Origin of the sequence: Vibrio sp. Vb1018, assembly GCF_033338775.1 — a bacterium.
GTDB classification, from domain to species: domain Bacteria; phylum Pseudomonadota; class Gammaproteobacteria; order Enterobacterales; family Vibrionaceae; genus Vibrio; species Vibrio alginolyticus.
In genome coordinates this window covers 56,515-112,396 of record NZ_JAWOTI010000012.1, presented here as the reverse complement: position 1 = coordinate 112,396, position 55,882 = coordinate 56,515, and the positions used below count along the sequence as shown (strand labels likewise).

Sequence of the window (55,882 nt, the reverse complement as noted above, 5' to 3'; positions counted from 1 at the left end):
GCAACGTTTGGCTTTGTCGCGGTATCGCGAATCGTTGAGAAGTTGATTTCAAAATATAAGCAGTAAACTAGAAGAAGAGCGCATCATGACAGATTTTCCCGTTTCTCCATTTGGTACAGATATCACCAGCGAAGACATTGTAGCGACTATGCAGCAATTTAAAGGCTGGGAAAATCGTTACCGTCAGGTTATTCAGTGGGGTAAAAAGCTGCCAAAAATGCCAGAAGAGCTGAAATCAGAACAAGTTACCGTTTCGGGTTGTGAAAGCTTGGTGTGGTTAGTGAGCCAAGAGCAAGATGGCGTTTGGCATTTTTGTGCGGACTCCGATGCGCGTATCGTCCGTGGATTGATTGCCTTGGTAATGGCAGCTTATGACGGTAAAACGGCCGATCAAATTCAAGCATTTGATATTGATGCTTATTTTGATCAGCTGGGGCTTGTCTCCCATTTAAGCCCGTCACGTGGTAATGGCTTGAAAGCTATTGTAGAGCAGATTAAGCAAGTCGCCGTGTAACGAGTTATTTTTCCAACTCTTAAAAAACGCCGAATATCCTAGCTGTTTGGCGTTTTTTGTATCTGAGTTGAGATATTTTTTGCATATGGATAAAAAGTATGCAAATGGTCGACTATTTTAGCGTTAATTAACCATTCTATTGATCCTGGTTCATTATATTGCCCACTTGGTTTTTATAAACTCAATTGTATTTAAAATTTGTCTATATTAGATAATAGACATATGCCCCATCCGCTCCTATTCCCCAATGTGGAAACACACTTGGAAGCGATTGGGTTACTTAGATACAAATGCTAGGAACCTCCCTATATGCAATTCACCTTGGAACATGCGCAAGACGTGTTATCCGGAATGCCAGACCCCACTTTTATTCTGAGTGAAGATGGTATCTATATTGATGTTTTTGGAGGAACAGATAAAAAAGCCTATCACGATGGAAGCAATTTGATAGGTGAGACGCTGCACAGCGTACTCGAGAAAGATAAAGCTGACTGGTTTATCGAGCAGATCAATCGATCACTGAAACAAGACAGTATTGTGACGGTCGAGTACAAGATGTGCGCCGACAGCATTCAGGGAATAGATGCTAACAGTGGGCCAAGAGGCGACCTATACTACGAAGGCAAGATCTGCCCACTCGCTATAAAATACCGAGGTCGTCGCGTTGTCCTTATTCTTACACGCAACATCTCCAATCGCCACCGAGTTGAAACCCTTCTTCGCCATCAAAGCCAAATTGATGCTCTTACCAACATCTACAATCGACGTGTCTTTTTCGAAAAGCTCACAGAAGAGGTCATTAAAGCTCAAGAGCCGAACTATCACTCCGCGTTGTTATTGTTTGATTTGGACTTTTTTAAAGTCATCAATGATAAACGTGGTCATGATGCGGGGGATTATGTCTTAGAGACCTTAGCTGATTTGGTTTCTCACTTACTCGTCAAAGACGAAATTTTTGCAAGAGTCGGAGGGGAGGAGTTTGCGATTATTTTGCCAGAAACTTCTCTGTCGGCGGCGAAAGAGGTAGGAGAGGAAGTACGTTCCCACATTCAAAATTGTCAGTTCGAATTTGAAAAGATTGAAATTCCGGTCACGGTGAGTGTAGGCGTGGTGGAAATAGGCAGAAATGAAACCACCAAACGTTTGTATGCGCATGCAGATAAAGCGCTTTATGCTGCGAAAAGAAATGGCAGAAATTGCGTGGCGACTCTGGATAGGCCGATGGAGTAACCTTGTTGGTTACTCCAAATCAAACTGTTGGCGTTATAGCATGTCGACGGCTTTTTCTACGGCGGCGATGAGTCTATCCACATCTTCAGCCGTGTTATAAATACCAAAAGAAACGCGTACCGTGCCTTTAACGTTTAGCGCATCCATCAATGGGTGAGCGCAGTGGTGTCCTGCTCGTACCGCAATGCCTTGTTGATCGAGCAGCGTCGCCATGTCTTGGTGATGAACGCCGTCCATGACGAACGTCAGTACAGAGGCATTCGGTTGATAGCCTAGAATATGGATGTCATCCAAAGCGCTTAGTGCTTGGTAGGCCTTATCCTGAAGCACATGGAGATGAGTCTCTACTTCGTGATGGTCAAAACCTTGGTACCACTCAATGGCTTTCGCTAGAGCAATCGCGCCCGCAACGTTTGGTGTGCCCGCTTCAAATTTACCAGGAAGTGCAGAAAACGTCGTTTTCTCGAAAGAAACACGTTCAACCATTTTACCGCCGCCGTGCCATGGTGGCATGGCTTCCAAAAGTTCAAGCTTGCCGTATAAAACCCCAATGCCTGCTGGTGCATAAAGTTTGTGACCTGAGAAAACGTAGAAATCGATATCTGATGTCGATAAATCAAGTTGCTCATGTACGATGCCTTGCGCGCCATCAACTACAACAACTGCGCCAACGTTGTGCGCCAGTTCAGTGATTTTTTCGATAGGTTGGCGTGTGCCTGTTACGTTGGTTATTTGTGCGCAAGTAACAATTTTACAGCGGTCAGACAGAAGCGCCTCAAATGCACTGATGTCGAACTGACAATCTGATGTCATCGGAACTTTAATGACTTTAGCCCCCGTTTGCTCTGCCACGATTTGCCAGGGCACGATGTTGGCGTGGTGCTCCATCTCGCTAATCAAGATCTCATCACCTGGTTGTAACGTGCTACGGGCGTAGGTTTGAGCAATTAAGTTCAGTGCTTCGGTTGCGCCCCGTGTCCAAATGATCTCTTTAGAGCTGTTTGCACCAATAAAGCTTGCCACTCGTTCTCGTGCCGCTTCAAATTGGCTGGTGGCATTAGCCGTTAAACTGTGGCTGCCACGGTGAACATTGGCATTTTGCGCACTGTAGTAATGACTGATGACATCAATCACACATTGCGGTTTTTGCGTTGTCGCTGCGCTATCTAGATACACTAAGGGCGTATCGTTGACGGATTGATTTAGAGCGGGAAATTGCTCACGTACAGCATTTACGTCAAACATTATTCTTCACCAAGCTTGTGGTAGTGCAGAGTAGGCAGAGGGATCATTGGTTCAGCAACTGACCATGCGTGTTTTTTACCTGAGAGTTGAATGATTACTTCCATCGCGAACTCTAAAGCTGTACCCGGACCTTGACTAGTGATCAGGTTGTGGTTGATATCAAAGGTCACGCGTTTGCTGCGCCACTTCTCTTCCGGGATATGTGACTGAAAGCTCGGGTGACAGGTCATCAGTGATTGTGGGAAAAGATTATGGTGTTGCAATACCAACGCCGGTGATGCGCAGATAGCAGCAACCAATTTTCCCTCGTAGATGTGCTGCTTAAGGATTTCTATCATCACCGTACTATCACGGAAAATTTCTGCACCACCAACACCACCAGAAAGCGCTATGGCATCAAACTCATCATCAGCGATATCGACCAGCTTACAATCTGCCGTTAATGTGACTCCGCGAGAAGCTTTCATCGTCAATGAGCCATCAAAAGCAGCACTCGCTACTGTAACGTCATAACCCGCGCGAACCATCATGTCGATGACGGTGACGGCTTCCATTTCTTCGGTGCCTGGAGCGATTGGTACTAAGATTTTCTTACTCATTGTTCTGTCCAGCTTTGTTCTATTTGTTTGATGCGTTGGTAAAGTTTTAAATTCTCAGGCGTATTGATGCGATGTTTCTTGGCAGCCTTTAACAAGTATCCGGTTATAAAATCAATTTCCGTTCGACGCTGATGGAATACGTCTTGTCTCATTGAAGAATAGTTCTCAGCTGTGGCGTTCACCACTTGCATTACCGTATCGAAAAGAGAGCGAAACTCGATAGCAATACCTTCTTTACTCATTACTTCAACCAGTTCTTGAGTGATGCTTTCGAGTTGTATCTTAAACTCGGGCTTCGCAAGTTCACCATTCTTACACTGGAGAATCGCAGTCAGTGGGTTAATCGCGCAGTTGATCGCTAACTTAGTCCATAACGCAGATTGGATGTGTGGATTCCAAATGGCCTCTGGAAGGGCATTATGCATAACATCTTTCAGAAAAGTGCACTGCATTCCTTTGTCATTATAACCACCCGCTTGCGTTGTTCCGTGACCGGTATGCAATACGTGTTGGTTATCTGGTTTGTATGCGCCGTGCGTCGTTGTTGCGAGCACTATCGGATTGTTTGGCACAACCTTCTCCAAGGCAGAGGCAGTACCCATACCATTGTGCATCAGCATGATAATCGTGTCTGTATTGATATGAGGGAGCAAAGGCTGAATGGCGTCTTCCACTTGCCAAGCTTTTACCGTGATCAAAATGAGGTCCGCTTGATTTACGGAGGAAATATCTTGATTACTGAATACGATTGCGGGTGTGTCATCCAACTGAAGTGGTTGTTGTCTCTCTGAACTTCTTCCCCACAATGAAACATTGTGCCCGGCAAGCTTAAATTTTGTTGCCCAGAGTGAGCCCACCGCACCTGGACCGAGGATAAGGATATTCACCAAACGCTCTCATTAAAAAGGTTTGCTGCAAGGATAATGAGGGAAAAAAGGAAAGCAAATAAAAATGGCGCCGAAAGGCGCCATTTTTGAGCAAACTTAGTGGTTCAATTAGAACTTGTAAGTTACAGCTAGGTAGTGGCTTACACCAGTCGATTCTAGCTCAACACCTGGAGCAACTTGTAGACCGTCTTTTACGCCATATACTTCTTTGTATGCTTTCAGGCCGTAACCAACCGCGAAGCGATCTGAGTGCCAGTAAATGCCGTTGAACATTGCACCACCGTTTGACGCGGTAGTACCAAATTTGTTACCAGCATCATCATCCATACCGAATTGGTAATCAATGTAACCTTGGTAAGAAATGAATGAACCATTGTCGAAGAAGTAGAATGGTTTGAACCAGTTAGTCGAGATTTGGAAACCGTTCCAACCTTTGTTGTTGCCATCGTAAGTGCTGTACAGGTTTAGGCCGATTTTACCTAACCAAGGAACCATTACATCAGAACCTAAACCGATTTTCTGGTTGTTTACACCACCGTTGTTACCGCCCCATTCCATTAGAGATGCAATGTATAGCTCTTGAACTGGACCGAAAGATAGGTCTTTACCAGTTACGGCATCTAGAGACATACGTGGTGCAAATTTCATGAACATCTTGTCAGGAGCGCCGTTCTCAATTGACTTATCTTGGTTATCTTTAGTCGCTAGGTTAAATACGTCTACGTAACCGTATAGGTCGAAAATACCAGAGCGACCGCCAAATTCCATTTCTAGGTAATCGTGAGCGTTGTCGTCAGCGCCTTTAACTCGTGGCATTTCATCAATTGAGTACATGTAGTTGAACTGCATCCACTTGTAATCGTTTTTGTGGATATCGCCGTCAGAGTAATCTGCCGCCATAACTGGAGCTGAAGTAGCCGCTAGAAGGCTAAGAGCTAAAAGTGATTTACGCATAAGGGGACTCTCTATGTTTGTAATGATTCAGAACACGCAATCTATGCTGCGCTTTCCAATTGGCGGGAATAATAGCGATAAAAATCCCAAATGAAAGTGATAAAGGGTGCAAAACTGAACGTTTTTGGTGAGTTGTGTCACGAAATTATCTTTATTTACGGAACTTTTTGTTTGTTGCATTTGATTGCAATAAATGTGTGATTTGGATCGTTTGCGTAAGCGATTTTATGACTTTTTAAGCCAGTCGATTAACCAACATAAATCGTTAGTGATCGGAGTGATAAGGGATTCGTATGTATCCGTGAATCAAAGAGGACGTTTGAATGAAAGAAGTCATGTTATTCCCACTCACTTCAGTTGTACTCCCTGAGGGTAAAATGAATCTGCGCATTTTTGAGCCACGATATAAGCGAATGGTAAAGGAATGCAGCCTACAAAATGTGGGCTTTGGAGTTTGCCTGGTAGGAAGTGAAGGTGACCCTAAAGACGTGGGTAACGTTTCATCTATCGGAACTTTGGTCAGGATCGTTGATTTTGAAACACTCAGTGATGGCCTTCTTGGTATTACAGTTGCTGGTGAGAAACGCTTTGTTGTTAAACGTGTTCGTGCAGATGCGGATGGCTTACGTCATGCAGAGGTTGAATGGTTAGACAATTGGCAACATCTAGACAACTCACCAGATTTCTTCTTTTTAAGCCAGCAGTTATCCCATGTTTATGAAGAGTTTCCTCAACTTGGAAGCCTCTACCAGCATCGTTTTTACGATGACTCTGCTTGGGTTACTCAGCGTTGGCTTGAGTTACTACCCCTAGACTGCAATCTGTTCGAACAGCTAGTCGGCGCAGAGGACTGTATTCCTGCGTTGCAATTTCTGACAGAAGCCATAGAAGCCCCGACTAACAAAGAGGCAAGGATATGAAAGGATTTAATAAAGCTGCGCTAACTATTGTTGCGACATTAGGACTGGCGGCGTGTGGCTCCGACAGTGACACTATCGAGTATTCCAATTTACAAGCAGTGCACGCTTCTTCTGATGCGCCGCTTGCAAATGTGTGGATCAACGATAAACCATCTTTAACGAATGTTGATTATGGTGTGGGATCTGGCTACGTTAAATTGCGAGAGGGGATGAATTCGATTCAGGTCGATGTACAGCTCCCAGGTAATGAAACCGCGACCGTAGTACCTAAAACAGAACTAGATCTTGATTCCGACCTCAATTATAACGTGTTCGTTGTTGGCGATGCCGATGGTTCGCCAAACCCAGTTGAGCCTTTAGTTGTGACTCGCAGCGCCGATTCAATGGCTGATGCCAATAGTCTAGATGTTCAAGTTGTTCATGCAGCTTCAGGCGTTCCTGCTGTTGATCTTTATGTCACTGAGCCAGGTGTTGCTCTTGCTAGCGCGACTCCAATAACTAACCTTGCTTACAAAGCTTCTACCGACGTATTGAACATCCCAGCTGGTGAGTATCAAGTTCGACTTGCCGTAGGAGACAGCGTTGCTTTTGACTCGGGCAAAGTATCTCTTGCGGCTAACTCCAACTTGACGATTGCCGCTATCGGCACAGGAGATTCGAATAGCACGTCACCTGTCAAACTCTTGGTGTTGGACGGTTCGGGCTCTTCTATAATTGAAGATATGGGCAGCCAAGCTGAAGTAAGAGTCGGACACCTTGTCGATGGAGCGCCAGTCGTCGATGTTAACGTTAACGGGGCGGCCTTCGCTCCTCTTGCCGACTTAGCGTTCAAAGAGATTCGTGGTTATTTGGATCTTGCTGCTAGCGCTTACGATATTGACGTTTACGTGGATGGCACAACAACCAATCCGATCATAGATGTTGACGGGTTAATGGTTGCAGGTGGAATGGATTACAGTGTTTATGCAGTCGGTGTTGTTAGCCCAGCGATTGATATCGAAGCTCTGGTTGTTGAAGATATGAGACGCGCTGTGGCGACTAGCGCGACATTGAATGTGACACACGCGGCGGCTAATCCTATAGCGGAAATGGTGGATATTTACCTCACTACGAGTGCAGGAATAGATGGAAGTGATCCAACTATTGCTAATTTTGCGTATAAAAATAGCGTACAAGGATTATATGTCGCTGAAGGTACATATTATGTAACGGTAACAGTGGCTGGTAACCCAAGTATTGTTGCGGTTGACTCAGCACCAGTCAATGTAATGAACGGTGTTGTGTACCAAGTCGTTGCCATTGATGATGGGAACAACGGTGGTTTCAACTTGTTGGTCGATGACGTGACCGATTAGGACGAATGGGAGGAGGAGACTCCTCCCACAAATTAAGGCCGATTATGATGAGTGATAGCCCGAAAAAACTGGGGCGCAGTGATTGGAACGATTACATGGATAAAGTGAAGGATCGAGACAAAGATGCGTTCGCTTTTGTATTCCGTTTTTACGCACCCAAGCTGAAGCAATTCGCTTACAAACATGTTGGTAATGAGCAAGTTGCTATGGAGATGGTGCAAGAGACCATGGCGACAGTTTGGCAGAAAGCGCACCTCTATGATGGTGAAAAGAGCGCGTTATCGACTTGGATATATACCATAATCCGAAACCTTTGTTTTGATCTGCTGAGAAAACAGAAAGGTAAGGAATTACACATTCATTCTGATGACATTTGGCCGTCAGAGTATTATCCACCTGATCTTGTTGATCACTATTCACCAGAACAAGATATGTTGAAAGAACAGGTGGTTAAGTTTTTAGATATATTACCGAAAAACCAGAGAGATGTTTTACAAGCGGTATATCTTGAAGAGTTACCTCATCAACAGGTCGCGGAATTATTTGATATACCCCTCGGTACCGTAAAATCCAGGCTGAGGCTTGCAGTAGAAAAGCTAAGGCATTCAATGCATACGGAGCAACTATGAACAAACACCCAGATAACAGCTTGTTAGAAGCATACGCTTCGGGAAGCATTGATGCAGTTTCTGGTCTTGTGGTCGCAACCCATTTAGAAACATGCACCAAGTGCCGAGCTTATGTGAACCAAGTCGAAGCAAGTCAAGCGAACATCGTAAGTGACATACCTTCTGAGTATGTTTCTGAATTTGACGACATGTTTAATGACATCATCAATGCGGAGCCAGCGACTGATAATATCGTGATCCGCGACTCTGCTGCTGTTAATGTGGCAGGAAAAAGTTTCGCTCTTCCTAAAACTCTAGCGCGTTTCTCTGACCTCGTAGGGTCATGGAGAAGTTACGGAGGCAAGGTTTTCAGTGCTCAGATTGACCTAGGGGAAGACGCTCGTGTCAGCTTAATGTACATCGGGGAAGATGTGCAAATTCCTCAACATACGCACAAAGGCCTGGAGTCTACATTGATCCTACATGGTGGATTTAGTGACGAGGATGGCCAATATGAAGAAGGCGATTTGATGATTAGAGACGCATCAGTGAAGCACAGCCCTTACACTAAGGCCGGAGAAGACTGCTTGTGTTTAACCGTATTGACTGAGCCGATGATCTTTACTCAAGGCGTGGCACGTATATTTAATATGTTTGGTAAAGGGTTATACCCATAGACCTCTTATCTTATATCTCGCAAAACAAAAACCACCGAATTCGGTGGTTTTTTATATGTTTCGTTAATGTTTGTGACGTGCTTTTTCCAATAGAGCATCAAAGTAATGTCGTAGCGAGTACAACATAATCAAGCTTGGCACGACCATGACAGCGGTAAGCACGAAGAATGTGCTCCAATCATTAAGATAATCCACTAGCTCGCCACTGAAAGAAGCAAGAGTCGTCCGTCCGAAGTTTCCTAGAGAGGCAAGCAACGCATACTGAGTTGCCGAAAATGCTTGCCCGGTTAGAATCGTCAAAAATGAAACAAAAGCGACAGTTGAGAAAGCAGTCGTAAAGTTATCGACAATAATCGTGGCTAAGTACAAGTGCTCGTTTGGGCCTACCGAAGCAATCCAAGCAAACATCAAGTTACTGGCAGACATAGCAATACCGCCGATCATTAATCCACGTACAATACCAAACCTAACGTTGAACATGCTTCCGACAAAAGTAAAGAAGATGGTGGCTCCCCAACCGATCAGTTTGGAGTAATAGCCAATTTGTTCATTGCTAAAACCAATATCTTTATAGAACGCGATCGACATCCTGCCCAAAAACGCTTCGCCAATTTTAAATAGGAAAACGAACAGCAACAGAGTAATCGCGACACGGACGCCATTGCGATTAAAGAAATCAAGGAAAGGTTCTACAACAGTCACGGTAAACCAAGCTACGACTTTTGAACCAACCACTTCTTTGTGGCGTTGTTCAGCGGCAGACTGAAGTTGTTCGCGTTGAGTCTTCGGTTCACTGACTAAAATCGTAAAGACCATTAGAATGCCGACTATCACCGCCATCCCGTAGTACACACCATTCCAACCGACACTGTCAGCATTAACAAACGCTAAATAACCCGGTAGTGAATAACCTGTCCACCAGCCAATGACCGCCATTGCAGAAGCTTGAGGCAGTTTAGACTCTTCTGACTTTGGGAAAGTATCAATACGAAAAGCATCAATTGCGATGTCTTGTGTCGCTGAAGCCGTTGCAATGCACAAGGCGAGTAGTGACGCAAACACCAAGTTTTCCGCTGGATTAACACCGGCAATAAATAGGGTAGCGACGAGTACGATACTTTGACAAAAGAAAATCCAGCTACGTCTTTGCCCCAGCAGTCTAAAGAGGACTGGCAGCTTCACGCGGTCAACCAGAGGTGCCCACAGAAAGTTGATCGCATAGACCGCAAAAACGCTACCAAAATAGCCAATTGCGGAGAGGGTCAAGCCGGCATCTTTTAGCCAACCTGACATGTTTGAACCGATAAGAACCCACGGAAAGCCGCTAGAGCAGCCCAGCATGAAAACCCACATGAGTCGTTTATCGAGGTAACTTTTTACCGTTTCCAACCAAGTGATGGAAGGTAATGAAGACATAAATCAATCCAATAAAATGAAGCCGTTGAAAGAGAAAGCCCTTCGATTATTCAAAGGGCTTATCGTTTTGGCTATTTAAGTAGTGTAGCTTTGGTGATGACGATTTGCGTCTCTGGTACATCACGCATTCGGCCTACCGTCGTGGTCGGCTGCTGAGCCATTTTCTGGATAACGTAGAACCCCTCAGTAACCTCACCAAATACAGCATAACCTGGTGGTCGAGCGCCATAGTTGAGAAAGTCATTGTCGACTAAGTTGACGAAAAACTGACGAGTTGCAGAGTTTGGTGCATTGGTTCGTGCCATGGCGATGGTAGCACGGTCATTGTTTAGACCATTATTTCCTTCGTTTTTGATTGGCGCGTATGTTTTCACCATCTGCATATCTTGGTTAAAGCCGCCACCTTGTGCCATGAAGCCTGGGATAATACGATGAAAAATAGTACCCTCGTAGCTCCCATCTTCTACATATTTTAGAAAATTAGCGACAGTGATAGGTGCTTTCTCTTCGTTTAACTCAACCGTAAATGAACCAAGTGTCGTTTCAAACGCTACTTTTGGTCCAGCCCAAACGCTGCAGCTGAGTAGTGCTAAGGACAGAATCGCTTTGCGTAACATTAGAAACGCTCCTGCATGTATTGACGAAGCTCAGGATCATTGGCAATTTCTTTAAGTGTTAATGTCACTACATCATTCAGTGTCTCTTCAATATCGGCATCAGAAGCACTCAATGTGCCAGATCGCTTTGCTGTACCTGTATAAGTTTTGACTAGCTTGCCCTCAGGTGTCTCTGCTGTGATTTCCAGCACAACTTTAGCATCCATCTCGTTTTCCATCACCGAATGCTTCACGTTGACCAACGCTTCTTGAACGCTCAATTCAATCGCGTTGTTGCTGTTTAGATCCGCATGGAAACCTTGAGATGAGAATTGCTTCTCTAATGCTTCTTCTAACGCAATACGTAAATTCTGTTTAGCATGAAGAGGAAGAATGTTCGAACGGCCGTTATCCACCAACGCCACGTACTGCGCTGCACGTACATCTTTGCTGGTCAAACTGTAAGTCTTGCCTTGAACAATTGGATTGGTGCTCAATGTGCTTTCTGGCATCAGGTTCAGCTGAGGTTGTTGAGGGGCTGAACACGCAGCAAGCAACGCAACCGAAGCCGCAAGTACCAATTTTCTCATTTTATTATTCCTTTTAACTATTTTGCTAAAGCTTATATTGCGCTTAATTTAGCAGGATTTTTTGTAGCCTGTAAAATCACAAACTTATTGTTGGAAGCGATAAGTTTCACATTTTTATCGCCAAACAGACGTTTGAGTTTTGCGTCGTACCCGAGGTGACGATTTCCGATAACCAGTAAACGGCCATTTTCACTTAATACTTGTTTAGCATCGCAGAACATTTGCCAAGCAATATGATCGGTGATTGCCTGTTGTTGATGAAACGGTGGATTACACATAACCATAGAGCTGCTGCTGTGTTTAAAACCGTCCAAGCAATTGTTCGCTATGCACTGTATGTCTCTATTTTCACCAAGGTTGTCGCGTAGGTTCTGTTTTGCTGATTCAAGCGCCATAAAACTTTCATCAACACATGTTAGCCGAGCATTTGGATTCAACTGACCAAATTTAACAGACAGAACACCATTGCCGCAGCCGAGGTCGATGACATTGTCTATCGAAGGGTCTTGAGGCAGGTGCTGCAGCATAAAGCGTGCACCTAAATCTAAACTTTCTCCTGAATAGACATTTGGCATGTTCTTGAGTTCGATATCTTCGCCATCAACGCGCCAAGTCGTGAAAGGCATTACTTCAATCGGAGGCTCAACTGTTGCTTGAGAAAACACCAATCTGTGCTTTTTCCAGGCCAAAGATGTTTTTGTTTCGCCTAAGTATTTTTCAAACAGTTTTAGCGTCGAAGTATGAATGTCTTTCGCTTTATTGACTGCAATGACGGGGCAGGAAGCCGGTAGCGCCTTTCTTAATTGGCTTAGTATCCACACTAGATGGCGGTTACTTTTGGGCAGTTGCAGCAAGACGAGATCAATATTGGCAGGAACGAGGTCCATCGTGGTGGCAAACGCTACTTTATTGCACTGGTTTTGCTCGAGATTTTGCTGTGCACCTTTATGTGAGATGAATGAATCACTCATTAGCGTTACATGGTGCTTTTCCGAAAACCAGCAGGAGAGGGCACCAAAGCTGTCATTAATCACGAGGATGTTTTGATTGTCTGGCAAAGCAAGCTCTTCAACATGATTAATAAGATACTCATCACCGGCATCCCACGCTTGTAGCGTTTCGTTACTACGTTTTGGGAAACGATGAAGTGTTAAGCTTCGCTCGTGAAGGTTCAGTTCGGTTTTCATAGCTAAATGTAAGTTGATTTAGAAATTAAGTGTTATTGTCGCAAATGATGACGTGTCGAGATACAAAAAGCTGTCAAATTTTACGAGTTCAGTGATGGCTGCTCTTTAGACATGTTCGTGGAGTCAAGCGCCTTGAGACAATATGTCTACAAAGTGCGTCAATAATGAGAGTGACGTTTGAGTGATGCATGTCTGCTTTACTTAGGTATATACTTATGGAATTCGCATCAATGAGGAACGAATATGATCCAAGAAATCATAGAGAAGAAACTACACAGTGAGCTGCAACCCAGCTATCTCAAAGTCATTAATGAGAGCTACATGCATAATGTGCCACCAGGCTCAGAGAGTCATTTCAAAGTGATTGTTGTGAGTGATTCGTTCGCGGGACAGCGTTTGATTGGGCGCCATCGTCAAGTTCATCAAATTTTGGCAGATGAACTGGACAACCACATTCATGCATTAGCTATTCATACATACACTGATGAAGAGTGGAAGCGTGAACAAGATGGCGCCCCTGATAGCCCGATGTGTATGGGTGGTGGTCACTAAAAACGCAAGATATAAAGGTGCAGAGAAAAGGTGGCTTAAGGCCATCTTTTTTCGTTTTACATTCTTTAGGGACGTTAACGTGGCACAAATTCTGGTTAAAAAATGTGTTAACAGTGTTTCAACAAATGAATGGAAATTGCAGAATATTTCAGGCGATGAATATCACTTTTCCATAAGATATGTATGGAATATGGCATTTGTGCGATGGGTCAAAGTTATGACTATTCTTTGACCTTTTAGACCTGATTCTACCGAAATAACCCCTCTATTCTAATGATTGATCATGGCATCAAGTTCCTAAAAAATGCTAGACTACGGCACCTGATAAATCTCGCGTATTCCTTGTGACGAGATTTTTAATAGGATGTTGCGATTTTGATGTTTAAAACAACATCAAAACCGGACACTGATGTCGTGTCTAAAAGTTACGCAATCAAAAGAATCTTTTTCCCGATAAAAGTAGTGCAAGTGCGTATGATTACAATAAAGAAGGGCTTGGATCTTCCTATCGCAGGAACTCCATCCCAGGTGATTAATGATGGTAAGACCATCAAAAAAGTCGCCTTGCTTGGCGAAGAGTACGTTGGCATGCGACCTACCATGCATGTCCGCGTTGGTGATGAAGTGAAAAAAGCGCAAGTTCTTTTTGAAGATAAAAAGAACCCAGGCGTGAAATTTACTGCACCAGCAGCCGGTAAAGTGATCGAAGTTAACCGTGGCGCTAAACGTGTCCTTCAATCTGTAGTGATTGAAGTGGCAGGTGAAGAGCAGGTGACATTTGATAAGTTCGAAGCCGCTCAACTTTCAGGTCTAGATCGTGAAGTGATCAAGACTCAGTTGGTTGACTCTGGCTTATGGACCGCTTTACGTACTCGTCCGTTTAGCAAGGTTCCTGCAATCGAGTCTTCTACTAAGGCTATTTTCGTAACTGCAATGGATACTAATCCACTAGCAGCTAAGCCTGAGTTGATCATTAATGAGCAACAAGAAGCATTCATTGCTGGTCTAGACATTCTTTCAGCCCTGACAGAAGGCAAGGTTTACGTATGTAAATCTGGCACTAGCTTGCCACGCTCTTCACAGTCTAACGTAGAAGAACACGTCTTCGATGGCCCTCACCCAGCAGGTCTTGCTGGCACCCACATGCATTTCCTATACCCAGTAAATGCAGAGAATGTGGCATGGAGCATCAACTACCAAGACGTTATCGCGTTCGGTAAGCTGTTCCTAACTGGTGAGCTATGCACAGATCGTGTTGTGTCTCTAGCTGGCCCAGTTGTGAATAACCCTCGTCTAGTTCGTACCGTAATGGGTGCAAGCTTAGATGACCTAACAGATAACGAGCTGATGCCTGGCGAAGTTCGTGTGATCTCTGGTTCAGTACTAACAGGTACACATGCAACTGGTCCACACGCATACCTTGGCCGTTACCATCAACAGGTTTCTGTATTACGTGAAGGCCGTGAAAAAGAACTATTTGGCTGGGCAATGCCTGGTAAGAATAAGTTCTCGGTAACTCGCTCTTTCCTTGGTCACGTATTCAAAGGTCAGTTGTTCAATATGACAACGACGACCAATGGTAGTGATCGTTCAATGGTTCCAATTGGCAACTACGAACGCGTAATGCCTCTAGATATGGAGCCTACTTTGCTGCTTCGTGATCTATGTGCCGGCGACACAGACAGTGCTCAAGCACTGGGTGCGCTTGAACTGGATGAAGAAGATCTAGCATTGTGTACCTTTGTATGTCCAGGTAAGTACGAGTACGGTACGTTACTCCGTGAATGCCTAGATACTATCGAGAAGGAAGGGTAATTTTCATGGCTCTTAAAAAGTTTCTTGAAGACATCGAGCATCATTTTGAGCCTGGTGGCAAACACGAAAAATGGTTTGCCCTGTACGAAGCTGTAGCAACAGTTTTTTACACGCCAGGTATCGTAACAAATAAAAGCTCGCACGTTCGTGATAGCGTTGACCTAAAACGTATCATGATCATGGTTTGGTTTGCGGTATTCCCAGCAATGTTCTGGGGTATGTACAACGCAGGTGGCCAAGCTATTGCAGCACTTAACCACATGTACGCTGGTGACCAACTAGCGACAGTTATCGCAGGTAACTGGCACTACTGGCTAACAGAAATGCTTGGCGGCACTATTGGTGCGGAAGCGGGTGTTGGCAGTAAGATGCTACTAGGTGCGACTTACTTCCTGCCAATCTACGCAACAGTATTTATTGTTGGTGGTTTCTGGGAAGTGTTGTTCTGTATGGTGCGTAAGCACGAAGTTAACGAAGGTTTCTTTGTAACTTCTATCTTATTCGCACTTATCGTTCCACCAACGCTACCTCTATGGCAAGCGGCGCTAGGTATCACATTTGGTGTTGTTGTAGCAAAAGAGATCTTCGGTGGTACAGGTCGTAACTTCCTTAACCCTGCACTTGCAGGTCGTGCATTTCTATTCTTCGCTTACCCAGCGCAAATTTCGGGTGACGTAGTATGGACTGCAGCTGACGGCTTCTCTGGTGCAACTGCTCTTAGCCAATGGGCTCAAGGTGGTAACGGTGCTCTAGTTAACACAGTAACTGGCGCTCCTATCACTTGGATGGATGCGTTCATCGGTAACATCCCTGGTTCAATTGGTGAAGTATCGACTCTAGCTCTAATGATCGGTGCAGCGATGATCGTTTACATGCGAATCGCTTCATGGCGCATCATTGCGGGTGTAATGATCGGTATGATCGCAGTATCGACTCTGTTTAACGTGATCGGTTCTGACACTAATCCAATGTTTAATATGCCATGGCACTGGCACCTAGTTCTAGGTGGTTTTGCATTCGGTATGTTCTTCATGGCAACGGACCCAGTATCAGCGTCATTTACTAGCAAAGGTAAATGGTGGTACGGCATCCTGATTGGTGCAATGTGTGTGATGATCCGTGTAGTTAACCCAGCGTACCCAGAAGGTATGATGCTGGCGATTCTATTCGCGAACCTATTCGCACCTCTGTTCGACCATGTAGTGATTGAGAAGAACATCAAGCGGAGACTAGCACGCTATGGCAAGTAATAACGACAGCATTAAAAAGACGCTGGGTGTTGTTATCGGGTTGAGCCTTGTTTGTTCAATCATCGTATCAACAGCAGCAGTAGGTCTGCGTGATAAGCAAAAAGCTAACGCTGTCCTAGATAAGCAATCAAAGATCGTTGAAGTTGCAGGCATTGACGCAAACGGTAAGAAAGTACCAGAGCTATTTGCTGAGTACATCGAACCTCGTCTAGTAGACCTTGAAACAGGTAACTTTACTGAGGGTAATGCATCTACGTACGATCAACGTGAAGCATCAAAAGATGCAGAACGTTCAATCGCATTGACACCAGAAGAAGACGTAGCTGATATCCGTCGTCGCGCGAATACAGCAGTAGTGTACCTTGTAAAAGATCAAGATGAAGTCCAAAAAGTTATCCTGCCTATGCACGGTAAAGGACTATGGTCGATGATGTATGCCTTTGTAGCCGTTGAAACTGATGGTAACACTGTGTCTGCTATTACTTACTACGAGCAAGGTGAAACTCCTGGACTTGGTGGTGAAGTAGAGAACCCTTCATGGCGCGATCAATTCATTGGCAAGAAATTGTACAATGAAGATCACCAGCCAGCGATTAAGGTCGTGAAAGGCGGCGCACCGCAAGGTTCTGAGCACGGTGTTGATGGCCTATCAGGAGCGACGCTCACTAGTAATGGTGTTCAACACACATTTGACTTCTGGTTAGGTGATATGGGCTTTGGTCCTTTCCTAGCAAAAGTTCGTGACGGAGAACTTAACTAATGTCTAGTGCACAAAACGTTAAAAAGAGCATTCTAGCGCCAGTATTGGATAACAACCCAATCGCGCTACAAGTTCTTGGTGTATGTTCTGCTCTTGCAGTAACAACTAAACTAGAAACAGCTTTTGTAATGACACTAGCGGTAACATTTGTAACTGCGTTGTCTAACTTCTCTGTTTCATTGATCCGTAACCACATTCCTAACAGTGTGCGTATCATCGTTCAGATGGCAATCATCGCATCGTTAGTAATCGTGGTAGACCAAGTGCTAAAAGCTTACCTATACGATATCTCTAAACAGCTATCTGTATTCGTTGGTCTGATTATCACTAACTGTATCGTAATGGGTCGTGCTGAAGCATTCGCAATGAAGTCTGCGCCAGTACCATCTCTTATTGACGGTATTGGTAACGGTCTAGGTTACGGCTTCGTTCTTATCACTGTAGGTTTCTTCCGTGAGCTATTTGGCTCAGGCAAACTATTTGGTCTAGAAGTTCTACCTCTAGTGAGCAACGGTGGTTGGTACCAGCCTAACGGCCTAATGCTACTAGCACCATCAGCATTCTTCCTAATCGGCTTCCTTATCTGGGTAATCCGTATTCTGAAACCAGAACAAGTAGAAGCGAAGGAGTAAGGACGTCATGGAACATTACATTAGTCTGTTAGTTAAATCGATTTTCATCGAAAACATGGCTCTGTCTTTCTTCCTAGGTATGTGTACTTTCCTTGCCGTATCTAAGAAGGTTAAGACCTCTTTCGGCCTAGGTGTTGCAGTTGTGGTAGTTCTGACTATCGCTGTTCCTGTGAACAACCTAGTATACAACCTAGTTCTGAGAGAGAACGCGTTAGTTGAGGGCGTGGACCTTAGCTTCCTAAACTTCATTACCTTTATCGGTGTAATTGCAGCACTTGTACAGATTCTAGAGATGGTCCTAGACCGTTTCTTCCCACCTTTGTACAACGCGCTAGGCATCTTCCTACCGCTGATCACAGTAAACTGTGCAATCTTCGGTGGTGTATCTTTCATGGTACAACGTGACTACAACTTTGCTGAATCGATCGTTTACGGTTTCGGCTCTGGTGTGGGCTGGATGCTAGCAATCGTTGCTCTTGCAGGTATCCGTGAGAAGATGAAGTATTCAGACGTACCTCCTGGTCTACGTGGTCTAGGCATCACGTTCATCACTGTAGGTCTAATGGCGTTAGGCTTCATGTCTTTCTCTGGTGTTCAACTGTAAGTCGGGTAAACCGCAACAATTAAGGAATAGTCAATGGACATTATTCTTGGTGTAGTGATGTTTACTCTGATCGTACTTGCGCTAGTACTAGTGATTCTTTTCGCTAAGTCTAAGCTTGTACCAACAGGTGACATTACAATTTCTGTGAACGATGACCCTTCACTGGCGATCGTTACACAACCAGGTGGTAAGCTACTATCTGCGTTAGCTGGTGCTGGCGTATTCGTATCTTCTGCTTGTGGTGGCGGTGGCTCTTGTGGTCAGTGTCGCGTAAAAGTTAAATCAGGTGGTGGTGACATCCTACCTACCGAGCTTGACCACATTACTAAAGGTGAAGCACGTGAAGGTGAGCGTCTAGCGTGTCAGGTTGCAATGAAAACTGACATGGATATCGAGCTTCCTGAAGAAATCTTCGGCGTTAAGAAGTGGGAATGTACTGTTATCTCTAACGATAACAAAGCGACATTCATCAAAGAGCTTAAGCTGCAAATTCCAGATGGCGAATCAGTACCTTTCCGTGCTGGTGGTTACATCCAGATTGAAGCTCCTGCTCACCACGTGAAATACGCAGACTACGATATTCCTGAGGAATACCGTGAAGACTGGGAGAAGTTCAACCTTTTCCGTTACGAGTCTAAAGTTAATGAAGAGACCATTCGTGCATACTCTATGGCTAACTACCCAGAAGAGCACGGTATCATCATGCTTAACGTTCGTATCGCAACTCCGCCGCCGAACAACCCAGACGTACCACCAGGCATCATGTCTTCGTACATCTGGTCTCTAAAAGAAGGCGACAAGTGTACTATTTCTGGTCCATTTGGTGAGTTCTTTGCGAAAGATACAGATGCAGAAATGGTATTCGTTGGTGGTGGTGCTGGTATGGCTCCAATGCGCTCACACATCTTCGACCAACTTAAGCGTCTGCACTCTAAGCGTAAGATGTCTTTCTGGTACGGCGCACGTTCTAAGCGTGAAATGTTCTACGTAGAAGACTTCGATATGCTACAAGCTGAGAATGACAACTTCGTATGGCACTGTGCACTGTCTGATCCACTTCCAGAAGATAACTGGGATGGTTACACTGGCTTTATTCACAACGTTCTTTACGAGAACTACCTACGTGATCACGAAGCGCCAGAAGACTGTGAATACTACATGTGTGGTCCACCTATGATGAACGCTGCTGTAATCGGCATGCTGAAAGATCTAGGTGTAGAGGATGAAAACATCCTACTAGATGACTTCGGTGGTTAATTCCTCCAAGTGATTGAATCTATGGCTAGCTCTCCAAGAGCTAGCCATTATTTTTTATAGACATAAAACTGATATTCAACAGTTGATATAGGTAATCGGATTGAAAGGATTGGTCCTATTTCCCATATCAATTCAACAACATTGGGAGTTAACAAGTGAAAAAGTGGCTTGTTGCATTCGCTTCTCTATTGATTTTGGCTGGCTGTGAGCAGCCTGCAGATCAAATTCATTTAAGTGGCCCTACCATGGGGACTTCTTACAACATCAAGTATATCGAGCAAGATGGTATTCCAACGCCAAAAGCGATGCAGACAGAAATTGATCGCTTATTGGAAGAGGTTAATGACCAAATGTCGACCTATCGTGACGACTCAGAGTTAAGTCGTTTTAACCAGCATCAAACGAGCGAGCCATTTACAGTTTCGACACAAACAGCAACGGTAGTGAAAGAAGCAATTCGTCTTAACGGTCTTACTTTAGGCGCGTTGGATGTGACGGTCGGCCCTCTAGTTAACCTGTGGGGGTTTGGTCCAGAAGCTCGTCCAGATGTAGTTCCAACCGACGAAGAACTCGCTGCTCGCAAAGCAAATACCGGTATTCACCACCTATCTGTTGATGGTAATAAACTGTCCAAAGATCTTCCTAACTTGTACGTCGACCTATCGACAATTGCGAAAGGTTGGGGGGTTGACGTGGTTGCTGACTACCTTCAATCTGAAGGGGTACAGAACTTTATGGTTGAAGTTGGCGGTGAAATGCGTCTCAAAGGTGTCAATCGTGAAGGTGTGCCTTGGCGTATCGCAATTGAAAAACCGACCGTTGATGAACGTTCAATTCAAGAAATTATTGAACCAGGCGACATGGCAATTGCAACAAGTGGTGACTATCGTAATTACTTTGAGAGTAATGGTGTGAGATACTCTCATATTATTAATCCACGAACAGGCAAACCAATTCATCATAAAGTGGTGTCTGTAACGGTATTAGATAAATCGTCGATGACTGCTGATGGTCTTGCAACTGGTCTTATGGTGCTAGGTGAAGACATAGGCATGGCAATTGCGAACGAAAATAATATTCCTGTTTTCATGATTGTGAAAACGGAAGATGGTTTTAAAGAGTTGGCTTCGGAAGCATACAAGCCATTCATGAAGAAATAACAACAGAAGTGAGCATGTTTTTATGAATACATTTCTAATTACCTTTGCTGTGTTTGTCGCGGTAATCACTGCAATGGCTGTCGGATACATTTTCCAAAAGAAAGTCGTGAAAGGTAGCTGTGGTGGCTTAGGGGCAGTTGGCATCGAAAAAGTGTGTAATTGCCCAGAACCCTGCGATGCGCGTAAAAAACGTGAAGCGCGCGAGGCTGCGCGTGCTGAGAAATTGGCGGCGTGGGAAAAAGATAGAATTGCTTAGTATTGGTTAATCGTACTAAGAAAGTGATAAAGCTCAGCGTTCTGCTGAGCTTTATTTTTAGGCAGCTAACCAAAGCTCAGATGTCCGAGAAAGAGCCCAATACCGTGTTTTGTTGTTTCTTTCTCTCATGTTACAGAGCAAGACCACACTGATAGTCATTAGGACGAAGAAATGATTTGGTTACGTCCGTTCTCTTTGGCCATGTAAAGTCGCTCATCCGCCACTTTTATTTGTTGTTCCAGCTCCCCCTCGATGTTGCTTACACCAATACTCGCGGTCACAAGAATGTTTTTGTCCAAATAAGTTATTGGCGTTTTTTCTATGCGCTGTCTCATTTGTTCTAAGCGTGTTAGAAAGCCGTCATAGTCGCCACTGGCTTGAATACAAAACTCCTCGCCACCAAGCCTAGCGACAATATCATTTGGAAAATAGATTTTTAGAATATTCGCTATCATGACTAACACTGCATCGCCGCCCTCATGTCCGTGTGTATCATTTACTTGCTTAAAGAAATCGATATCAAGCATCGCGATGTTTCTTTGAGCGTTTTCTACATGGGGTTGCTCAAACAGAAAGCGGCGGTTCCATAAGCCCGTTAGCGCATCTTGATTTGCCATTTTAAACAGTTCAGATGTTGCGTCTTTGATATCTAACAGTTGGTGAATACGGCAAAAAAATTCTTCTTGATTAAATGGCTTGTATAAAAAGTCATTGGCCCCTGCTTTTAGAAACCTAGCCGTCATGGTCTTAGAGTTACTACCCGACAAGCCGAGAATGGCTAATTGATTTTTATCCCACTTCCGACGTAATTCACGCACCATAGTAATGCCATCTTTAACGGGCATATCATGGTCGGTTAAAACGAGAGTGATATCTGGATTTTGCTCGACAAGCTCTAGGGCTTTTTGCCCATTGTCAGCTTCCAACGTCTGAATATATTGATGCTCCAAAAGTTGGGCAATGTGTCTTCTTACGGTGTGTGAATCATCAACGACTAAACATTTGTGTTGTTGATTGTTGGTTAGTCGCTTGAGGAGTGGTAATAGATAGGAAACGGACGCCATGCTGTCTTTCAAAATATAGTCGAGGACACCTTTTGCAAGCATCTTTTCGCGAGTGTCTTCTTGAAATCGAGCCGTTAAAACAATGACACGATGACCATGTTCCAAAACGAGGTCAATAATCTCGCCATCTTGAGCATCCGGTAAACAATAGTCTAAAACCGCACAGAAGAGGTCCTGTGCTGAAGATAACAAGTTCTTTGCCTCCGCGTAGCTTTCCGCTGCGATGACCTCATAACCAGCTTGGCTTATTGTTTGGCAAAGAAAGTTTTTAAATGCACGACTATCTTCAACAACCAGAATCTTATTACTCAAGCGCAGTCCCCAAAATTAATTGTTTAAAATCAATGATAACTAAAATTAAACTTATCGCCATCAAAAAACACATGTCAACCAAAAGTAGAACAACTACTCAAATGTTTGACACGCATCCGTTAACATCACATCATTATTCCTGTCTTAGTTATATAATTATGTTTAGCTAACGTAGGGAGAAAGTAGTATGGAAATGCATCAACATGGTATGGCTGAGCTATTTCAACAACTGGGCCTCGGTAGCTCTCCTCAAGAAATGAAAGATTTTATTAATCAACATCGACACAAAAGAGATTCTGCGCCTTTACATGAAGCTAGCTTTTGGACGATGTCACAGGCGAACTTTCTAAAACAAGCTATCGAAGAAGATGCAGATTGGGCCGAATTAGTCGATCAATTGGACGTAATGCTTCGAGATTGACGTTCGCTTAAACACGCCCATTTCTCTTCAGGTAGATTTGATTTATACTGTTTTTTTGAACAGTGCTTTGATGGCTATGTCAGATCGAATTAGAAAAATTATTCATGTCGATATGGATTGTTTTTATGCTGCCGTAGAGATGAGAGATAACCCCAGTTACCGTGGCATTGCACTCGCTGTTGGCGGACATGAAAAGCAGCGTGGAGTGATTAGCACCTGTAATTATGATGCGCGTAAATATGGTGTTCGCAGTGCAATGTCAACGGCGCGCGCGCTGCAACTCTGTCCTCATTTGTTGGTTGTGCCCGGTAGAATGCATGTATATAAGCAAGTCTCTCAGCAGATTCGTGCTATTTTTGAGCGTTATACGCCTATCATTGAACCTCTCTCATTGGATGAAGCATACCTCGATGTCACGGACTCGACAGCTTGCCGTGGCTCCGCTACGTTGATCGCAGAGTCAATTCGCCGCGATATCTGGAGTGAACTTGGGTTGACGGCATCGGCGGGCATTGCTCCGATAAAGTTTCTTGCCAAGGTCGCGTCAGACATGAACAAGCCCAACGGTCAGTTTGTGATTCCGCCAGAGAAAGTCCAAGAGGTTATCGATAGTCTTCCGCTAGAGAACATTCCTGGTGTGGGGAAGGTGAGTCTTGAGAAGCTCCACCAAGCCGGTTTTTATCGATGTGAGGACATTAAAAACAGTGACTATCGAGAGTTGTTGAGGCAGTTTGGTCGTCAGGGTGCCTCCTTATGGCAGCGAAGCCATGGAATTGATAATCGAGAAGTCGTTGTTGAGCGCGAGAGAAAGTCCGTCGGTGTGGAAAGGACATTCAGCCAGAACATCGCAACCTATGATGAATGTTGGCAAGTGATTGAGGAGAAACTTTATCCTGAACTCGAGAAACGTTTAGAGCGTGCAAGCCCAGATAAGTCGATTATTAAACAAGGTATTAAAGTCAAATTTGCCGACTTTCAACTGACAACAATTGAGCACATCCATCCGCAATTAGAGCTTGAGGACTTCAAGATCTTGCTAAGAGATATTCTTAAACGCCAAAATGGACGGGAAATTCGCCTTTTAGGCGTGAACGTGATGCTCAAGCCCGAAGACCAAGCGCGTCAATTGAGCTTTTTTTAGGCCCTTACCGTTTCTACCTGCGTTAATACCTGCTCAAAACTTACATTTGCCATTGCACCATAACCTGCTAGCTTTGAGGCTTTTAGCTGGCTAATCAAAGGAGTGCTGATTCCGCACAAGAAGCGAGCAACGGCATCATTACTGATGGCCGATGGGGAAAGCTGAATAAACTCCCGCGCCCATATCGATACTTGAGATTGTTCAATATCTTCAGGTTCTGGTGCTGTGAATGTGGCGACGTGACCACGACACACGGAGCAGTGACCACATTGCTTTGGTGCATCGTGATCCGCAAAGTAGTTCGCCAATTGTGAGCTCAAACAGTGCTCGGACTGGAACAAGTGCAGCATGGTGTGGATTCTTTCGATATCTTTGCTTTCTTTGGATTGGAACAGTTCATACAGTTGTTGGATTAAAACATCCGAGCTCTGTTTGGTTGGCATAACTGAGTACACGTCCGTCAGTTGTTTGCTCTCTAGTTCTATCCAGCCGTTCTGGTGAAAATAGTCGAGCGCTGCGACAACTCGGCTGCGTTCCGATTGATAGTTCATCCATAGCGCTTCTAGATCAACTTGGCACCACACTTTGGCTTTTTGTGAGCAGGAAAAAATAGCCTCCACAAATTGACGTCGCTCGCCTTGAAATTGATTCACAATAAATTGCTGATCGTGCAAAAACTTAAACCGATATTCCGCAAAGTAACTGTACTTTGCTTCAATGACGTTATGTAGCTCCAAATAAACCAACAAGGTTTTGAGTGGCAATTGGCGGATATTACTTTCACGCGACAAACGCAGTGGCACTACCTCCCATTGTGGAGCATGTTCTTTCGCTTGCTCGACTACATAGTTAATTGACGTAAATTCTGGTGTGTCACCATAGACAAAATTCTCCAACACCGTTAGGCCGGACGTATTGCCTAGCAGAATGCACTCCGAGCGTTGCCCGTCCCTGCCTGCACGTCCAATCTCTTGTGCGTAGTTCTCGATTGATTTGGGTAAGTCGAAGTGAATGACGCGTCGAATATCAGATTTATCGACCCCCATACCAAATGCAATCGTTGCAACAATACAGTCAATTTGGCCATCCATGAACTGCTGTTGGATTTGTTCACGAACGTCGCTTTTCATGCCAGCGTGGTATGCGTGAGCGTTAATGCCAATATGGATTAATGACTTTGCTACTCGTTCTGCTGTTTGCTGCTGCGTCACGTATACGATGGTCGGAAGCTTAGGTGAAGAGGCGATGATCTCACTGAGCTGTTCTTGTTTCTTTGTTTCCTCACACGGGATCACCGAGATATCCAGATTAGAGCGGTAGAAGCCTGTAACGGTAATATGTTCACTGGAAATATCGAACTTTTTTTGCATGTCTTCAATAACTGCAGGCGTTGCCGTTGCGGTGAGAAGTAAAGACTGTGGGATGTTCAGTTCACGTTGATATTGCGGTAGTTTGAGATAATCTGGACGAAAGTTATGCCCCCATTCGGAAATACAGTGCGCTTCATCAATGACCATCAAAGAAATCGGTACTTGGCGAATGAATTCACGAAAACGCTCATTTTTTAGTCGCTCAACAGAAATCATCAAGATTTTGATTTGTCCATTCTTCACGCCAGCCATGACCTGTTGTGCTTCTTCTCTACTTTGACTGCTATCGATAGAAGCGGCCGCGATTCCTTTACTTTGTAAAAAGCTCAGTTGATCCTTCATTAACGCCAACAACGGAGAGATCACCAACGTAAGGTTGGGTAATATGGTTGCAGGTAGTTGATAACAGAGTGACTTCCCCGAGCCTGTAGGAAAGATTGCCGCAGCAGAGTAACCATTCATAACGGCTTCAATAACGGGTTGCTGACCTTGGCGTAATGAGTCAAAACCAAATACAGATTGAAGTGTTTGATGCAGCGAGTCACTTTGCATAATAGGGAAACCTTTCTTTGATGGTAAACTTGGCTACATTAACACACCCCGAATACTAAACGCGCGTCCTAAAAGTATGAACAAAGCTGACTTAGTCCAAATTATCATCCAACATCTGGAAGAAAAACTTCAAGTTGCCCATTCATCGGCTCAGCGAGCTATCGATGCCGCCACAGATGAAGAAACTGTTCCCGAGCACAAGTACGATACATTGGCACTTGAAGCCGCGTATCTTGCTCATGGACAAGCCATGCGAATTCAAGATAGTGAAGAGGAGTTGCGTCAATATCGTTCTTTAGTGACTCGTAACTTTAAGAATGCGCCTGTTGGTGTTGGTGCTTACGTTGTTCTCGCAGATGAGAATTTGATCGAAAAGCACTTCTTTGTAGGCCCTTGCTCTGGTGGTTTGACTGTTCAATATCAGACTCTGGAAGTCTTTGTCTTAACAGCCAAATCTCCTCTGGGTCGAGCGTTGTTCGGGAAAGAAGAGGGTGATGAGGTTGACGTGAAAATAGGAGATAAAACAACTTGTTACGAAGTCGTGACGATTTGCTGACATCTCATGTATCACTCAGTGTTATGTTTAACACGAGTAATGTTAAATAAAAGAGAATGACATGAAAAAGCTTTTTACACTCTCATTGCTGATGGTCAGTGCTACTGGTTATGCAGCGCAGTGTCGTGTGGACATCAATAATGAAGTCCGTATGGATGGGCAAAGCTTGGAAATTCGCCAAACGACAGGTGATAAAGCTGTCGTGGATGAGGATAACAACCTCTTCATCAAAGGTGAGCTAATTGAACTCAATGCCGACCAAAAAGCGGCAATTGAAGACTATCGCGAAAAAATGAACGCGTATATTCCACAAGCAAAGCAATTGGCGAGTGATGGTTTAGCGCTTGCGAATGATATTATTGATGATGTTGCGGAAAGCCTCGATGCACCTGGTGCGTTTGATAATGTAAAAGTCGCAGTAAAGGACTTTTTCGCTGATGTTGAATCACGTTACTACAAAGATGGTGATTTCATCCTGCCTGCGGAGAGTTTTGAGTCTATGACACAAGGGTGGACTGAAGACTTTGCAAAAGCACAAGAGATCTTCAATAAAGAGTTTTTAGCCAGTTCGTTGGATGCTTTATCGAAAAAAATGAAGGAAGAGGGAGGGATAAACCTCACTGCATTATCAGAGAGTATGGCTGAACTCAGCGCGAAAGTAGAAGAGCGTTTAGCCGAGCATTCGAAAGAGGTAGAACAACAAGCAGAAGACTTGTGCGATTCGCTGGATGACATGGCAGGGCAAGAAAACGATCTGTTGAAGAAAATCCCTGAGCTAAAAGATTACCGAGTATTTACGATTTAATTACTCATTAAAAAGCAAAAACTCGATGAGATAAAGAAAGAGAGCACTATTGTGCTCTCTTTGCGTTTTACTCGCTTATTCTTTGATAGCTTATTGCGCATTCATCTCGGTGAGTTTATCGCCGACAGGTTTTGAGAAGTTAAAGCCATCATGCTGATCCCAGTTGATAGACCATGTCATTACTCCTGCATAATTCGGGTAATGGTACGCTGGTTTAACGGTGCCACATGAAGTGCCTTTGGTTAAACAATCTAGTGCGTTGATAATATTCTGTGTTGGAGCCTGCCCTGAATTTGCCGAGCTAGGACCTGAAGGTAAACCGATTGCGACTTGATCATCGCGCAATGGTGCAAATTGAGTGCCGTCGGCCAACTCAAAACCTTCGATAAGCATTTTAGATTGCGCTACCATCATATCCACAGAGCCTTCTGGTGCACTGCCTGGCAGGTATGGGTTTGGCAAACCGCCGTTGTTATATAACTGGACGTGAAGCAAGTCGAGCGTGCTGCGTGTCTCGTTTATCACAGGAATGTAAGCTCCCCAAATACCGCTGTAAGCCACATAGCCGCCTTGAACATAAGGGTGCTCAGGCGCCATGGTTAGGTACATATCTCCACCCATGTTTTGCTCTATTTGAAGCAAAGCACGACCAAGGCGAGCTTGAATTTGCGAGCCATGAACTAAGTTAGAACCACTCTCTAAATCCACATCTAGACCATCAAAGCCCCACTCAGCGATAAGACCTGTTAGGCTAGAGACAAAGTTGGCTTCATCTTGGTCGGTATTCAGCGTAATCGTGCCTTCTGCGCCGCCAAGAGAGAGAACAAACTTCTTACCTTTAGCTTGAAGCGCTGCCATGTCCTGCTTGAATTGTGTTGGATCGAGTGCTGGACAATCGCTGTAAATATCGCCTGAATATAGATTAAAGTGCACAGTGCCATCACTGTTGCGATCATTTTCAGCAAAGGCAATATCAATCACATCCCAAGCATCTGCCATATCTGCTAGACGAATTGGACAGCCCGCACCATTTACAAAATTGTGCCAGTAACCGATGAGTTTATGGCGTTTCTCTACTTGCTCAACCACCGTTATTGCTGCGGCGTCAGACAGTGCATTGCTTCCTGACAAATCCACAGCTTGGGCGCTAACTGTAAAGTTACCAAGTGCAGTTGGTGTCCAGTTGGCTGTGTAAGGTGCTGTGGTATCGGTTGCAACAATAGAGCCGTTGATCATGAAATCAACGTGTTTAATGCCTGAAGTTAAAGACGTTGCATCGGCGCTTAATGCGAGACTTTTGCCTAATCCGACGGTTTGACCGCTGCTTGGTGAAGTCAGAGAGACGACCAAATCTTTATCGCTGACTTCCACACCAACCAGGGACTCTGACGTGTTGTTATCATTATCGGTTGCGACGGCTTTAAGCTGGTTAGCGCCAATAAGTGTGGCGTTCCAAGTAACGGAATATGGCGCTTGAGTGGTGACCCCTAAGCTGGTGTTGTTCGCAAAAAACTCAACTTGCGTGACTGTGCCATCAGCATCGCTTGCGTTTGCCGTGATTTCGTTATTGCTGCCAGCGAGCACGACTTGTCCATCCGTTGGTGCCGTAATGGTAACTTGCGGTGGTGTCGAACAAGCACCTAGGCCACTCCAAGCATCTTGCCAGTATAGCCCTTCACCAGGCTCGTAAGCCCATGTCGCATCCGAGGAGCACCAACCAGCAACATCACAACGATATTTTTGGTTGAAGTGAGAAACCAGGTCGCCAGATTGATAACTTGTGCCTGCCACATAAGGTACTGCATCTGCACATCCGCCTGTTCCGGTTTCTGCATTACTAATAACCAGCGCTACTTCTTGGCTCATCGTTGCGAGGTTTGTATCATCAGTCGCTTGTGCTTTGAATGAGTATGTACCTGGACTCGCGGTCCATTGATATTCGTAAGGTGCACTAGTATCAATGGCGACAGATTGATTGTTTACGAAGAACTCAACTTGTGTGACCACACCATCAATATCGTCAGCTTGAGCGGCTACGGTTAGGTTATCGCCTACATTAAGCACTTCTGTGCCTACTGGGCTGGTCAATGAAATGCTTGGTGGTGGTAATTCGACTTGTGGTTGAATTTGGATAGAAATCGTCGTGGTGCTAACGGCTCCCTCATTATCGGTCGCAATTGCGGTCAATTGCGAGATCCCTTCAATAGCGGTCCAAGAAGCTTCGAATGGTGCTTGAGTTACCACAGCAACGGTTTGGTTGCCTGCAACAAACTCAACTTGTGTGATTTGGCCATCTTCGTCTGCCGCGTTGGCTAACAAAGTGATCGCACTGCCTTCGGGAATTTGTGCGTTGTTTATTGGAGAGGAGAACGACACCGTTGGTGATAAGTTGTTGCTTCCACCATCGCATTGCCCTAACGCTTTCCATGCTTCCCAAGATCCTGAGTTGGTCACGGGGTCATTGCCTTGCGTCCAATATGCAGCCTCATAAGCGGCTCCTTGCGTTTTTACTAAAGCGCCCGATGTATAAGTCGCAGTGCTGTCCCAGTCGGGTAGACTTTGACAGTTATAGGCTTGAGCTTGGTAGCTGGCGCTGAGTGCTACAATCATCGCTCCGTGAAGTAGAGTGACCTTCATTTTCCTCTCCTTGAATCATGGGTATAAATGAGAACAGAGTAATAACTAGCTGATAAATAGACATTAGGGGGAAAAAGCGAAGCACAATATTCTGCTTTTCGACACAGTATCACGAGGAACAGTTCGTCCCTTACACCAGAGCTCATTATTTTTCGGCTCACTTCACGGCAGAAGGATTGGTAAAATTCAGCCACGTGAAACGAGCAACAGTCACGAGGCTTTTGAGCGATGAATATGAGATGTACGTTAAAATTTACAAGCTGAATGACTATAAATTACTTCAACTGTCGAGGATTTAACCGAGGTACTCTTGTTGAATAGTGAATATTGCTATAGTGTACTAGTTAGCTAGTTCAATGATATTTTTGTGTGAGTAGTATGACACAGCAAACCTCTTCTCAGCCTCGCGAGCATTTTGGCTCTCGTCTCGGGTTCATCTTAGCTGCCGCAGGTGCCGCAGTTGGCCTTGGCAATATTTGGGGCTTCCCAACTCAAGCTGCCAGTAATGGTGGCGGTGCTTTCCTGTTAGTTTATTTGGTGATGATTCTTATCGTCGCATTTCCGATGCTGGTGGTTGAAATGGCGATTGGTCGCCATGGTCAAGCCAACCCTGTAGACAGTATGCGTGCAATCACAGATAACCCTACCGGTAAAAAACTCGGCGGCATTGTGGGTTGGATTGGTTTAAGCGTACCAAGCGTTGTCTTAGCGTTTTATTCAATTGTTGGTGGTTGGTTGATCTGCTTTTTACTGGGTGCAATCACAGATCTAATGGGGTTAGAAGCTGCAACTCAATGGCTAAAGGGCTTTAGTGTTGAACGTAACTTGTTCGGAACCATTACTTTTTATGTACTGACGATTCTCATCGTACAAGGTGGCGTAAAACAAGGTATTGAGAAGTGGTCCACACGTTTGATGCCAGCATTGTTTGTTCTGTTTGCTCTGCTATTTGCTTACATCATGACGCAAAACGGTGCGATGGAAGGTCTGAAACATTACCTAGTGCCGGATTTTGAAAAGGTATGGGACCGCAAGTTGATTCTTGCTGCAATGGGACAGGGCTTCTTCTCGCTTACGATCGGTGGCTGCTCAATGTTGATTTACGGGTCTTACTTGAGTAAGAAAGAAAACCTACCAAAGATGGCGATGAACGTGACCATGGTAGATACTGCCGTTGCTTTCATTGCAGGGTTAGTGGTGATGCCAGCGATGTTTGTAGCAATGCAAAAGGGCGTTCAAATCTATGCAGAAGATGGCTCTCTCTTAAGCTCAGATACGTTAGTGTTTACGGTATTGCCACTAATGTTTGATAGTTTAGGTTTGCTTGGTCAATTATTCTCTATTGTGTTCTTCTTATTGCTGACGATTGCGGCGCTAACGTCTTCCATTTCAATGTTAGAGTGTCCAGTGGCTTTAGTGAGTGAGCGCTTCAATACTAAGCGCAGCGCAACGAGCTGGGTTTTAGGTGGTCTCATTGCTTTGTTCAGTGTGGTGATTGTTTATAATTTTGGTGCTCTATTTGGTATGGTCGCGACGGTTGCTACTCAGTATCTACAACCAACCGCTGCGCTCTTATTCTGCTTATTTGGTGGTTGGGTATGGAATCGCAACTCAAAAATCAAAGAGCTTGAGCAAGGTTGCCCGGAGTTTACGCAAGGTTGGTTTGGTAAGTTATGGCCTGCGTATGTGAAGTTTGTATGTCCAATTCTTGTGGCGACAGTCATCTGGGCTTCATTTGGCTAACCGAGACGCCTATCGAATAAAAGAAAAGGGCTTGATGGTAACTCATCAAGCCCTTTTTCATATTGGTTATTCTCGTTTCGGTTATCCGCCAAGAATGGTGTTGATTAACGGAATTGTCCTGCTTCTGGAAGAAAGTCAAAACCAGCAGAAGCCAGTTTTGTCTCCAGTGCTGTGCGTTCGATATCGAAGAAAGCCACCAGTTTATCTAAGTCACCACCGAAGTCGTCGCGTAGCTTCATATTCACAATGCTCATCAGCATGACAGGATCCATGGATTCAAAGTTCGCTAGATTCATTACTTATCCTCAAAATCTGAAATCAGTAGGTTTGCCGCAGCAAATGCCGCTTTTTCACGCACTTCTTTAGGCAGGGACTCATCCGCTGCAACATCGTTCAGTGCTTTAACTGCACATGAAATTGCTTGGGGAATATAAGCTTGATCGCCACTACCAATCTGAGCATAAAGCTCACGAACCAGTTCACAACAGCCGTATACTTGCATGTTTTCTTTCCACTAAATGATAACTTATCTCAATATACACACAGCGGATTTGAAACTCAAAGTACAGAGTTGTTTTGGCTCAAGTTGAAGGTTTGCTTGAGCGAGATTTAATCACTGCATTTGTGCTTCTAACTGCTGAGTGACTTCTGGTGAAAGTTGAAGTTGTTTTGCTAGTTCTTGCAGATACGCTTTTTCCATAAAGTTTTGTTCATCAGCGAAGATCAAAGACGCCAGGTAAATTTCTGACGCTTGTTGAGGAGAGGTCGCCTGATTAGCAATTTCAGCAGGATCAAGCGGTTTGTTTAACTCTTGCTGAACGAGGTGACGAACGTGCTCATCTGCGCCCATATCCGCGAGAGCTTGTTCAATGCGAGCCATTTCCTCTTCATCAACGTGACCATCAGCTTTTGCAGCTCCAATCATTGCTTTTAAAATTAAGACACTGTGTTTACTGTCATCGGGGTCAAAGGTTTCTTGAACACCTTGACCGGATTGCTTGGCTTGCCAGTCGTTATACACTTTGTAGGCCAAGGCTCCAAGCGCAGCTGCGCCACCGACTTTTAATGCGCTTGACCCTATTTTTTTAGTCATTTTTTTACTTTTCTTTGAGCCCATCAGCATACCGATGAGGCCTCCGCCTACAGCACCTGCTCCTAGCGTTTTTAGGCTACTTGAATTTGATGAGGATTTGATGTTGTTGGTTTGTTTGCCCAATGCATCTGCACCTTGCTTAAGTAAGTCTGATTTGAGTGCTTGGTTTAGAAGACTTTTTAAATCCATAACTGACCTCCTTTAGATGATGAAATCAGTTTAATAGCAAGAAGCTGAACCAAAGATTAACAAAGTGAATAGTTCGAAAAAGGTGGAGGGGGGCGTTGAGCTGTAATAAAAAGGGCTGACCGAAGCCAACCCTTTTTAACTATTTGAAACTACTTCAAATGCGAACTCGTCTAGTGCTTACTTTAGTTGAGCTTTTACGTGCTCAACAATGTCAGTCATTGCGACTGCTGTTTTCTCACCAGTAGCACGGTTCTTGTATTCGAAGTTGCCTTCTTTCATTGAGCGGTCACCGATAATAATGGTATGCGGTACACCAATAAGCTCCATGTCAGAGAACATTACGCCTGGACGTTCTTTACGGTCGTCAAATAGCACTTCGATGCCCATTGCTGTTAGCTCAGCGTACAATTTCTCAGCGGCTTCTTTCACTTCTTCTGACTTGTGCATGTTCATTGGAACGATCGCTACCTGGAATGGTGCGATTGCATCTGGCCAGATGATGCCGTATTTGTCGTGGTTTTGTTCAATAGCAGCCGCTACTACGCGAGTGATACCGATACCGTAACAACCCATTTCTAGGATGACGTTCTTACCATCAGGACCCAGTACACCACAGTTCATCGCTGCGGAGTAAGCGTTACCTAGTTGGAAGATATGGCCAACTTCGATACCACGCTTAAGCTGGATAATGCCCTTGCCACATGGGCTTGGGTCACCTTCCACAACGTTACGTAGGTCTTCAACTTGGCCAAGCTCTACATCACGACCCCAGTTAATACCGAAGTAGTGTTTGCCATCGATGTTCGCGCCCGCACCGAAGTCGCTCATTACCGCAACGCTGCGGTCAACAATGAACGGCAGTTTAAGGCCAACAGGGCCAAGTGAACCTGGGCCTGCACCGATAAGCGCACGAATTTCTTCTTCAGATGCCATTTCCAGTGGAGCTGCAACCTGAGGAAGGTTTTCTGCTTTCACTTCGTTCAGTTCATGATCACCACGAATAATAAGCGCGATGATTGGCGCATCAACTTCGTCAGATGCTTTCACAAACAGTGTTTTCACTGTTTTTTCAATTGGTAGTTCGAACTGCTCAACCAATTCAGCGATTGTTTTCGCGTTTGGCGTATCAACCAACGTCATTTCTTGTGTTGGTGCCGCAGCCTCAGAGGCTGGAGCTAGTGCTTCTGCTTTTTCAATGTTTGCCGCGTAATCTGACTCGCTAGAAAATGCGATGATATCTTCGCCGCTTTCAGCCAGTACGTGGAACTCTTGAGAGCCGCTACCACCGATAGCACCGCTATCTGCAAGTACAGGACGGTAATCCAGACCCATGCGATCGAATGCTTTACAGTAAGCATCATGCATTGCGTCGTATGACTTTTGTAGTCCGTCTTTATCAATGTCAAAGCTGTATGCATCCATCATTGAGAATTCACGTGAACGCATTACGCCAAAACGTGGGCGTCGTTCGTCACGAAATTTAGTTTGGATTTGGTACAGGTTTAGCGGAAGCTGTTTGTAAGAGCTCACTTCATTGCGAACAAGGCTAGTGATCACTTCTTCAGCGGTTGGGCTAAGTACAAACGGACGAACATGACGGTCAGTAAAGCGAAGTAGCTCAGGGCCCATCTTTTCGCTGCGGCCTGTCTCTTCCCATAGTTCAAACGGCTGAACAACGGGCATCAAAGTTTCGACTGCGCCTGCATTGTCGATTTCTTGACGAACGATGTTTTCGACTTTACGCAGTACACGTAGACCAGTAGGTAGCCAGGTGTATAAACCTGAAGCCAGCTTACGGATCATACCTGCACGTAGCATGAGCTGGTGGCTCACTACTTCTGCGTCGTTTGGAGTCTCCTTCAGAGTAGAAAGAAGATAATTACTGGTACGCATTAAATTTATCCGTTTATTTAAGTTAGATACCCAAGCTTGAATAAGCAGGAGTATGGGAGTTCCCGAAAGGGAAATTTGTTAGCCGTCTATAATATCAGCCAATTGCGTTTGTCAAAAGCTTTCAATAGCGGTAACCGTTATTAAGTTGCTTGTTGCTGTGAACTTTACGTTCAAGTCGAACAAATTTACCGCATATTCTTTGTCGTCCGGCTTGTTTTTCTTATATGCAGGGCGAGGATCTTGTGCCAGAACTTGTTCAATGACTGATCTTACATAGTCAGTATCGGATCGATTTTCTATCGTTGCTAATGCTTGAGCAGAAAAGGTGACTTGTGACTTTTCTGGCTCTTGGTCTGCGTATCCGCCTTGTGCTTCCGAAATAGAATCCGAATAGGGGATATAAGGCTTAATATCCACAATCGGTGTCCCATCCACGAGATCTACACTGCCTAAATCAAGATAGATTTGATCGCCTTGCTTAGTGACTCCTTTCACTTCAACGGCTGACATTCCGATTCCGTTTGGACGGAAAGTCGAGCGCGAGGCAAAGACACCAATTCGTTCATTGCCGCCTAATCGTGGCGGACGTACAGTTGGTTTCCAACCAGCTTCCAGATTCTGATCAAATAGAAACAACAACCAAACGTGAGAGAACTGTTCTAGCCCACGCACTGCTTCAGGGCTATTTGCTGCACCTAACAGTTTTACGCGTGCTTTAGCCTCTGGTACTAAGCGTGGTTGGCGCGGAACTGCAAACTTTTCTTTGTACGGTGTCTCAATGACGCCGATGGGGTCGATGGAATACATGGTGGACATCTTTAAGAATTCATTGAGATGAAAAGTATCACAAATTTCTCTTGCTTTTCTTGTTGATAATGATTATTAATTAAAATGTTATAACATAACAATTTAATTGAAAGGAAAAGTATTATGAAACCAGGAATCCACCCTGAATATCGTCCTGTGGTGTTCCACGACACGAGTGTAGATAAGTACTTTGTCGTTGGTTCTACGTTGAAAACGGAGAGAACCATCGAATGGAAAGATGGCAAAACTTACCCTTACTTTACGTTAGATGTGTCGTCAGCTTCTCACCCGTACTACACCGGTAAACAGCGCGTTGTACAAACCGAAGGTCGCATTGCGAACTTCAACCGTCGTTTTGGTCAATTTAAGAGCGAAAAGGAATAAATCATGAAGGTAGTAAAATCATTAAAAAGTGCAAAAAGTCGTCATCCGGATTGCCAGATTGTAAAACGGAGAGGGCGTCTTTATGTCATTTGTAAAACGAACCCGAGATTCAAAGCTGTGCAAAAGTAATCAGCCTGCATATATCTAGCTTATGGTTTTGTTTAATTGATAATGTTGAGTTAATTATCTTACATGGATGAAATATCTACATTTTTATTCAATGTTGGTTATAAATGCCTCTGTTCGTCACAGTTTGTAACATTTAGGGCTTTTATTTGACCTTCTACTCAAGTACCCTTCGCACGCTTTTTGACATTTTTGTCACATTTGCATAGGAATAAAAACAAGGAGGGAACAGATGAGTTCATCTGATTCAATTAAACAAAACTCGCCTAAGAAGCCGCTGTTTACGCGCTTTTTGGATACTGTCGAATATTTGGGGAACTTATTACCCCACCCGATCACACTATTTGCCATTTTCTGTTTAGCCATTCTGGTGATGTCGGGTATTGCAGGATACTTCGAAGTTTCCGTAGTTGATCCTCGTCCTGAGGGTGCAAAAGGTCGTGCCGCGGATGGCATGATTCATGTCGTTAGCTTGCTTAACGCTGATGGCCTTGAACTAATCGTTACCAATCTAGTGAAAAACTTTGTCGGCTTTGCACCTTTGGGTACGGTATTGGTTGCGATGTTGGGTGTTGCTATTGCTGAATACTCAGGCTTGCTATCTGCAGCAATGCGTGGCTTAGTCATGGGTGCATCTCAACGCATGGTAACAGTGACGGTCGTTTTCGCGGGTATCATTTCAAATACGGCATCAGAGCTTGGCTATGTGGTACTTATTCCACTGGCTGCAATGCTGTTCCATTCTTTAGGTCGTCACCCACTTGCCGGTCTTGCTGCGGCGTTCGCTGGTGTATCTGGTGGTTACTCAGCAAACCTACTTATTGGTACGGTTGACCCGCTGTTGTCAGGCATTACTGAAACGGCGGCGCAAATGATCGACCCAACTTACACTGTTGGTCCAGAAGTTAACTGGTACTTCATGTTTGTGTCGACATTCTTCATTGCAATCACAGGTGCGTTTGTTACTGAAAAAATTGTTGAGCCAAAGCTTGGCAAATACAGTGAAGAAGAAGCCTCAGAAGATTTGTCGAACGACAAAATGGGTGGCTTAACAGACATTGAGAAGAAAGGCCTAAAACTAGCAGGTGTTGCTGTACTGGTTGTTTCAGCGCTGCTTGCTTGGACGGTTGTTCCAGAAGACGGCATCCTACGTTCTGATGCAGGTACAATTGCAGGTTCACCATTCCTGAAAAGTATCGTGGCATTCATCTTTGTGTTCTTTGCTATTCCAGGCTTTGTGTTTGGTAAAGTTGTGGGCACGATGAAGACGGATCGCGATGTAATTGATGCAATGGCGAAATCTATGTCTTCTATGGGCATGTACATTGTATTAGTTTTCTTTGCGGCTCAGTTCGTTGCTTTCTTTAAATGGACTAACTTCGGTCAGGTATTCGCGGTTGCTGGCGCTAGCTTCCTGCAAGAAATTGGCTTAACTGGCCCAATGTTGTTCTTTGCCTTCATCCTGATGTGTGGCTTTATCAACCTAATGATTGGTTCGGCATCGGCACAGTGGGCAGTAACGGCTCCGATTTTTGTTCCTATGTTGATGCTTGTTGGTTATGCACCGGAAACGATTCAGGCTGCTTACCGAATTGGTGACTCGACGACAAACATCATTACTCCAATGATGAGCTACTTTGGTTTGATTCTTGCCGTAGCGACTCGTTACATGAAGAACTTAGGTATCGGTACGCTGATCGCGACCATGCTACCTTACTCAATCTGCTTCATTGTAGGTTGGAGTGTGCTGTTCTACCTATGGGTATTCGTATTTGGTTTACCAGTAGGCCCTGGCGCAGCAACATACTACACACCGTAGAAAACGGTTACCTCACACAGCTCCATCATAAAAAGCCTGCGAACGTCGCAGGCTTTTTTATCGATTGAGACTGTGTACGCAGGCTTACCTGATTATAGATGTCGGTTTATAGCTGAAAACGCATCAACAAAGGGCGATAAAAGTGCTGAGTGAGCCAGCACAAGCTTTTCCAAATTATGCGTTTGTACCAAGGTAAGTGCGCAATATAAACATAGCTAAATTCAATTTCTGGCCGGGCTTTTCTGTTGCGTTTAAAAGCCGGAGCGCCTGAGCTCATATTAAAGCGACGCTGGTATATCATTGCATGGCGGATGGTATAGGCCGATATTCGACGATACAATGCGAGGCGTTGTGGCTTATTGGTATCGTAGCCAAAAATTGGGCAAGTCATATCATTATCAATTTCTACAATGCCTAACGTAGCCAGCATCTCTTCTTGATAAAACAGTCCCACTAAATGTACTAATTTGTTCTGGCTCACCTGTTTTAAATATTGGGTTGAAAACTGGATGTTATTGAGGCTGTATTTATCAAGGTAAAGCATGTCATATAACTCTTTGGCACGCTGAAACTCTTCATCAGTGGTCAGTGGCCTAAACTGCCAATCTTTATCATTAAGCAGTTTGAAGTCTTTCGTTAAATCTCGGTTGAAGCTGAACGCTTGCCAATCATCAAGTAAATACACTTGTCGTGTTACCAAGCTTTGCCATTTTGGCTGCTTCAATCGCTGAATTAAGTGTGAATGCTGACGCTGGTTGAGGGAGCGAAGCACCAAGGGAAAGGTGGGGTATTGATCGAGTGCGACGCGACGCAGTTCATCGAGATTTAAGGCTGCCCATTGTTCGCTATACATATTGGTGGACAAGCACTGATTGTTGAGCGTTTGGACTTGATCCAATCCAGCCAATGATAAGATTGGTTTAGTCATATTAATAAGTAACTTACATACCCATCGAACAGCCATATTTTTGACTTTGTGAAGCTCTTCTTCGGCGTAGCCACTAAGCAGTGTCATAGGGGAGACTGCATAACAGTTGTTTGGTATTTTTGGTGTTACGGAGTAAGGAATGGCAACATCATCGATATAGTAGCAACCAAAGCTTGCTGTGCATTCATCAATAGGATTTGACTGCATAAGAGTGATAAAGGTTTGATGCCATTCTTGAGAGGAAAGTGTCATGAGTTCAATGCCTCTCCATTCCACTCAATATCAACGGTAGAAGCGTCGCTCCACTTCGTCTTGTTCTGCCTAGCTAACCGGAGTAATTCAAACACACTCTGGATTTGGCTCCCTACCGGCAAGTTATGCTGTTGCATTACATTCACTCCAGACCACCAATCTTGCCAAGTTCGAGCCTTAAATAGGGATAATCCACCTTCCGCGATGAGTGTTATTGGACCTAAATGATGCAATCGCTGCTTGGAAGGACTGGTAAACTCCATATTAGGAAGCAGTTGGTTGCATCGAGACGAGAGTAGGTGCAAACCACTGGTGGCTCTTGGGTTACATTCAATCACGTAGAGTTCATCTTGTGATTTGATGAAGTCAAACGACACTTGCCCATGATAAGTATGACGTTTACCAAAAGCTGCGATAAATGTATCTAGTCGTTTGCATGAGATCGGCTGAAAAGCACTGGCGGCCGAGCCGTTTACACAGTATTTCGGCACATAAGCTTGGTGTGCCTTAAGGTCACCATGTTCAAAAATGGCATAGTTACACACCGGAGTCCCATGGATTTTTTGTTGCTGAACCCAAGGGTAAAGGGGCGATATCGTGGCGGCAGAAATAGACTGAGTCGTCACATCTCTTATGACTTGCCCGCCAAACCGAGAGTAAACGGGCTTTAGAACGGTTCTCTTATTAATTTCAATCTCACTTTTATCAGCGACCAAACGAGTTTTGGGAAGTGTAATTTCTGGCAAATCTTGAAGCTGTTCAAAGACGGTCAACTTGTTGTGCAGGGCATTGAGTAGTCCTACATTGGGCAGAAAAAAATCTACTTCTGGGCATTGTTTGGCAACATGAGCCAAGTAATACACTTCTTCACAAGTGGGTATCACCATATCAATACGCATCTGAGTAATGATTTTTAGGATCTGCTGTTGATAGGTGGGAAACGCAAATCGAGGCGAAGCGGTGGGTATATAAGACTCAATGCCTCGCAAAAACGATCCTAGAGGTTTTTTTAGCGAATCGGTGAGAATTACGTCATGTCCATGATGCATACACATAGTTGCCCACTCTAGTGCAACTGGTGCTCGGGCTCCGGTGATTAAGACCCGCATATGTTCACCACACGTCGTTGTTTATTCATTGGCGTCCAAATAGGCGCAGGGCGGTAACTAAATCTGACAGGATCAAGCCGCAATTGGTCAAACAACTTTATCAAGGCTTGATGTATAACCCGATGGTGGTGAACATCCGCTTCAATTTGAATGGCTTGTGACCCTGTTTGGGTGATTCGGTAATCCACGCGACTTTGGGCGGATAGTGTTATAGCGCGGTAGATGAGATCTGGTAACACCGTCACTGGGACCTGGTTTGCGTTTAGCGTGAGGCGATCACCACATCGTCCGGCAATCGCGCCAAGAGGTTCAAATACGCCATTATCCTGTTTATTCTCAATAATATCGTCGAGCTGATAACGAATAATTGGCTGAGTTTTACGACGAAAATCGGTAATGATTGGGCTGTAATGAGTACGTTCGGTATTCAGCCAATGTTTTTCGATGTAAACAACATCTTGATTCCAGCGCATTTGTCCATGCTGATCCGTACATGCAAGAAAACCTTCGGTACATTGATAGACTTCATGGAGTTCGCTGTCGAACCGTTGAGAAATAAAGTGACGGTCACTCTCAGTTAGGACTTCTGCACCAGAAATGATCCGCTGTGGTTGAATTTCGGGTTGACCAAATTGACCGCTGAACTGGGCACAGAGCTGAAGAGCTTGCGCACTACCAACCAAAAGCGTGGGTTGGAACTCATCTAGCTCTTTTATCCATTCTTGGTAAGGTTTGGTTAAATCGGCATAAGAGAATGTAACAGGCCCTTTCGCGACGGATTTATACAGTGGGCTGTTGGCCCGCAAGGCTAGTGTAATTCGGTGCTTTTGCCATAGGTTGGGCAAAAGGCGAGCCAATATATTGCCGGCCCACAGTTGTGTTTCCTGCTTGTCAGCAAGAAACAGCCCGCGCATGCCTGATGTGCCCGAAGAAAGCCCAACAGTAACATCGCCAACTTTCGAAGCGGCAAAGTTGCGTGACTGCTCTGCTTTGAGTGCCTGCTGCATTAACTGTTCAGCATCTAAGCCCTTCGTATTCAACTCTGAAAGGTTCTCCATCATGGTTTGCTTATTCATGATAGGGAAATCACTGAGTGGTGCACCTTGAAGTGAGCGGTAATACGGTGAATGGCGGCATACCCAATCCAAGTGTTGCGTTAAGTGTTGTTGCTGCCATGTTTCGACTTGTTCCCTTGAGCCGAAGGGGCGGTAGCGGGTTCGCCAGAATTCTGAGATAAGCGTTCTCACTTCATCCATCCTTCTTTGATTAGCTGCTGGATAGTTTCCTGACAATGTGAAGGCACGAAGCGAACAAAGTGGTGGGTTTGTTGGTAGCAACTTCTCAACTCGGAGAGGGTGTTTTTATAGGCTTTTGTATCATCGCAAAGCATGTTCGCCAGCCAATGTTGATCGATATTTTCACTCAAGCTCTCGATTAACCAGCATGCATCGGCGAGTAAGAACAGCCAACCTTGGTCTCTTTTAACCAGCAAGCCCACTTGGCCAGCTGCATGGCCTGGCAAGCTAACCATATAAATAAATCCATCGTCGAACATGTCTTTACAGAGCAAATTAACACCTTGGCACTGAGGAAGAATTTGGCTGATTGATACAGAAAAGTCACTATGAATGAATAAGTTAGATTCAAGTTGTGGAGGAAGTAGAGCTTTTAGGTATCCTTTTCTTACGCCTCCAATTCGACCACTTTTAGTAATTGCATCCACCCCTTTTTGTTGGCAATGCAATTGAGAGTGGGAAAACTCAGACACGGCAGCAATGTGATCAGCATGGAAGTGGGAAAGTACTAAGTGTTCAATATCATGAGGTTTGAGACTTTCTTTTGCTAACTGCGCAACAATTCCGTGTTCTTTTTTATAGCGACAAGGTGTTGTCCAAGCATAAAAACGTTCAGGGAAGGGGCGAGTCGCGCTAAAAAAATGCTCGTGATATCCCGTGTCAAACAGGATGTTGCCTTGTGTTGGGTGCTGAATTAACGCAACGGCTGCCGGAAATGCTCTAGGCTTGATACCAGAACCTGGTTTGACAACAAAGCCTGGGTGTACGCAGTGTCCAGCCTCAAAGATTTTTATTTTTAGACCAGTTTGCATACTGCTGTATTCCTTCTTGAATTGAAAAAAGCGGTTGGTAATTCAGTGTTTGTTTCGCCTTGCTGATATCCAGAGTTTGATGATAGTTAAACAATCCTGCGCTGTATGAGGTGAGCCTTGGTTCTGGCTGATGTGGTAAGTGCCTTCGTATTTGCTCACTGAGCTTTAATAATGGTGATACAACGCCGTATGGTAATGATTGTAACGTTACTTTTAGGTTTAACCCCTCACATAAAGCTTGCAGAACAGTCTCAATTGGCATTGGTTCGTTGTTGGAAATGTTGAACACATCACCATGCTGAAGTTGGCCTGCCTGAGTGCAAGCGAGCATCGCTGCATGGGCAACGTTGTCTACATAGGTCAGATCAACCACAGGATTTCTACCCGATGGCAGAAGCAGAGTGTTGTTTTTTATCGCCTTAAGCACTCTTGGGATAATCGCGCGATCATTGGGTCCAAAAATGCCACGCGGTCTTAAAATGATCGCTTTGCTTTGGCCTTTTACGGCTTCAATTTCCGATAGGTATTTTGTGTGTGCGTAATCATTACACCAGTATGAAGCTATGGCGTCGGTTTCTCGAATATTCCAACGGTCTTGATGGTCAAAGTAGACGCTGGTGGAGGAAATATGGATAAAACGCGAGATTTGATAGGTATTAGCCGCATTGACGAGGTTTTTGGTGGCATCTACATTGGCTTGATAAAACGCCTGCCACTTTCCCCATGGGCTTGAGAGAGCGGCACAATGGATGATTGCATCCATACCTTGGCATACCGCATGAACTGCTGAGTGGTCTCTTAAATCGACTATATGTGGGATAATATCGAATTGCTCGGCGAGTTGTTTAGCGATGACTGTATTTCGTGCTGTAAAGTGCAGTTCATGCTGCTGGTGAAACATTCTCAGAATTGCGCTACCCAACATCCCGCTGCCACCAGTGACCAATATCTTCATAGTTTTAGCACTCCCATCCCTAGTGACAACCCTGCGGCGGTACCAGCTAATAACACATGTTTTCCTGCGGCTTCTGGCTGATTACGCAGCCAGTGTAAGTTAATTGGGAGTGAGGCGGCGACTTGGTTTCCCAAAGTCGAAAAGTGATTAACGGTTTTCTCTGTTGGTAGCCCGGTGAGTGAAGGCAGTTTTTTTAATCCATGCGCGCTGGCTTGATGAGGAAGAAAATAATCAATATCGCCGAGTGTTACCGGAGAGGCGTCAAACCCTTTTTTTAGAAACGCTGGTAAGGCTTTACGCACATGTTTAAAGAGTGCTTTGCCCTCCATCTCAAACTGGCAACTTTTTAAATAGGCTTGATGCTCGGAGGTATGCGGATTGATATGACTACCTCCGCCCTTAATTTGACAAAATGAATACCCGGTATGATGCGTTTCAAAGTGACTGGTGAGCAATCCATCATCGTTGTGTTCTTCGAGCAAAAATGCGGCGGCACCGTCCGCGAATAAGGTTGCAACTTCTGGTTTGAGCGTAAAATTTCGATTCAGTGTGATGCCAGTGGCGAGTTCGCTGGTGACAATAAGAATCCGACGGTACCGTTTTGCTAAGAATAGACTCTGAGCAAGATCAAGCGCAGAGAGAAAGGATAAACAGGTGCTGTTCAAATCAAAGCTTTCTAGCCATGTTGGAGCGTCTAACGCGGCGAGAACCGCTGAAGCGTCGTAGGGTAGAGACTGGTGGTGTGTACCGCTAGCGTAGATAAGGAGATCAACGGAGCTTAAGGTATGTGTGTTTCCTAAACACTGCTCTATTGCCTGCACCGCCATGTAAATAGCGGTCTCTTTTGTATTGGCTACATGACGATATTCAACGTCGAATTTATTTCGGCAGGTCCCTGGCGCTAATTTTAGGAAGTGATCCATCTCTCGATCAGACCATTGATTCGTTGGCAGGTAGCTTCCACTGGAAACGATGTTAAAGCCCATTATTCTCTATACACTTATTAAAAACGTCGTTCAAAATAAACCACGTTGCATATTGAAGCTATGGTGAGCGAGATGAAAAATAAACAGAACAAAACAAATGGGAGTAAGAGCACGCTTTGGGTGCAATGCTGAGAATGAATTTTCAGGAATGAGCCAGGCTTTTATTTGCTGGCTCAATATGAATAGAGTGAGGGTTACTTCTTAAATTTCGCCAAAATACGATCCAAATGGTTTGCAAATTCGCGTCGATCGGTTTGAGAAAGCGCGGCGGGCCCACCTGTCTGAATTCCGCTTGAACGCATGGTTTCCATAAAGTCGCGGATATTTAGGCGAGCTTTGATGGTGTCTTTTGTATAGAGCTCGCCACGAGAACTGAGGGCTTGAGCGCCTTTAGAGATAACCTCATCTGCAAGCGGAATATCTGACGTGATCACCAAATCGTTGGCTTCTACACGCTTGACGATTTCGTTGTCTGCGATGTCAAATCCCGCAGGGACTTGTAGCGAGTGGATGTTGTCTCTTTTCGGCACAGGGACAACGTGGTTAGCGACAAACGTACATTCAATCCCCGTACGCTCGGCGGCACGCACAATGGTTTCGCGAATAACTTTCGGACACGCGTCTGCATCTACCCATAACTTCATGATGATTTCTCACTGAGTTTCGCTTCTAACTCTTCAATACGAATGGCTAGCATTTTTACGGTGTGTTCTAGGGCTTCAAGACGATCATTATCGGTGTGGTGTTGTGCTGCGATTTCAACCTTGGGTACGCGTTGAGCACTCTTCCAACTTTTTATTGCGGTGATTAACGCTGGCATTGGAACTGGCGTTTTCAATCGTGCTTTCACTAACGCTACGGTTGGCTCTTTTCCTTGTTGTTGCAACTGTTCCATTGCCGCTTCTAATTCTTTAGTAACGTCTTGAGTTAACATTTTTAATCCTTAACAACGATATATCTATCATCATACGTTGAGTGCGCTAATTTGGCGAATGGCATTTTGGAGAGTGTAGTGTGAGAGATCTCTTACATAGGTTGTGAGAGAAAACGATTTCGTAAGCGGAAAAAGAGAAGCTGAAGAGCTTAAGTTTCTGATAAATAATGATTTAACAACTTGTTAACCAATGTGAGAGCCAAATATTTATCTTAGATAGATTGTCTATTTTTGGAAAAGGCGTAAATTGAGAGTTGTCAGCAGGAAGCAGACATGGAACAGGAAAGCACCAAGGATTTGGTTATCGTCAGGAAGACGATTTGGTTGGTCAGGATGATTAATCAAGCATGGAGCGTAGGACATTGTAAGGATACGATCATCAATAGGATGTTGATGACTAAGGATAGACAATGGACCCCTCTAGGATTGAGGTTATGGACAGCATCAGGAAGATGCAAGGGACACCGCTCAAGGAACAAGTGACGTGTGCTAACGAGGAATGTTAGCAGTCAGGATGATAAGGACACCGCTAGGACGGCGACGTAAGGAATAAGCTGACGGAATCAGCCACTATTATGGATGATGCATGGAGCACTTTTAGTAGCCGGACTGCTGCGAGTAAGACCATGACCCCGATACTTATGTGTCGGGGTCTTTCTTATATAAAAACGATATCCAGTGTTCTCATTGAATTAAGCATCTCGATGTTATTTGGGGATATCAATATCACAAAATATATAAATTCCTAATAACACTTAATAAAAAACAACTCAGATCAATATCCTTTCCAACCAGTTGGTTTAACTTTCGGCTTCTCTACAAGGTGTTATGCCCGCAATCATTGAGCATGTTCAGCTCATCGAGTTTGTGATCTGCGGATAGATTAAGTTTGTTGTAATCAAGGAACAGATGTGGCCATAGTAACCAGAAGAATGCTTCTTCTACCCTACAATGAGTCGTTGCAACTAGAATTCGTCATGCTGAATTGCTGTGCGAAAAACCGTGCTGAATTGAATGGTCCGTATACAGTTGCGTCTGCCAAACAGATGTTTGAGAAAATACTGGATGATGAGAACATTTATAGTATGGCAGTGCTAGAGAGCACCAGTCGTGACTATATGGGGCACGTGTTCATTGCTAATCTCGATTCCGAACCTGAATTAGGTTTTATTTTTGATAAATCATATTGGGGTAAAGGGTTAGCAACAGAAGCACTAAAAGCATTTTTCCCCAAAGCGTGCCGTGAGTTGGGCTTGAATAAGGTGAAAGCTAACGTGAATAGCAATCATCAAGCTTCTATGGCGGTACTGAAAAAGCTGGGATTTGTTGAAACAAAAGAAAGTAAGGATATATATGGTCCTTACTTTGAAATGGAATTTACAAGCGATGCGGTGGTAGGTGAAAGTTCTGCGGCCTGAAACCGACCATGGTTAACTCTCCTTGGTAGCAATCGTCACCAAGAGATGAAAACTCAAATTGATACACCGTATGCCAACGCCAGACTCCGTCTGGCGTTTTTAGTTTATGGGCACCAAAGGCGATGCTGATTAATTGGAGATCCAATTGCTCACATTTACGCGTGATGGCCGCTTTTGCGAGTTCGGCTTGGCGACGCTGTTGCCAAAACAGGTAACAGAAAAAGCAGAGCCCTAAAATTGCTAAAAGATCACCAATCATTCCTGAACCTTTCTTAGCTTTTTGTTGTTTGTTGTAAGCTTACTAGCGCATTTGCTAGTTCCTCTGATGGGTTTGAATGCAGTAAAGGCAATAACACCATTCTTAACTCTGGCAGCATCACTAAATCGGCAAATAACTGATTAAATAGGGCTTGATTACCGGTTTGAGCTAAACGCAGCAAAAACTGTTCTGCTACCTTTTCATTGGCGAGTAAGTGCCAAGCGCGACCCGCCACACCAATCAATACCTCCTGATGGCTTAAACGAGGGCTATGCAATATCGCATCTAATACTGGAGAGGCGACTTCTGGTGGTGCACCAGCAAGGGCTCGGATAAGTGCTGAAAGTAGGAAGAGATCAGGTTCGCTACTTGCGATTTCTTGCTGTGCCTTTTCCGCGATACGTTCTGCTAAACGCTCTTGAAGCTCTACGTGCTCAAGCGCACCTAATAGGGCATAAAGTGGCTCATTTGGTAGGTGGTTCAACGCTTTGCGTATCATTACCCCGTTTTGCTCTTTGTCCAGGCGAGCGGCTATGTCTGTGATACCTTGCAGACCTACAGTTTGCCAATTATCCCAGCCTAAACCTCCAGAGAAGTAATGCTGGGTATGCTCGTAATATTGGCTGGTAGGAAGATTGAGGTTTGCGCGGACCTGGCTATGAAACACGGCCATTTTATCTTCGGAAGGTTTGAAAGTGTATGGGTTGTTAGACAGCTTTTGCTGTTGCTCTTCAGTGATATCATCATTGAGGCGTGTTCCCATAGCCTCCACTACGTATTTAATGAAATTGCCGATATCCGCTTGCTTTAACAAACCGCGCTCGTCCAATTCAAACTTTAGAAACCAAATCCAAGGTTGCTTTTGTTCATTCCAGTACGCGATGGCAAGGTGTGCTTTACGTTGCATTGGAAATGGGTAAGGTGCTTGACCTTTTTCTACATCGATAAACTCTTTCTTAGCGATGGTTTTGATACGGCGACCAAGATCGAAGATTTGATAATCACAGTGGCTGTTGTTCAACAGTTGAGTGAGGGTTTGAATGTTTTCCATTAAATACGACGTCCTAACGTTCTTTTCACAAGAAATGGTATCATTCTCGGCTAATTCAAGGTTCGAGATAGAATTAATGGTAACAAATACTCAATTGGTCGACTTACTTCACCAACTTGAAGCGCAGCTTAGAGAGCATAAATTGTGGCAATACACTATGCCTTCAGAGCAAGCCTTACAAAGTACGGAGCCATTTGCGATTGATACATTGCACCCTCATGAGTGGTTGCAGTGGATCTTTATAGCCAGAATGCACGCACTAGTGAAAAATAACCAACCACTGCCAAGAGGGTTTTCTCTCGAGCCCTATTTTTCGGAAGCGTGGAAGCAGGAACCGCAGTTCGCCGAGCTGCTCGTTACAATCCGAACCATTGACGAACTGTGTAAGTAAACGAATGCTAGAACAAGAACTAACGCGATCTTCAGAACCAGTTGAGCTGGAGATCGTTTATCAGGATGAATATTTTGTAGCGGTCAATAAGCCTGCAGGCATGTTAGTGCATCGCAGTTGGTTAGATAAACACGAAACTCAGTTTGTCATGCAAACTTTGCGCGACCAAATTGGTCAGCATGTGTTCCCATTGCATCGTCTGGATCGTCCAACATCTGGTGTGCTTGTGTTTGCGTTGTCGAGTGAAGTCGCATCACAAGTCATGCCGATGTTTGCTGAACATAAAATGGAAAAGACATACCACGCAATAGTACGCGGTTGGATTGAGGAAGAGGGCGTATTGGATTACGAGCTCAAAGTCGAGTTAGACAAGATTGCTGATAAGTTCGCTTCACAAGAAAAAGAAGCGCAAGAAGCGGTGACGGAATATAAGCCGCTGGCTAAAGTGGAGGTTCCCTATTCGACGGGTAAATTTCCTACAACGCGTTATTGCTTAGTTGAGATGAAACCTAAAACGGGGCGTAAGCACCAACTTCGTCGTCATATGGCACATCTACGCCATCCGATCGTGGGTGATACAACGCACGGGGATGGAAAGCACAACAAGCTGTATCGCACAGAGTTTGAATCTCATCGTCTGCTACTGCATGCTTCAGAGTTACGGTTCGTCCATCCATTTACCGATCAAGAGATTGTCATGACGGCCAATCTTGATGAAACTTGGCAGCAATTGTTCACTCGATTTGAGTGGGATGAATCGATGATTAACCGATAATCGGTGCAGTTAGATCTAGATAATGATTGGGTACAAATAAAAAGGGTTAGCATCAATGCTAACCCTTTTTTAAAATTTAAGACTTAACGTTTACTTTAGTTTTTCAAGATCCGCTTCGATCTCTGCGATCTTACTCGAAACGACTTTTTCTAAATGACGAAGGTCTGAAAGAATTTTCTCTTTTACATCAACCTCAGGTTGTTTCGTTGGCTTAGTGATTTTATTCAGTTCATCAATGACTAATGTGAGGTTACGGTTGATTTCCGTTACTTCTTTATATTTGTGACTGCCACTATCAACAAGAACATTTTTGATTTGGCGTGGGTATTTGAATTTAACGCTTTTAGCGAATAGTTCGCCTTTTTGCTTGTGGAAATAGATCTTGAGTACGTCTTTGTGTGCTTCTTGGCGTAGGGAATAACGTTCAATCTGCTTAGGGTCGTGAATACCCAAACCAGTGAGGTGGGGATACATAGGCTACCTCTATTACATCGAATTGATATTGATATAACTGTAGCAGCCTATGTATGAGCTAGATAGCTGATATTTAGCCAAAATGCTTAACTTGTGGGCAAGATCGCTCTCGCCCTGAACCGAAAAGATTGGCAGGTTTTATCTAAGCTGCGACCTCATCAGATAACTTTTCGATCAATCTCTCTCTTAGCTCATCTTGCTGTTCTTCACTTAATCTTCCTCCTGCATCACTGGTTAAAATAAACAAGTCTTCTGCTCGCTCACCAATGGTGGTGATTTTGGCACCGTGAAGGTTGATATTTAAATCAGCAAACGTACGGCCTACTTTGGCCAACAGCCCTGGTGTGTCTAGCGCGACAAACTCCATTAAAGTGTGTTTTTTACCTTTGGTTGGTAAGAAGTCGACTTTGGTTTTCACATTAAAGTGCTGAAGTTTGTTCGGAGTACGGCGCGTTTTAATCTTGGTTGGTCGGCCCGCCTCCAGTACATGGGTGAGGTGTTTAATCACCGCCGCGTGACGAGACTCATCGATCGCTTCGCCATGTTGATCGAGTACCATAAAGGTATCAATCACGTGCCCATCTTTGCTGGTCATGATTTGCGCGTCGTGTACATTAAAATTACGCCTATCTAACTCCGCCACGACCGTCGCAAATAAAGCAGGCTGGTCTTTCGTATATACAAACACCTCAGTGCCGCCACGAGTGGCTTTTTTACTGATCAATACCAAAGGCTTAGTCGGATCTTCCATGCGAAGTAAGTGTTCGCAGTGCCACGCGATTTGCGTATGGGTATGACGAAGGAAGTAGTCAGCTTTGAAGCGTTGCCACAATACTTCAATTTCGCGCGCGGCAAACCCCTCTTTGCGCAGCATTGCGGAGGCCATTTGTTGATTGTGGCGAATTCGCTCACGCACATCGACAGGGTTCTCTAGGCCTCTACGTAAAGCACGTTGTGTGGAGTAATACAGCTCCGCAAGTAAAGTTCGTTTCCAAGCATTCCAAAGTTCTGGGTTCGTTGCACAAATATCTGCAACTGTCAGGCATACAAGATAATCGAGAGATTCTTCGTCTCTGACTTTTTTGGCAAATTCGGTAATGACATCAGGATCATAAATGTCTCGGCGCTGTGCGGTGACAGACATTAATAGATGATGTCTTACCAACCAAGCGACAAGTTTGGCTTCGGGCTTCGATAAGCCATGCTCAATGCAGAAGTCGTATGCTTCTCCTTCACCGATAATTGAGTGATCGCCGCCACGACCTTTCCCGATATCGTGGAAAATAGCGGCAATAATCAGCAGCTCTTTCTTTTGCATTCGAGGGTAGACGTCACAGCAAATTGGGTGCTTCGCATGATTTTCTGGGTCACTAAAAGTGTTGATGTGTTTAAGTAAGCGAATACTGTGTTCATCAACTGTGTAGGCATGGAATAAGTCAAACTGCATTTGACCAACAATCTGACTCCATTGCGGTAAATAGGCCGCCATAACCCCTAATCGGTGCATGAGACTGAATGCTTTGTGCAGAGCATTAGGGTGACGACATAACGCCATGAACTTTTCACGCGCAGCAGGAATGGTGTGCAAAAACTTGTTGAGCCGACGGCGAGCGGTGCGCAGTTGACGCAGCGTTGGTGGGCTCACCCCTTCAATAGTTGAGTCGTTAGCAATATGTAAGAACATATCCAGAATAGTTTCTGGGCGAGCTTGGAACAATGCGGGTTTCCGCGCTTCAATTAAAGAACCGCGACGTTGAAAGTCCGTATCGAGAATCTCGGCACTTTCTGTCGCCCCACCATTAATGATCGCTTGGTCAAAGAGTTTGAGTAGCATTTTATTGAGCTCTGCCACACGACGAAGCGTGCGGTAGAACTCTTTCATCATCATTTCTACGCCTCGATTGCCTTCTCCGACGTAGCCTAGATTTTCCGCAACTTGTGCTTGATGAGCAAAGGTCAAGCGGTTGTCATAGCGGCGAAGCTCCATGTGCAGAGCGAAACGTACTCGCCAAAGGAAGTCCTGACATTCAACCAATTCTCGGTATTCTGCGTCAGTTAAAAATCCGTATCGGCTCATTTCCAACAATGAAGTAGCACCAAAGTGACGTCGAGCGACCCAGCTTAATGTATGAATATCGCGCAGCCCGCCAGGGGTTGATTTAATGTCCGGTTCTAAGTTGTAGGTCGTGTCGTGGTAACGTGCATGGCGTTCGCGCTGCTCTTGAATTTTAGCGCGGTAAAACGTCTCACTTGGCCAGAAGGAGTCTGATAACACGACTTTCTTCAGTGCCTGAAAGGTGTCCTCGCTTCCACACAGCAGTCGCGCTTCTTGCAGGTTTGTCGCGACCGTTAGATCGGCTTTACCAATTTCAGCACATTCAGTAACGGTGCGAACAGCGTGTCCGACCTCGAGTTTTAAATCCCACAACAGCGTAATGAATTCGCTGATTTTTGCTTCTAACGCGGTTGGCAGTTTATTGTTCGACAGAATCAAAATATCGATATCGGAGAGCGGATGCAGCTCGCCTCGTCCGTAGCCACCAACGGCAACTAGGGAAATGTTGTAAATATCCTTGAAACCAAAATGTTGCCACAAACGATTGAGAAGCAGATCCATATATTCAGCTCTGGCTAAAACCAAGCTTGTTACCGGATGATGATTGAGAAACTCTTGGTTTTGATTAGAGCTAAACTTCTCTAATTCTTGTTTGAGTTCACCGATATTGATTTGTTCATCGGAAAAGGTAAGAGGGGACTGAAGTGTCATATTTGCCATCCGTGCAAGCTAATCTAATAACAATCTAACAAATTTGCGGCAGATAAAAAATATCCCCGCCGAAGCAGGGATATAGTAAACAACGAGTGGTCGTCAGCTTTACGCGTTTTTCATTAGGCGAGGAATCGTATCGTCGCTACGAAGCGTCAGTACTTCACAACCTTCTTTTGTTACAACAATGGTATGTTCCCATTGCGCAGAGTTCTTGCCGTCGCCCGTGTAAACAGTCCAGTCATCTTGTGCATCAACAGAGCAACCAAATTTACCTGCGTTAATCATCGGCTCAATAGTAAAGCACATGCCTTCTTTTAATACGCGGCGGTCTTTGTTCTTGTAATGAACCACTTGTGGTTCTTCATGGAACTCATCGCCGATACCGTGGCCACAGAAGTCTTTCACAATAGAAAACTTGTTGCGAGGATTGTTCTTGTTATTCTCTTTGATGTACTTCTCGATAGCTGTACCGATGTCACCAACCGTTGAACCTGGCTTAACGGTACGCATACCAACGTACAGTGCTTCTTGAGCTACCATGCACAGACGTTTGTTTGCAGGCGAAACATCACCGACTAGGAACATCTTAGAAGTGTCACCATGGTAACCCTGAGGACGCACGCTCAGATCGGCATTCTCATCATTTGGAACGATTACGGTAATATCAACGTTTAAGATGTCACCATCTTTTAGTACCGCCGGCTTCATTTGGCCGTTGCTACCGATTTCGTCTTTTTCCGCTGGAATACCGTGGCATACGATATGGTTGATTGAAGTACAGATCGACTTAGGGAAACCATGGTAATCAAGCGGAGCAGAGTATGCGCCTTTTTCTAGAGCGTACTCATGACAGATTTTGTTTAACTCTTCTGTCGTCACACCAACTTTGATGTGTGGTTCGATCATTTCTAGAATCTCTGCGGCTAGCTTGCCCGCAATGCGCATGCGTTCTATTTCTTCAGCAGTTTTAATCTTGATTGACATTGGCTTTCTCTACTTATTCCTAAGCACGTAAACGTGCGAATGGCCGCATTCTATCAGACATCGGGGCGTTAACCCAAGTTAGATAGGAATATGCATCATTCTTAATTCGATCATATGTTTAAAGTTTTGCTTATAAATAGGAGAAAGTGGCTCGGTGAAGAAATAATTTTTACTAGCCACAGTGAGCTAAAATATGGTATAAAGCGCGCCGGAATAGAGGACTGTTCTCTTCGTTTAGCAAAGTTAAGCGGCGAAGCAAGCTTCATCCGAATAACCTTTTATCTTTAAATCACACACATTCCGTCACATATTCCGGGGTGCTGAGCAGAAGCTTGGTCGGAGTTATGGGGAATGTGGAGGCCTAACCCCATAGAGGATTTTAAAATGGCAACTGTATCAATGCGCGATATGCTAAAAGCTGGTGTTCACTTCGGTCACCAGACTCGTTACTGGAACCCAAAAATGAAGCCATTCATCTTTGGCGCTCGTAACAAAGTTCATATCATCAACCTAGAAAAAACTGTACCAATGTTCAACGACGCTCTAGCTGAACTAGCTAAAGTTGGCGAGAAGAAAGGTAAGGTTCTATTCGTAGGTACTAAGCGCGCTGCATCTGAAGCTGTTAAAGAAGCTGCAATCGCAAGCAACCAGTTTTACGTAAACAACCGCTGGTTAGGCGGTATGCTTACAAACTACAAAACAGTTCGTCAGTCTATCAAGCGTCTAAAAGAACTAGAGACTCAATCTCAAGACGGTACTTTTGACAAACTAACTAAGAAAGAAGCTCTAATGCGTACTCGCGAAATGGAGAAGCTAGAGAAATCTCTTGGTGGTATCAAAGACATGGGCGGCCTACCAGACGCTCTATTCGTAATCGACGCTGATCACGAACACATTGCAATTAAAGAAGCTAACAACCTAGGTATTCCAGTATACGCTGTGGTAGATACTAACTCTAACCCAGACGGCGTTGACTACGTAATCCCAGGTAACGACGACGCGATCCGCGCTGTACAGCTATACCTGAACGCTGCTGCTTCAGCAGTATCTGAAGGTCGTAACAAAGACGTAGCTGCAGTTGCTGAAAAAGACGGTTTCGTAGAAGCTGAATAATAGCGGCTCTGTGTCACACTTGGTCTATGTGAAACCTTTGTGTAGCATAAACTAAGTTATAGTTAGCAATGGGGGCCGACAATGTTAGGCCCCTGTTTTTTACCTTATTTCGAATCAAACGAGGAAGACAGAATGGCAACTGTAACTGCTGCTCTAGTTAAAGAACTTCGCGAGCGTACTGGCGCTGGCATGATGGAATGTAAGAAAGCGCTTGTAGAAGCAAACGCTGACATCGAACTAGCAATTGAAAACATGCGTAAATCTGGCGCAGCGAAAGCAGCTAAGAAAGCTGGTAACGTTGCAGCTGAAGGCGCAATCATCATCAAAGAAGAAAACGGCGTTGCTGTTCTTCTTGAAGTTAACTGCCAAACTGACTTCGTTGCTAAAGACGGTAACTTCACTGCATTCGCAGAAGAAGTTGCAGCTGCAGCTCTAGCTTCAAAAGCTTCTGTTGAAGAACTACAAGCACAATTCGAAGACGCACGTGTAGCTCTAGTAGCTAAAATCGGTGAAAACATCACTATCCGTCGCGTAGAATACGTTCAAGGCACTGCAATCGCTTCTTACCGTCACGGTGAGAAAATCGGTGTTGTTGTTGCTGGTGAAGGCGACGCAGAAACTCTTAAGCACGTTGCAATGCACGTTGCTGCTTCTAAGCCTGAGTTCGTTAACCCAGAAGACGTACCAGCTGACGTAGTAGAAAAAGAGAAAGCTGTTCAAGTTGAAATCGCAATGAACGAAGGCAAGCCTGCTGAAATCGCTGAGAAGATGGTTGTTGGCCGCATGAAGAAATTCACTGGCGAGATCTCTCTAACAGGTCAAGCTTTCATCATGGAGCCTAAGAAAACTGTAGGCGAAATGCTGAAAGAAAAAGGCGCTTCAGTTTCTACGTTCGTTCGCCTAGAAGTAGGTGAAGGTATCGAGAAGAAAGAAGAAATGAGCTTCGCTGAAGAAGTTGCAGCAGCTCAAAAAGGTTAATCCTTAGAGACTGTATAAAGATTAGACCGTAGCCAAGGCTGCGGTCTTTTTATGAGCAGTGAACGATTAGCCGTGATGAATAGCCATAACTGAAGTTGTGTCTATTCATGACTGTTAATCAACAACTCTCTTTGGAAGGTAAACTCCATGACTACGAACCCTAAACCAGCGTATCAACGTATTCTATTAAAACTGAGTGGTGAAGCTCTTCAAGGTGAAGACGGTTTTGGTATTGATCCTGCGGTCCTTGATCGTATGGCACAAGAAGTTAAAGAACTGGTTGAACTGGGTGTTCAGGTTGGTGTAGTTATCGGTGGCGGTAACTTGTTCCGTGGTGCAGGCCTAGCTGAAGCTGGTATGAACCGCGTAGTTGGTGACCACATGGGTATGCTTGCTACAGTAATGAATGGCCTAGCGATGCG

At 44.6% G+C, this 55,882-nt stretch carries 59 protein-coding genes (2 of these 59 running past the window's edge); 30 read left to right on the top strand and 29 right to left on the bottom strand.

The features are described 5' to 3' along the window. The 3 genes from tcdA to R7Z10_RS14215 all read left to right on the top strand — a co-directional run. A protein-coding gene (gene tcdA, locus R7Z10_RS14225) for a tRNA cyclic N6-threonylcarbamoyladenosine(37) synthase TcdA (protein ID WP_005391724.1) crosses the window boundary here: on the top strand, positions 1–66 show its end. Its footprint begins 744 nt before the window's first position; only the last 66 of its 810 coding nucleotides appear in the window; its start codon lies beyond the left edge, outside the window; it ends in the stop codon at positions 64–66. Between the two features lie 19 nt (positions 67–85). After that, positions 86–514, top strand: coding sequence for a cysteine desulfurase sulfur acceptor subunit CsdE (gene csdE, locus R7Z10_RS14220; protein ID WP_025768227.1), 429 nt, complete (start codon positions 86–88; stop codon positions 512–514). Between the two features lie 309 nt (positions 515–823). After that, complete coding sequence (locus R7Z10_RS14215; RefSeq protein WP_158156804.1) at positions 824–1,744, top strand: GGDEF domain-containing protein; 921 nt, start codon at positions 824–826, stop codon at positions 1,742–1,744. A 33-nt stretch (positions 1,745–1,777) separates the two neighbouring features. Here R7Z10_RS14215 and csdA read toward each other — a convergent pair whose 3' ends face one another. From csdA to R7Z10_RS14195, 4 genes are all read right to left on the bottom strand, one after another. Then, on the bottom strand, positions 1,778–2,989 hold the full coding sequence (gene csdA, locus R7Z10_RS14210) for a cysteine desulfurase CsdA (protein ID WP_158156801.1): 1,212 nt from the start codon (positions 2,987–2,989) through the stop codon (positions 1,778–1,780). Then, positions 2,989–3,588, bottom strand: coding sequence for a DJ-1 family glyoxalase III (locus R7Z10_RS14205; protein WP_053304083.1), 600 nt, complete (start codon positions 3,586–3,588; stop codon positions 2,989–2,991). Before R7Z10_RS14205 ends, csdA begins: the two co-directional genes overlap by 1 nt. After that, complete coding sequence (panE, locus tag R7Z10_RS14200; RefSeq protein ID WP_285384613.1) at positions 3,585–4,475, bottom strand: 2-dehydropantoate 2-reductase; 891 nt, start codon at positions 4,473–4,475, stop codon at positions 3,585–3,587. The genes R7Z10_RS14205 and panE overlap by 4 nt, the downstream gene beginning before the upstream one ends. A gap of 108 nt (positions 4,476–4,583) precedes the next feature. Further along, positions 4,584–5,429, bottom strand: a complete 846-nt coding sequence (locus R7Z10_RS14195) for an outer membrane protein OmpK (RefSeq protein WP_005391741.1) — start codon at positions 5,427–5,429, stop codon at positions 4,584–4,586. A gap of 323 nt (positions 5,430–5,752) precedes the next feature. Here R7Z10_RS14195 and R7Z10_RS14190 point away from each other — a divergent pair, with 323 nt between their 5' ends. From R7Z10_RS14190 to R7Z10_RS14175, 4 genes are read left to right on the top strand one after another with little or no spacing between them, the layout of a single operon-like run. Further along, a complete protein-coding gene (locus R7Z10_RS14190; protein WP_132936899.1) occupies positions 5,753–6,349 on the top strand; it encodes an LON peptidase substrate-binding domain-containing protein in 597 nt (198 codons plus the stop codon). Beyond that, complete coding sequence (locus tag R7Z10_RS14185) at positions 6,346–7,704, top strand: DUF4397 domain-containing protein (protein ID WP_132936898.1); 1,359 nt, start codon at positions 6,346–6,348, stop codon at positions 7,702–7,704. Before R7Z10_RS14190 ends, R7Z10_RS14185 begins: the two co-directional genes overlap by 4 nt. A gap of 44 nt (positions 7,705–7,748) precedes the next feature. Further along, positions 7,749–8,333, top strand: coding sequence for an RNA polymerase sigma factor (locus tag R7Z10_RS14180; RefSeq protein ID WP_017636022.1), 585 nt, complete (start codon positions 7,749–7,751; stop codon positions 8,331–8,333). Then, a complete protein-coding gene (locus R7Z10_RS14175; protein ID WP_005380256.1) occupies positions 8,330–8,989 on the top strand; it encodes a ChrR family anti-sigma-E factor in 660 nt (219 codons plus the stop codon). The genes R7Z10_RS14180 and R7Z10_RS14175 overlap by 4 nt, the downstream gene beginning before the upstream one ends. Before the next feature lie 63 nt (positions 8,990–9,052). Here R7Z10_RS14175 and R7Z10_RS14170 read toward each other — a convergent pair whose 3' ends face one another. From R7Z10_RS14170 to R7Z10_RS14155, 4 genes are all read right to left on the bottom strand, one after another. Further along, on the bottom strand, positions 9,053–10,405 hold the full coding sequence (locus tag R7Z10_RS14170) for an MFS transporter (RefSeq protein WP_132936897.1): 1,353 nt from the start codon (positions 10,403–10,405) through the stop codon (positions 9,053–9,055). 71 nt (positions 10,406–10,476) lie between these two features. Then, positions 10,477–11,022 (bottom strand): peptidylprolyl isomerase, encoded by a 546-nt coding sequence (locus R7Z10_RS14165; protein WP_318105095.1) that lies wholly within the window; start codon positions 11,020–11,022, stop codon positions 10,477–10,479. Then, positions 11,022–11,591: a YajG family lipoprotein gene (locus R7Z10_RS14160; protein ID WP_005380259.1), complete on the bottom strand. Its 570-nt coding sequence runs from the start codon at positions 11,589–11,591 to the stop codon at positions 11,022–11,024. Before R7Z10_RS14160 ends, R7Z10_RS14165 begins: the two co-directional genes overlap by 1 nt. A 32-nt stretch (positions 11,592–11,623) precedes the next feature. Further along, complete coding sequence (locus R7Z10_RS14155; protein WP_054728423.1) at positions 11,624–12,778, bottom strand: methyltransferase; 1,155 nt, start codon at positions 12,776–12,778, stop codon at positions 11,624–11,626. A 243-nt stretch (positions 12,779–13,021) separates the two neighbouring features. Here R7Z10_RS14155 and bolA point away from each other — a divergent pair, with 243 nt between their 5' ends. The 9 genes from bolA to nqrM all read left to right on the top strand — a co-directional run bounded on the left by bolA (position 13,022) and on the right by nqrM (position 21,064). Beyond that, positions 13,022–13,330: a transcriptional regulator BolA gene (gene bolA / locus R7Z10_RS14150; protein ID WP_005380262.1), complete on the top strand. Its 309-nt coding sequence runs from the start codon at positions 13,022–13,024 to the stop codon at positions 13,328–13,330. 474 nt (positions 13,331–13,804) lie between these two features. Then, positions 13,805–15,145 (top strand): Na(+)-translocating NADH-quinone reductase subunit A, encoded by a 1,341-nt coding sequence (locus R7Z10_RS14145; protein WP_005380264.1) that lies wholly within the window; start codon positions 13,805–13,807, stop codon positions 15,143–15,145. A 5-nt stretch (positions 15,146–15,150) separates the two neighbouring features. Further along, complete coding sequence (locus R7Z10_RS14140; protein ID WP_005380265.1) at positions 15,151–16,395, top strand: NADH:ubiquinone reductase (Na(+)-transporting) subunit B; 1,245 nt, start codon at positions 15,151–15,153, stop codon at positions 16,393–16,395. Next, positions 16,385–17,155, top strand: a complete 771-nt coding sequence (locus R7Z10_RS14135) for a Na(+)-translocating NADH-quinone reductase subunit C (RefSeq protein WP_005380267.1) — start codon at positions 16,385–16,387, stop codon at positions 17,153–17,155. Before R7Z10_RS14140 ends, R7Z10_RS14135 begins: the two co-directional genes overlap by 11 nt. Continuing rightward, positions 17,155–17,787: an NADH:ubiquinone reductase (Na(+)-transporting) subunit D gene (locus R7Z10_RS14130; RefSeq protein WP_005380269.1), complete on the top strand. Its 633-nt coding sequence runs from the start codon at positions 17,155–17,157 to the stop codon at positions 17,785–17,787. Before R7Z10_RS14135 ends, R7Z10_RS14130 begins: the two co-directional genes overlap by 1 nt. Before the next feature lie 7 nt (positions 17,788–17,794). Beyond that, the gene (gene nqrE, locus R7Z10_RS14125; protein WP_005380270.1) at positions 17,795–18,391 is read left to right on the top strand and encodes an NADH:ubiquinone reductase (Na(+)-transporting) subunit E; all 597 of its coding nucleotides are present in this window, start codon (positions 17,795–17,797) and stop codon (positions 18,389–18,391) included. Between the two features lie 33 nt (positions 18,392–18,424). Beyond that, a complete protein-coding gene (nqrF, locus tag R7Z10_RS14120; RefSeq protein WP_005380271.1) occupies positions 18,425–19,648 on the top strand; it encodes an NADH:ubiquinone reductase (Na(+)-transporting) subunit F in 1,224 nt (407 codons plus the stop codon). A 155-nt stretch (positions 19,649–19,803) separates the two neighbouring features. Further along, positions 19,804–20,808 carry an FAD:protein FMN transferase gene (locus tag R7Z10_RS14115; protein WP_115386255.1) on the top strand — a complete coding sequence of 335 codons (1,005 nt, stop codon included), beginning with the start codon at positions 19,804–19,806 and terminating at the stop codon, positions 20,806–20,808. A 22-nt stretch (positions 20,809–20,830) separates the two neighbouring features. Further along, complete coding sequence (gene nqrM / locus R7Z10_RS14110) at positions 20,831–21,064, top strand: (Na+)-NQR maturation NqrM (RefSeq protein WP_005380273.1); 234 nt, start codon at positions 20,831–20,833, stop codon at positions 21,062–21,064. 158 nt (positions 21,065–21,222) lie between these two features. On the opposite strand, the gene R7Z10_RS14105 is transcribed toward nqrM, so the two are convergent. Next, positions 21,223–22,440, bottom strand: coding sequence for a response regulator (locus R7Z10_RS14105; protein WP_005380276.1), 1,218 nt, complete (start codon positions 22,438–22,440; stop codon positions 21,223–21,225). Positions 22,441–22,627: 187 nt separating this feature from the next. Here R7Z10_RS14105 and R7Z10_RS14100 point away from each other — a divergent pair, with 187 nt between their 5' ends. Together R7Z10_RS14100 and dinB are read left to right on the top strand one after the other, a co-directional pair. After that, complete coding sequence (locus R7Z10_RS14100) at positions 22,628–22,861, top strand: DUF2789 domain-containing protein (RefSeq protein ID WP_005380277.1); 234 nt, start codon at positions 22,628–22,630, stop codon at positions 22,859–22,861. 112 nt (positions 22,862–22,973) lie between these two features. Further along, entirely contained in the window at positions 22,974–24,002 is a 1,029-nt protein-coding gene (gene dinB / locus R7Z10_RS14095) for a DNA polymerase IV (RefSeq protein WP_318105118.1), read from the top strand. On the opposite strand, the gene R7Z10_RS14090 is transcribed toward dinB, so the two are convergent. After that, a complete protein-coding gene (locus tag R7Z10_RS14090; protein WP_005380279.1) occupies positions 23,999–25,924 on the bottom strand; it encodes an ATP-dependent DNA helicase RecQ in 1,926 nt (641 codons plus the stop codon). The two genes, dinB and R7Z10_RS14090, sit on opposite strands and share 4 nt — an antisense overlap. A 76-nt stretch (positions 25,925–26,000) precedes the next feature. Between R7Z10_RS14090 and R7Z10_RS14085 the strand changes: the two genes are divergently transcribed. Then, positions 26,001–26,480 (top strand): GreA/GreB family elongation factor, encoded by a 480-nt coding sequence (locus R7Z10_RS14085; RefSeq protein ID WP_005380280.1) that lies wholly within the window; start codon positions 26,001–26,003, stop codon positions 26,478–26,480. Positions 26,481–26,541: 61 nt separating this feature from the next. Continuing rightward, positions 26,542–27,285, top strand: coding sequence for a YggN family protein (locus tag R7Z10_RS14080; RefSeq protein ID WP_005380283.1), 744 nt, complete (start codon positions 26,542–26,544; stop codon positions 27,283–27,285). A 90-nt stretch (positions 27,286–27,375) separates the two neighbouring features. Here R7Z10_RS14080 and R7Z10_RS14075 read toward each other — a convergent pair whose 3' ends face one another. Further along, on the bottom strand, positions 27,376–29,922 hold the full coding sequence (locus R7Z10_RS14075; protein ID WP_318105091.1) for an Ig-like domain-containing protein: 2,547 nt from the start codon (positions 29,920–29,922) through the stop codon (positions 27,376–27,378). A 378-nt stretch (positions 29,923–30,300) separates the two neighbouring features. Here R7Z10_RS14075 and R7Z10_RS14070 point away from each other — a divergent pair, with 378 nt between their 5' ends. Continuing rightward, positions 30,301–31,665 carry a sodium-dependent transporter gene (locus tag R7Z10_RS14070; protein WP_318105089.1) on the top strand — a complete coding sequence of 455 codons (1,365 nt, stop codon included), beginning with the start codon at positions 30,301–30,303 and terminating at the stop codon, positions 31,663–31,665. Between the two features lie 104 nt (positions 31,666–31,769). On the opposite strand, the gene R7Z10_RS14065 is transcribed toward R7Z10_RS14070, so the two are convergent. From R7Z10_RS14065 to tsaA, 5 genes are all read right to left on the bottom strand, one after another. Further along, positions 31,770–31,961 (bottom strand): DUF4250 domain-containing protein, encoded by a 192-nt coding sequence (locus tag R7Z10_RS14065; protein WP_005380289.1) that lies wholly within the window; start codon positions 31,959–31,961, stop codon positions 31,770–31,772. After that, positions 31,961–32,167, bottom strand: coding sequence for a YaeP family protein (locus R7Z10_RS14060; protein WP_005391765.1), 207 nt, complete (start codon positions 32,165–32,167; stop codon positions 31,961–31,963). Before R7Z10_RS14060 ends, R7Z10_RS14065 begins: the two co-directional genes overlap by 1 nt. A gap of 111 nt (positions 32,168–32,278) precedes the next feature. After that, a complete protein-coding gene (locus R7Z10_RS14055) occupies positions 32,279–32,947 on the bottom strand; it encodes a tellurite resistance TerB family protein (protein ID WP_318105087.1) in 669 nt (222 codons plus the stop codon). 177 nt (positions 32,948–33,124) lie between these two features. After that, a complete protein-coding gene (locus tag R7Z10_RS14050; protein WP_005380292.1) occupies positions 33,125–34,840 on the bottom strand; it encodes a proline--tRNA ligase in 1,716 nt (571 codons plus the stop codon). Positions 34,841–34,951: 111 nt separating this feature from the next. Continuing rightward, on the bottom strand, positions 34,952–35,647 hold the full coding sequence (gene tsaA / locus R7Z10_RS14045) for a tRNA (N6-threonylcarbamoyladenosine(37)-N6)-methyltransferase TrmO (RefSeq protein ID WP_213962841.1): 696 nt from the start codon (positions 35,645–35,647) through the stop codon (positions 34,952–34,954). 123 nt (positions 35,648–35,770) lie between these two features. Here tsaA and R7Z10_RS14040 point away from each other — a divergent pair, with 123 nt between their 5' ends. The 3 genes from R7Z10_RS14040 (at position 35,771) to R7Z10_RS14030 (ending at position 37,976) form a co-directional block, all read left to right on the top strand. Continuing rightward, positions 35,771–36,031, top strand: coding sequence for a type B 50S ribosomal protein L31 (locus R7Z10_RS14040; RefSeq protein WP_005380295.1), 261 nt, complete (start codon positions 35,771–35,773; stop codon positions 36,029–36,031). A 3-nt stretch (positions 36,032–36,034) separates the two neighbouring features. Continuing rightward, positions 36,035–36,160: a type B 50S ribosomal protein L36 gene (ykgO, locus tag R7Z10_RS14035; protein WP_005380299.1), complete on the top strand. Its 126-nt coding sequence runs from the start codon at positions 36,035–36,037 to the stop codon at positions 36,158–36,160. Positions 36,161–36,389: 229 nt separating this feature from the next. Beyond that, positions 36,390–37,976 carry an AbgT family transporter gene (locus tag R7Z10_RS14030; RefSeq protein WP_005380301.1) on the top strand — a complete coding sequence of 529 codons (1,587 nt, stop codon included), beginning with the start codon at positions 36,390–36,392 and terminating at the stop codon, positions 37,974–37,976. 106 nt (positions 37,977–38,082) lie between these two features. Here the strand turns inward: R7Z10_RS14030 and R7Z10_RS14025 are convergent, their stop codons facing one another. From R7Z10_RS14025 to R7Z10_RS13990, 8 genes are all read right to left on the bottom strand, one after another. Continuing rightward, positions 38,083–39,156, bottom strand: coding sequence for a hypothetical protein (locus R7Z10_RS14025; RefSeq protein ID WP_318105084.1), 1,074 nt, complete (start codon positions 39,154–39,156; stop codon positions 38,083–38,085). Beyond that, a complete protein-coding gene (locus R7Z10_RS14020; RefSeq protein WP_318105082.1) occupies positions 39,153–40,265 on the bottom strand; it encodes an ATP-grasp domain-containing protein in 1,113 nt (370 codons plus the stop codon). Before R7Z10_RS14020 ends, R7Z10_RS14025 begins: the two co-directional genes overlap by 4 nt. Beyond that, positions 40,253–41,521, bottom strand: a complete 1,269-nt coding sequence (locus R7Z10_RS14015) for a F390 synthetase-related protein (protein WP_318105080.1) — start codon at positions 41,519–41,521, stop codon at positions 40,253–40,255. The genes R7Z10_RS14020 and R7Z10_RS14015 overlap by 13 nt, the downstream gene beginning before the upstream one ends. Beyond that, positions 41,509–42,372, bottom strand: coding sequence for an MBL fold metallo-hydrolase (locus R7Z10_RS14010; RefSeq protein ID WP_017820759.1), 864 nt, complete (start codon positions 42,370–42,372; stop codon positions 41,509–41,511). The genes R7Z10_RS14015 and R7Z10_RS14010 overlap by 13 nt, the downstream gene beginning before the upstream one ends. Then, positions 42,341–43,327 carry an NAD(P)-dependent oxidoreductase gene (locus R7Z10_RS14005; protein ID WP_318105078.1) on the bottom strand — a complete coding sequence of 329 codons (987 nt, stop codon included), beginning with the start codon at positions 43,325–43,327 and terminating at the stop codon, positions 42,341–42,343. The genes R7Z10_RS14010 and R7Z10_RS14005 overlap by 32 nt, the downstream gene beginning before the upstream one ends. Beyond that, positions 43,324–44,313, bottom strand: coding sequence for a ketoacyl-ACP synthase III (locus R7Z10_RS14000; protein WP_172840021.1), 990 nt, complete (start codon positions 44,311–44,313; stop codon positions 43,324–43,326). Before R7Z10_RS14000 ends, R7Z10_RS14005 begins: the two co-directional genes overlap by 4 nt. 194 nt (positions 44,314–44,507) lie before the next feature. Next, positions 44,508–44,957: a YaiI/YqxD family protein gene (locus R7Z10_RS13995; protein ID WP_005380310.1), complete on the bottom strand. Its 450-nt coding sequence runs from the start codon at positions 44,955–44,957 to the stop codon at positions 44,508–44,510. Next, on the bottom strand, positions 44,954–45,247 hold the full coding sequence (locus R7Z10_RS13990) for a hypothetical protein (RefSeq protein ID WP_033905520.1): 294 nt from the start codon (positions 45,245–45,247) through the stop codon (positions 44,954–44,956). Before R7Z10_RS13990 ends, R7Z10_RS13995 begins: the two co-directional genes overlap by 4 nt. A 932-nt stretch (positions 45,248–46,179) precedes the next feature. Here R7Z10_RS13990 and R7Z10_RS13985 point away from each other — a divergent pair. After that, a complete protein-coding gene (locus R7Z10_RS13985) occupies positions 46,180–46,665 on the top strand; it encodes a GNAT family N-acetyltransferase (RefSeq protein ID WP_005380314.1) in 486 nt (161 codons plus the stop codon). Here the strand turns inward: R7Z10_RS13985 and R7Z10_RS13980 are convergent. Both R7Z10_RS13980 and R7Z10_RS13975 read right to left on the bottom strand, forming a co-directional pair. Then, a complete protein-coding gene (locus R7Z10_RS13980; RefSeq protein WP_005380315.1) occupies positions 46,625–46,924 on the bottom strand; it encodes a DUF3301 domain-containing protein in 300 nt (99 codons plus the stop codon). The genes R7Z10_RS13985 and R7Z10_RS13980 overlap by 41 nt on opposite strands. 13 nt (positions 46,925–46,937) lie before the next feature. After that, a complete protein-coding gene (locus R7Z10_RS13975; RefSeq protein ID WP_285399731.1) occupies positions 46,938–47,975 on the bottom strand; it encodes a DUF3549 family protein in 1,038 nt (345 codons plus the stop codon). A gap of 76 nt (positions 47,976–48,051) precedes the next feature. Here R7Z10_RS13975 and R7Z10_RS13970 point away from each other — a divergent pair, with 76 nt between their 5' ends. Both R7Z10_RS13970 and truC read left to right on the top strand, forming a co-directional pair. After that, positions 48,052–48,366 carry a YqcC family protein gene (locus tag R7Z10_RS13970; protein ID WP_086047155.1) on the top strand — a complete coding sequence of 105 codons (315 nt, stop codon included), beginning with the start codon at positions 48,052–48,054 and terminating at the stop codon, positions 48,364–48,366. A 4-nt stretch (positions 48,367–48,370) separates the two neighbouring features. Continuing rightward, positions 48,371–49,141 (top strand): tRNA pseudouridine(65) synthase TruC, encoded by a 771-nt coding sequence (gene truC, locus R7Z10_RS13965; protein WP_258496166.1) that lies wholly within the window; start codon positions 48,371–48,373, stop codon positions 49,139–49,141. Between the two features lie 90 nt (positions 49,142–49,231). Here the strand turns inward: truC and R7Z10_RS13960 are convergent, their stop codons facing one another. The 3 genes from R7Z10_RS13960 to map all read right to left on the bottom strand — a co-directional run bounded on the left by R7Z10_RS13960 (position 49,232) and on the right by map (position 53,369). Then, positions 49,232–49,615 (bottom strand): DUF3461 family protein, encoded by a 384-nt coding sequence (locus tag R7Z10_RS13960; protein WP_005380322.1) that lies wholly within the window; start codon positions 49,613–49,615, stop codon positions 49,232–49,234. Between the two features lie 142 nt (positions 49,616–49,757). Further along, positions 49,758–52,382 carry a bifunctional uridylyltransferase/uridylyl-removing protein GlnD gene (gene glnD / locus R7Z10_RS13955; protein ID WP_017636037.1) on the bottom strand — a complete coding sequence of 875 codons (2,625 nt, stop codon included), beginning with the start codon at positions 52,380–52,382 and terminating at the stop codon, positions 49,758–49,760. Positions 52,383–52,490: 108 nt separating this feature from the next. Continuing rightward, on the bottom strand, positions 52,491–53,369 hold the full coding sequence (gene map / locus R7Z10_RS13950; RefSeq protein WP_005380326.1) for a type I methionyl aminopeptidase: 879 nt from the start codon (positions 53,367–53,369) through the stop codon (positions 52,491–52,493). Positions 53,370–53,753: 384 nt separating this feature from the next. On the opposite strand from map, the gene rpsB reads away from it, so the two are divergent. The 3 genes from rpsB to pyrH all read left to right on the top strand — a co-directional run. Then, positions 53,754–54,482 carry a 30S ribosomal protein S2 gene (gene rpsB, locus R7Z10_RS13945; protein WP_005380327.1) on the top strand — a complete coding sequence of 243 codons (729 nt, stop codon included), beginning with the start codon at positions 53,754–53,756 and terminating at the stop codon, positions 54,480–54,482. A 132-nt stretch (positions 54,483–54,614) separates the two neighbouring features. Next, on the top strand, positions 54,615–55,460 hold the full coding sequence (tsf, locus tag R7Z10_RS13940) for a translation elongation factor Ts (protein WP_005380328.1): 846 nt from the start codon (positions 54,615–54,617) through the stop codon (positions 55,458–55,460). A 147-nt stretch (positions 55,461–55,607) separates the two neighbouring features. Next, positions 55,608–55,882 carry the beginning of a UMP kinase gene (gene pyrH / locus R7Z10_RS13935; RefSeq protein WP_005380329.1) on the top strand. It continues 451 nt past the right edge of the window, so 275 of the gene's 726 nt are visible here — the first part of the coding sequence; its start codon is at positions 55,608–55,610; the stop codon falls past the right edge of the window.

What these genes read in the sequence shown, in the direction of transcription:
- csdE (WP_025768227.1), top strand. Translation starts at nt 86, where the DNA reads ATGACAGATTTTCCCGTTTCTCCATTTGGTACAGATATCACCAGCGAA.
- R7Z10_RS14215 (WP_158156804.1), top strand. Translation starts at nt 824, where the DNA reads ATGCAATTCACCTTGGAACATGCGCAAGACGTGTTATCCGGAATGCCA.
- csdA (WP_158156801.1), bottom strand. Translation starts at nt 2,989, where the DNA reads ATGTTTGACGTAAATGCTGTACGTGAGCAATTTCCCGCTCTAAATCAA.
- R7Z10_RS14205 (WP_053304083.1), bottom strand. Translation starts at nt 3,588, where the DNA reads ATGAGTAAGAAAATCTTAGTACCAATCGCTCCAGGCACCGAAGAAATG.
- R7Z10_RS14195 (WP_005391741.1), bottom strand. Translation starts at nt 5,429, where the DNA reads ATGCGTAAATCACTTTTAGCTCTTAGCCTTCTAGCGGCTACTTCAGCT.
- R7Z10_RS14190 (WP_132936899.1), top strand. Translation starts at nt 5,753, where the DNA reads ATGAAAGAAGTCATGTTATTCCCACTCACTTCAGTTGTACTCCCTGAG.
- R7Z10_RS14185 (WP_132936898.1), top strand. Translation starts at nt 6,346, where the DNA reads ATGAAAGGATTTAATAAAGCTGCGCTAACTATTGTTGCGACATTAGGA.
- R7Z10_RS14180 (WP_017636022.1), top strand. Translation starts at nt 7,749, where the DNA reads ATGATGAGTGATAGCCCGAAAAAACTGGGGCGCAGTGATTGGAACGAT.
- R7Z10_RS14175 (WP_005380256.1), top strand. Translation starts at nt 8,330, where the DNA reads ATGAACAAACACCCAGATAACAGCTTGTTAGAAGCATACGCTTCGGGA.
- R7Z10_RS14170 (WP_132936897.1), bottom strand. Translation starts at nt 10,405, where the DNA reads ATGTCTTCATTACCTTCCATCACTTGGTTGGAAACGGTAAAAAGTTAC.
- R7Z10_RS14165 (WP_318105095.1), bottom strand. Translation starts at nt 11,022, where the DNA reads ATGTTACGCAAAGCGATTCTGTCCTTAGCACTACTCAGCTGCAGCGTT.
- R7Z10_RS14160 (WP_005380259.1), bottom strand. Translation starts at nt 11,591, where the DNA reads ATGAGAAAATTGGTACTTGCGGCTTCGGTTGCGTTGCTTGCTGCGTGT.
- R7Z10_RS14155 (WP_054728423.1), bottom strand. Translation starts at nt 12,778, where the DNA reads ATGAAAACCGAACTGAACCTTCACGAGCGAAGCTTAACACTTCATCGT.
- bolA (WP_005380262.1), top strand. Translation starts at nt 13,022, where the DNA reads ATGATCCAAGAAATCATAGAGAAGAAACTACACAGTGAGCTGCAACCC.
- R7Z10_RS14145 (WP_005380264.1), top strand. Translation starts at nt 13,805, where the DNA reads ATGATTACAATAAAGAAGGGCTTGGATCTTCCTATCGCAGGAACTCCA.
- R7Z10_RS14140 (WP_005380265.1), top strand. Translation starts at nt 15,151, where the DNA reads ATGGCTCTTAAAAAGTTTCTTGAAGACATCGAGCATCATTTTGAGCCT.
- R7Z10_RS14135 (WP_005380267.1), top strand. Translation starts at nt 16,385, where the DNA reads ATGGCAAGTAATAACGACAGCATTAAAAAGACGCTGGGTGTTGTTATC.
- R7Z10_RS14130 (WP_005380269.1), top strand. Translation starts at nt 17,155, where the DNA reads ATGTCTAGTGCACAAAACGTTAAAAAGAGCATTCTAGCGCCAGTATTG.
- nqrE (WP_005380270.1), top strand. Translation starts at nt 17,795, where the DNA reads ATGGAACATTACATTAGTCTGTTAGTTAAATCGATTTTCATCGAAAAC.
- nqrF (WP_005380271.1), top strand. Translation starts at nt 18,425, where the DNA reads ATGGACATTATTCTTGGTGTAGTGATGTTTACTCTGATCGTACTTGCG.
- nqrM (WP_005380273.1), top strand. Translation starts at nt 20,831, where the DNA reads ATGAATACATTTCTAATTACCTTTGCTGTGTTTGTCGCGGTAATCACT.
- R7Z10_RS14100 (WP_005380277.1), top strand. Translation starts at nt 22,628, where the DNA reads ATGGAAATGCATCAACATGGTATGGCTGAGCTATTTCAACAACTGGGC.
- dinB (WP_318105118.1), top strand. Translation starts at nt 22,974, where the DNA reads ATGGATTGTTTTTATGCTGCCGTAGAGATGAGAGATAACCCCAGTTAC.
- R7Z10_RS14090 (WP_005380279.1), bottom strand. Translation starts at nt 25,924, where the DNA reads ATGCAAAGTGACTCGCTGCATCAAACACTTCAATCTGTATTTGGTTTT.
- R7Z10_RS14085 (WP_005380280.1), top strand. Translation starts at nt 26,001, where the DNA reads ATGAACAAAGCTGACTTAGTCCAAATTATCATCCAACATCTGGAAGAA.
- R7Z10_RS14080 (WP_005380283.1), top strand. Translation starts at nt 26,542, where the DNA reads ATGAAAAAGCTTTTTACACTCTCATTGCTGATGGTCAGTGCTACTGGT.
- R7Z10_RS14075 (WP_318105091.1), bottom strand. Translation starts at nt 29,922, where the DNA reads ATGAAGGTCACTCTACTTCACGGAGCGATGATTGTAGCACTCAGCGCC.
- R7Z10_RS14070 (WP_318105089.1), top strand. Translation starts at nt 30,301, where the DNA reads ATGACACAGCAAACCTCTTCTCAGCCTCGCGAGCATTTTGGCTCTCGT.
- R7Z10_RS14065 (WP_005380289.1), bottom strand. Translation starts at nt 31,961, where the DNA reads ATGAATCTAGCGAACTTTGAATCCATGGATCCTGTCATGCTGATGAGC.
- R7Z10_RS14060 (WP_005391765.1), bottom strand. Translation starts at nt 32,167, where the DNA reads ATGCAAGTATACGGCTGTTGTGAACTGGTTCGTGAGCTTTATGCTCAG.
- R7Z10_RS14055 (WP_318105087.1), bottom strand. Translation starts at nt 32,947, where the DNA reads ATGGATTTAAAAAGTCTTCTAAACCAAGCACTCAAATCAGACTTACTT.
- R7Z10_RS14050 (WP_005380292.1), bottom strand. Translation starts at nt 34,840, where the DNA reads ATGCGTACCAGTAATTATCTTCTTTCTACTCTGAAGGAGACTCCAAAC.
- tsaA (WP_213962841.1), bottom strand. Translation starts at nt 35,647, where the DNA reads ATGTATTCCATCGACCCCATCGGCGTCATTGAGACACCGTACAAAGAA.
- R7Z10_RS14040 (WP_005380295.1), top strand. Translation starts at nt 35,771, where the DNA reads ATGAAACCAGGAATCCACCCTGAATATCGTCCTGTGGTGTTCCACGAC.
- ykgO (WP_005380299.1), top strand. Translation starts at nt 36,035, where the DNA reads ATGAAGGTAGTAAAATCATTAAAAAGTGCAAAAAGTCGTCATCCGGAT.
- R7Z10_RS14030 (WP_005380301.1), top strand. Translation starts at nt 36,390, where the DNA reads ATGAGTTCATCTGATTCAATTAAACAAAACTCGCCTAAGAAGCCGCTG.
- R7Z10_RS14025 (WP_318105084.1), bottom strand. Translation starts at nt 39,156, where the DNA reads ATGACACTTTCCTCTCAAGAATGGCATCAAACCTTTATCACTCTTATG.
- R7Z10_RS14020 (WP_318105082.1), bottom strand. Translation starts at nt 40,265, where the DNA reads ATGCGGGTCTTAATCACCGGAGCCCGAGCACCAGTTGCACTAGAGTGG.
- R7Z10_RS14015 (WP_318105080.1), bottom strand. Translation starts at nt 41,521, where the DNA reads ATGGATGAAGTGAGAACGCTTATCTCAGAATTCTGGCGAACCCGCTAC.
- R7Z10_RS14010 (WP_017820759.1), bottom strand. Translation starts at nt 42,372, where the DNA reads ATGCAAACTGGTCTAAAAATAAAAATCTTTGAGGCTGGACACTGCGTA.
- R7Z10_RS14005 (WP_318105078.1), bottom strand. Translation starts at nt 43,327, where the DNA reads ATGAAGATATTGGTCACTGGTGGCAGCGGGATGTTGGGTAGCGCAATT.
- R7Z10_RS14000 (WP_172840021.1), bottom strand. Translation starts at nt 44,313, where the DNA reads ATGGGCTTTAACATCGTTTCCAGTGGAAGCTACCTGCCAACGAATCAA.
- R7Z10_RS13995 (WP_005380310.1), bottom strand. Translation starts at nt 44,957, where the DNA reads ATGAAGTTATGGGTAGATGCAGACGCGTGTCCGAAAGTTATTCGCGAA.
- R7Z10_RS13990 (WP_033905520.1), bottom strand. Translation starts at nt 45,247, where the DNA reads ATGTTAACTCAAGACGTTACTAAAGAATTAGAAGCGGCAATGGAACAG.
- R7Z10_RS13985 (WP_005380314.1), top strand. Translation starts at nt 46,180, where the DNA reads ATGCTTCTTCTACCCTACAATGAGTCGTTGCAACTAGAATTCGTCATG.
- R7Z10_RS13980 (WP_005380315.1), bottom strand. Translation starts at nt 46,924, where the DNA reads ATGATTGGTGATCTTTTAGCAATTTTAGGGCTCTGCTTTTTCTGTTAC.
- R7Z10_RS13975 (WP_285399731.1), bottom strand. Translation starts at nt 47,975, where the DNA reads ATGGAAAACATTCAAACCCTCACTCAACTGTTGAACAACAGCCACTGT.
- R7Z10_RS13970 (WP_086047155.1), top strand. Translation starts at nt 48,052, where the DNA reads ATGGTAACAAATACTCAATTGGTCGACTTACTTCACCAACTTGAAGCG.
- truC (WP_258496166.1), top strand. Translation starts at nt 48,371, where the DNA reads ATGCTAGAACAAGAACTAACGCGATCTTCAGAACCAGTTGAGCTGGAG.
- R7Z10_RS13960 (WP_005380322.1), bottom strand. Translation starts at nt 49,615, where the DNA reads ATGTATCCCCACCTCACTGGTTTGGGTATTCACGACCCTAAGCAGATT.
- glnD (WP_017636037.1), bottom strand. Translation starts at nt 52,382, where the DNA reads ATGACACTTCAGTCCCCTCTTACCTTTTCCGATGAACAAATCAATATC.
- map (WP_005380326.1), bottom strand. Translation starts at nt 53,369, where the DNA reads ATGTCAATCAAGATTAAAACTGCTGAAGAAATAGAACGCATGCGCATT.
- rpsB (WP_005380327.1), top strand. Translation starts at nt 53,754, where the DNA reads ATGGCAACTGTATCAATGCGCGATATGCTAAAAGCTGGTGTTCACTTC.
- tsf (WP_005380328.1), top strand. Translation starts at nt 54,615, where the DNA reads ATGGCAACTGTAACTGCTGCTCTAGTTAAAGAACTTCGCGAGCGTACT.